Genomic DNA, 57,671 nt, shown 5'->3' with positions numbered 1-57,671 from the left:
TTGTAATTGGATTAAACCAATAGATTCACAAACGCAGTTAGTGATACTTCAGCATCCGTCTGAAACTAAGCGCCCAATGGGTACGGCGAAAATATTGCACTTGAGTTTACAAGGTTGTGAGTGTCTTGTGGGTGAAAATTTTTCTTCTAATATAAGGTTGAATCAATTATTACTTGATGAGGAATATGTCTCGATAGTACTTTATCCTAGCCAAGAAAGTTGTTTATTATCGGAAGAGACTCTGAATGTAATAAATCCTTCGGATAAAAAAATTCGGTTAATTATAATCGATGGAACTTGGAAGAAAGCCTATAAAATATGGCAACTCTCGACGAATTTGCATGGCTTAGCTCAAATTGCTTTGCCTAAAGATTTGGTCGGTAATTATCGTATTCGTAAGGCGCCAACTGAGCAGCACTTATCGACGGTTGAAGCAGGGTTTCATGCATTGAGCTTAATTGATCCAGAAAATGACTTTTCCCCATTAATGCATACGTTTACTCAAATGGTAGATTATCAAATTACTCAAATGCCTGAAGGGGTATTTGAGAGTAACTATGTTCGGTATAGTAACAATAAAAAAAATAATTAATGGGATAATGATGGGTTGTTCTTGTGTCTAATGTACGGTATTCGCTACACTTCTAGCACCATTCAAATAGCATACAAAGTTGTACAATGAAGAAGTTAATTCCTTTTATTGCCTTATTGGTCACGGTTAATGCACATAGTGCTGCATTTGATCTGAAAGCGACCATGAAAGAGATGAGAATCGAGTTTAAACAGGCGGCTGAAGCCCAAAATATCGACGAAATGGAAACCTCAATTACTCATTTGACTGAACTGGTTAATCAAGCTCAGCAGGGTGCTTATCCATTAGAAAAACAAGACTTATATTTAGAAGGTTTCAATAAATTGACTATTGCTTTGGCTAATGTAAAAGCAAACCTAGAAGCTGGGGAACTTGATCAAGCGAAGGCAGCGCTACGTACAGTTGATGATCTTCGTATTGAATATCATGATAAACGTAACCCCAGTATATGGAGTAAGTTGTTTGGTTGAGTGGTATAAACTTATCTCCCTTATTATTTAAAATAAGGGAGATGTCTCTGCTAATAACTAAAACAGCGAATGAGAAGAAAATAACTGCTGATGCATTCGCTGGGCATAGCCGTCAGTCATGGCTGATATATAGTCGGCGAGAATGCGGGTGCCACCTTTATGGTCGTCTTCGGCCTCTTTCCATTTCTTTTTGGTGGTATCGGGTAATAAACGCATTGGATCGGCATTAAAGGCTTCGAAAATATCCATAATGATTTGTTGGCCTTTATATTCAAATTGCTGTACTTCTGGTACATGGATAACGTAGCGGTTGACGAAGCTTTTGAAAACGTCTAATGCATACGCCATTGGGGCATCAAGATATGCATTAGTGTTAAGCAGTGGGGCATCAAATGCAGTTTCGGCGTAGACTGGTCTTAGTTCAATACTGGTTAACAATGCATTTACAATGCCGCCAATGGCATCTTTACGCTCATGGTGCTTGCCTGAAAATAACTTTTCGCTAAGTTTATCGATATTCCTTTCAAACCATTCGTCGCCACATTCTGCTAGCTTACTGGCGGCCCCTTCTTGCCATTGTTTGCGGTTGACCATTTCAAGCACTATGGCATCTTCTAAATCATGCACGCCATAAGCAATGTCGTCTGCCAGTTCCATAATAGAGCAGTCTAGCGATTTAAAGCGTGTTTTTTGATGTTCGAATGGATTGCTATCACTTTGTTTACGTTTGGCGGAGAGTAGTGCTTTATCGTGCTCTGAGAGTGGTTGTAAAACCCAATCTAAAAAAGGCAAATCAATATCATAGATTCCTTTTGCAGGTAGCCAATCGGCGGCTTTTAGTTGACGAGGTGCTGCAATGTCATCTGGACGCTGCTGGGCATGTACTTGGCTTATTAGCGCTGGGTATTTGAGTAAGCCGAGTAATGTTCGTCTTGCTAAGTTCATGCCATGGTATTCAGTGTAAGGTTCGATTTGAGTGACAATACGAAACGTTTGAGCGTTGCCTTCAAATCCTCCATGATTACGCAACATATAATTGAGTGCTACTTCACCACCATGACCAAATGGTGGGTGACCAATATCATGGGCAAGGCATAAGGTTTCAATTAAGCTGGCCGGCGGGAACAAACCTTGATATTCAGGTTGTTTACGTTTCAGTTGCTCTAAAATACCAGTCCCGATTTGAGATACTTCTAAAGAATGGGTGAGGCGAGTTCGGTAAAAATCATTCATGCCAGTACTGTGAACTTGCGTTTTGGCTTGTAGACGGCGAAAAGCAGCCGAGTGTAAAACTCGTGCACGATCTCGTTGGTATACATCTCTGTGATCATTACGTCGAAGTTTTTGTTCGTTATTGATTCTTGCTTGCCAAGTTTCATTATTTGTCAGTTTAAAAGCACTGTTCTGGCGAGATGATTGTTCTTCCATATTGCCTCGTTGTGTTTGATTATTTTTTTATATAGTCCATTAAAGTTAGCTGATTTCATCTAAAGTTAGCTCAAAGCTCGGTGCAAAAACATCTAAGAAATATCTCATTTCAGGTGTTTCACGTTCTTGCAATGTTTTTTCTAAACGGCCTTTAGCTTGTTCATATTCGTGATTGCCTGCCGAGAGTTCTTCTAAACATTTTAAGTAAGCGCAAAGGCTGTCAGCTTGTTTTACCATTGCTTTGTCTTCAAGATTAATTGAATCGCTGAGTAGAAAGGGGGCAAAGTCTTGCTGGAATTCTTCTGGTAGCATTGAAACGAGTTTTTTTTCTGCCGCTAATTCTATTTTTTTATATTCGTTGGCAATGGCCGGGTTGTAATACTTCACGGGGGTGGGCAAATCTCCCGTTAACACTTCACTGGTATCGTGATACATACCAAGTAGCGCGATCCGTTCGGGGTTTGTTTTACCGCCAAATTTTTTATTTTTAATGATAGCTAAAGCATGGCCGACAAAGGCGACTTGTAAGCTATGTTCCGAAATGTTTTCGGCTGAAATGGAGCGCATCAAAGGCCAGCGTTGAATCAGTTTCATTCTGGCTAAATGGGCAAAAAAGTGGCTAGGTTGAGATTGAGTCATAATATCTCCAAACAAAGTTTATGCCTTTGAATACAAAACAGGCTTCTCGTTATAAGAGAAGCCTGTGGAACGCATTATTGTGAATAAGTCGATAGGAAACGTTCAAATCGTCCAATTGCCGTTTCTAAATCTTCGACATGTGGCAGCGTTACAATACGGAAATGATCGGGTTGCTTCCAATTAAAGCCTGTCCCTTGTACCAGCAGTACTTTTTCTTGAACTAAGAAATCGAGTACCATTTTTGCATCGTCTTTAATGTTGTATTTTTTCACATCAATTTTTGGGAATAAATACATTGCCCCTTTCGGTTTAACACAAGTAATGCCAGGGATTTGCGTAATAAGCTCGTAAGCTCGGTTACGCTGCTCTAACAGCCGACCACCGGGTAGAATTAATTCATTAATACTTTGGTAGCCGCCTAAGGCTGTTTGAATTGCATGTTGCATTGGTACATTGGCACATAGACGCATTGAGGCAAGCATATCTAATCCGTCGACATATCCTTTTGCAAGATGTTTAGGGCCAGTCAAAAACATCCAACCGCCGCGAAATCCACAGACACGATACGCTTTAGATAACCCATTAAAAGTCACCATTAATACATCGTCGGCCAAGGTGGCAATAGAGGTATGGGTTGCACCGTCATAAAGTACTTTATCGTAAATTTCGTCAGCAAAAATAATGAGGCTATGTTGACGAGCAATTTCAACCACTTCTAATAAAAAGTCTCGGCTGTAAACCGCGCCTGTTGGGTTGTTTGGATTAATCAGTACAATGCCACGAGTTTGCGGTGTGATTTTGCTTTTAATATCATCGAGATCAGGATACCAATCAGATGACTCATCACAAATGTAGTGTACTGGTTTGCCACCTGCGAGTGAGGCGGCGGCTGTCCATAGTGGGTAGTCGGGAGCCGGTATTAATATTTCATCGCTGTTATTGAGCAATGCCTGCATCGACATTACGATCAATTCTGACGCACCATTACCTATGTACACGTCTTCGACTTCAAGCTCGCGGAGTCCCAGCTTTTGATAATGCTGAACGACAGCTTTACGCGCTGAATAAATACCTTTTGAATCGCAGTAACCTTGAGATGTCGGTAAGTTACGAATAACGTCAACAAGGATTTCATCAGGGGCATCAAAACCAAATGGGGCAGGGTTGCCAATATTTAGTTTCAGAATTTTTTGCCCTTCCTCTTCCATGCGCTTGGCATGTTTTAGGATTGGCCCTCGAATGTCGTAACAGACATTATCGAGTTTTGATGACATCTCGATGTGGTTCATAGCCTTATACCCATAATGAAAATTGTTTGTGACCCATCAAGTTACACTATTTTTTATACTCAAACCATATGAAGATGCTTTGTTTTACGGTATTCATTCGCTTTTTCTTTCTATCAATAAAAAATGATTATCATTGCGATAAAATACGCTTAATCATCTCCTTTCTTTTTGGAGATTAACTATGCTTAAAATGTCACCGTCGTAGAGAAATCAATGTTTAAATTATGGTTATTACTTGATTTGCCGTAAGTGAAAACTTAGAGTAGGCGCGGTAGGGGTTGTAATGTTTCAAAATGAATATGCTTCAATAGTTTGGGGCTAGAATGAGAATATTGAGAGGTCGGCTTGTCTGGATTAAATCAGGTGATTGAATCACTGATAGAAAAGATTAGAAATGGACAAGTTTCGAGTGAAAACCGAATTAGTCAGCCAGTCAATTTTCCGGCTAGTTTTAATGCTATAGATTGGTTGCAAGAGCAAATATTATACCCTCGCTTTTATTGGCAATCACGAGATGAACGTGAGGAAGTGGTTGCGTTAGAGCAAATCCACACTTTCACCGACCCAATAGCAGCTTACGCTATCCTTGGTCCGCAACAGCGTGTGTGGGGGGGGAAAGCGTTTGATAGTGAACATGCGAAAACGCGCCATCAGTCGAGTTATTTCTTCTTACCTAAAATTGAATTGATGCGACAGGATGATAATTGGTCTCTGAATGTCAATTTATCGGATGACCATGAACGTACTATTCGGGACCTCAAAAAGCTGAAAGCCGATTATCAACCAAGTGCGCCATTACAACCTCAATCGAGTACGGTGCATTATTCGCCTCAATGCGATGAATGGAAACATATCTTAGAAAAAGCATTGATAGCGATCGAATCTAAAGAATTTGAAAAAGTCGTCTTGGCTCGTAAAACCATCGTGGAACTTGATCAACCGATTCAAGCAGCCCAGTTGTTAAAAGCAAGTCGTGTACAAAATCGTAATAGTTTTCATTTTTTAATGTCGCTCTCACCTAATGACAGCTTTCTTGGGTCAACGCCTGAACGCTTATATCACCGAAGTGGTGACATGTTAGAAACGGAAGCATTAGCTGGGACGATTGGGCGAGATGATAATCCTGAAAAAGACAAACAATTGGCAGATTGGCTACTTAATGATGATAAGAACTTACGTGAAAATCAGATCGTTGTTAATGACATTATTGAGCGATTAACGCCTTATACTGAAACTATTGATGTGCAACCTGAAGCACAGTTAATCCAGTTACGACGCGTACAACATTTAAAGCGTCATATTAATGGTAATTTATCACTTGGCGTGAAAGGGGTTCAGTTGTTAACCGCCCTTCAACCAACAGCGGCTATTGCGGGTTTACCTCGTGAAGCATCTTTAAATTTCATCCGAGTTAATGAGCCTTTTACTCGTGGTTGGTATAGTGGTTCTTTGGGGTATTTTGGCCACCATAAAGCGGAATTTTGCGTATGTATTCGCAGCGCAGTTGTCACTGAGAATACGGTTAAGTTGTATGCAGGGGCTGGCATTGTTCCAGGATCTGAAGCTGAATTTGAATGGCAAGAGTTAAACCGTAAAACAGCCACATTATTAAATTTAATTTCAGATTACCCTATTGAAAACGATCACTGTGAGGGTCTATGAGCCAAGCGGGACTTAACCGAATTTGGGCGCAAGCTCTATTGGAAGCGTTATATTCTCAAGGTGTAAAACATGTTTGTATTGCACCGGGTTCGCGCTCAACCCCGTTGAGCTTAGAAGCGCTAGAATTGGCAGACCGAACCGATCTGACTATTAATACTCATTTTGATGAAAGAGGGCTGGGCTACCTGGCCTTGGGTCTGGCGAAAGCGAGCGGGACACCTGTCGCGGTGATTGTGACTTCGGGCACGGCGGTGACGAACTTATTACCTTGTACAGCTGAAACTGGCTTAACGGGAGAAAAGCTGATTTTATTAACAGCGGATAGGCCACAAGAGTTGATTGATGTTGGGGCGAATCAAGCGATTCAACAAAAAGGGATTTTCTCCAGCCATGTAATCAAAAGTGTTATGTTACCAAGCCCATCGATTCAACAGGACCTAGGCCAGGTACTGGTGTCTGTACAACATGCAATGCTTTATCAGAAGGTCAGAGGTGGTTCCGTTCATATTAACTGCCCTTATCCAGAGCCCTTATACATTCAATCTATACAAGAAAAAGAGCATTATGTTTCTTATTTTGAGAATGCCAAACATGCTTCTTTAGTAGAAATGCCATTGGATGAATTGTATACAAGTTACAATGTCTCAGAATTAACCAACCATTTCCAACAACATATTCTTAATTATATTTATGACCTAAAAGTCGTGGTGGTCATTGGAAAAATGCCTTTAGAAGAAGCGCTGAAAGCCAAAGCCTTTGCAGAAAAATATGGATGGCCTGTGTTATGCGATCCACAAAGTGGTATTAGCAGCGACTGGGCTCATTTTGATTTGTGGTTGCAGTCTCCCCATTATATGAGCATGTTGTCACAAGCAGAGTGTATTTTTCAGTTTGGTGCGCGATTAGTTTCTAAGCGTATAGGGCAATGGATCAAACATGTTGTCTCTCAATACCATTCACATTATTGGCTTTTTGATCCCACGCCTAGTGTATTAAACCCTGATCATTTATCGCAATTAAGAACCGTGGCTTCTGTTTCCGATAGCATTGATATGCTAAATAATGCTATTTCTCCTGCTCTTAATAATGCGGTTCCTCAATCGGGTTGGGCTGATAAACTTAAAGAGGCTAGGCAAGTCATTCAATTTTCCGCGCAACCTCACAAAAACTCAGAATACCTAACGGAGTGTCAGTTAGTTTTGTGTTTGGATGATCTACTTCGTGTGATGGGCAAGGGGAATATGTTCATTGGTAACAGCTTAATTGTTCGTTTGGTGGATATGTTGTCTACAATTGATCGCAGAGAAGTTTATACCAATCGAGGGGCATCAGGTATTGATGGTTTAATTGCAACAGCGGTTGGTATTCAGCGCCATCAACGCCAAACGATGCTGACGCTAATTGGTGATACGTCATTATTGTATGATTTAAATTCTCTGGCTTTGTTGAGACAGATTGAACAACCCCACGTTGTGATCGTGACGAATAATAATGGTGGTGCAATCTTTGATTTACTACCTGTACCAGCTGAACAAAAGCAGACTCTATACCAAATGCCTCATGGCTTAACGTTTGAATTTGCAGCAAAACAATTTGGTTTGGGTTATTGCCAACCCATAACTATGGCGCAATGCATAGAAAGCATTGATAGCTATATTAAGCAACACCAACAGGGTATGGTTCATTCTGCGTTATTAATTGAAGTGCTTACGCTACCAGAACAAGCTTCTCAACATATTAAAACAATTGTACAGGCGGTAAAATCTCATGCTTTATAGTCAAATGGTTGAAAGAAATGATAGTGGAGAGATTGAAGCGCAGCAGCCTATTCCTGTGTTTTTACATGGATTCTTAGGTTCAAGCTTAGATTGGAACAATTGTTTATCACATTTGAATTTGCCACATGCAATTTGCATCGATTTACCTTGTCATGGCTTAAGTAAGTATTGCGAAGTGCAAAACTTTGAAGAAGCTTGTCAACAAGTTCAACTGACGGTATTAAGTAAGTTGAAAAAAGAAAAGCGCGCGCCTAATACCCCTTTAGTGTTTGTTGCGTATTCATTAGGGGCGAGAATTGCAATGTTTGGCATGGCAAAACAAGCTTTTCCAGATTTAAATATTCAAGGTGCAATTCTAGAAGGTGGTAATTTTGGTCTGATTCAAGAACAAGAGAATGTATTGCGTTGGGAAGATGATAAACATTGGTCAAAACGTTTTGCGACCGAAGCAATTGAAGACGTCTTATATGATTGGTACTTACAAGGTGTATTTAGTTCTTTAGATGATGATCAACGAGAAGAATTAGTTGAGCTAAGAAGTGATAATCTGGGGTCACAATTAGGATGTATGTTACGAGCGACATCATTAGCGAAACAGCCATATTTACTTGATGATTTAAAGCAATTGTCAGTGCCTTTACTATATGTCTGTGGTGAGAAAGATCAGAAATTCAGGATATTAGCTGAAAAAAGTGGCTTGCCATATCAACTGGTAAAAAATGCAGGACATAATGTTCATCATGAACAGCCACAACAATTTTCCAGCATAGTAAAAGCATTTGTTGATACGTTGTAATTCAGATGACTTAAACTTTTTATAAAGGCTGAAAGATTTAGATAAAGGCGTGTCTTAAGACATGCTTTTTTATTTTCTTTATATTGGTATTAGTGAGTAGTTATGTTTAAGAAGAGCCAGTTTTCACGTCAAGTAACGTTATATCGTTATCAACTGCCGATGGACAGTGGTGTGATTGTTCGCGAACAACGTTTATTACAACGTGAAGGCTATATTATTGAGCTTTATGAAAATGAACATGGTGGACTAGGCGAATGTGCACCACTGCCCACTTTTAGTTATGAAACACTAGAGCAAGTCGAAGCACAATTATTACCAATATTATCAACATGGCAAAAAACGGGTGAATGGCCTGATTTCGAAAGCTTATTTCCATCGGTCTCTTTTGGATTATCTGCGGCGAAATACGAGCTTGAACAGACATTGCCTCAAGCAGGTGAATATCTTGTAGCGCCTTTATGCAGTGGTGATCCGGATGAATTAATTCCCGTGTTTCAAAACATGGCGGATAATGACCGTCAAAAGGTTGCCAAAGTGAAAGTAGGTTTATATGAACCGATTAGAGACGGGATGCTAGTGAATTTATTTTTGGAGTCTATCCCAGAATTGAATTTACGTTTAGATGCCAATCGCAGTTGGAGTTTGGATAAAGCACTAAAATTTGCGCAATATGTTACGCCGGAATTACGCCGTCGAATTACTTTCTTAGAAGAGCCTTGCCATACCCCTGAGCTTAGCCTTGAGTTTGCTCGTCAAACCGGGATCAAGATTGCTTGGGATGAAACGTTGCAAGAGACTATCCATACTCCAAAATTCAATGTGACAGAGTTTGATGTTTCAAATTTTTTTAATGATCAATTGGGCGCATTAGTGATTAAGCCTACTTTAATTGGTTCCATTGATCGATGCATTAGGCTTATTGATTACGCTAAAGCACAAGGCTTGCAAGTGGTGATCAGTTCTAGTCTTGAATCAACGATAGGCTTAACGCAATTGGCTCGATTATCAGCATGGCAAACACCACACCAAACGCCGGGTTTAGATACTCTACAGTTATTCCAATCTCAATTAGAACGCTCTTGGCCTAATAGTGTTTTGCCTATGGCTTTCTTAAGTGAACAAGCGCTTATTTGGCGATCTTGAATTAAGGTGAAATCGCCATGGATATGATTCAAAAATGGGCTCAAGAAAAGCCACAAAAAATTGCTTTGATAACGTCGCTTAAAACATATAGCTGGAAAGCGCTTGATGACACTATTAGCGAATTATGCCATCAACTCACTTTACAGAACCTTTGTCAAGGAAGTGTGGTAGCGCTGATCAGCAAAAATGAACCCAAAGCGGTTTTGTTGTATTTAGCTTGTCTTCGCCTTGGCGCGTTATGTGCTTTAATGCCGCCTCAACCGTTACACTCTATTAAACAAAAATTAATTATTATTCAAGCCGATTACTGTTGGTTGGGTGAGTCGACCTTAGACGTTGAACCTTCCATTTTATGTCCATTATTGTCTTTTGATCTTGATAATACTTCCTTCTGTACCGGCTTTGAAAGGCGTGAAATATTTTGTGGAGAGCAGCAAGCCAGTATTATTTTTACGTCAGGATCAACCGGTACCCCTAAAGCGGTTGTCCATTGTGTCAAGCATCATTTAGCAAGTGCGCAAGGACTAACCGAGGCTTTTAAGTTTGAGCACAATGATTCGTGGTTACTAAGCTTGCCTATCTATCATGTTTCTGGGCTTTCGATACTCTGGAGATGGTTATGCAAAGGAGCGCAACTGGTTATTGGAGAGGATCTTTTACACGATTTACAGCATGTAACACACGCTTCGCTTGTCCCAACTCAGCTTCAGCGTTTACTTGATCAGCCTTATGAAGCGACCTTAAAAAGAGTGTTACTTGGTGGAGGGCATATTCCTCTTTCTTTAACCCAAAGGGCTAGTGTTAAAGGTATTGAGTGCTGGGTGGGCTATGGCATGACAGAAACGGCTTCAACCGTGATAGCGAAACAAGTGGATGGTTCTCCTACCTCTGGATCGTTATTACCACATCGTAAAATAAAAGTTGAAGGCTCGAAAATATTTGTAGCAGGTGAAACGTTAGCGCTTGGCTATTTGTCAGAAGGCAAACTAACGCCATTAGTTAATCAACAAACGCCATGGTTTGATACCAAAGATTTGGGACGAGTGCATTTTATTGAAAATCAAGCCGATGAGATTGAGATCTTAGGGCGTGAAGATAATCAGTTTATTTCTGGTGGTGAAAATATTTATTGTGAGGAAATTGAAGCGGTTTTGAATCGTCATCCCAATATCAAACAAGTGATAGTAATTCCCATTTCAAATGTTCAATATGGGCACAGACCCATTGCTTTTATTGATGGTATTATCGAGCTATCCAATGAGGAATATCAGCAATTTTTGGTGCAGTACCTCGATAAGTTTAAGTGTCCAGATGCTTACTACTTGTTACCAGAAAATTTAATGAATACTGGAATTAAAATTGCTCGAGTGGATTTAAAACGCTACTACCAACAACACTATGGTGAGGAAAGGTATACAGACAAACCCTAGGTCGATCATTCACAAAAGTTATTTAATAGTCCAAAACAGAATTTATTGCTTAAATTTGATTCAGCCATACTAGAGTTATCGTGGTTAACGCGTCGAAAGATGGTTTAAATTTAAGGGAATAAAATGAAGGCTTTATTGATATTGGCGGTTGCCGCTTTTGTTGTTCTGTCTATTTATACAGAAGGGTTAGTCTCGGCTTTAGCTGAATTGGCTGCATTTGTTTCAATCATTGTGTGGGTCTTAAAGCGCAAAGCATCAGTGAAACATGACCATGAGGCTCCAATTGAACCCCATGTTTAGTGGTGTTTTATTCAGTTACTTTTATGTTGATGGTTACTGAATGTGCGTCATTATATAGCTTAAAGAACTGACGGAAATAATAATCCAAAGTAATACACCGAACAGCATTGGTCTTGGGCCAGTTTCTTTTAATTTATTTACCGAGATCCCACAACCGATTAAAAACAAACAAAGTACCAAGCTCTGTTTGGCAAAGCTGTAAATACCGTAGTAGAGCGTTGAAAATTGAGGTACTTGGTCACTAAACACTATTGCTGCGCAGTAAAATAAAATGAAGAATGGAATCGTAATTTTCTTACTGTCATTTTTAAACATAAGAGCGCTGATAAAAGCCACCGGAACAATCCATAATGCTCGTGCTAGTTTAAGCGTCGTTGCAATTTGAAGAGATTCTTCACCATATGCTTGAGCGGCTCCGACGACCGATGAGGTATCATGAATAGCAATAGCAGCCCAAGTACCAAATTGTATTTGGCTCATATCCAGAGCATGTCCAATCACGGGAAACAGAAATAGCGCGAGTGAGTTTAGAACATATATTACTGCTAATGACATTGCTACCGGTTGATCTTTTGCGTTAATCGCTGGAGCAACAGCAGCAATAGCACTTCCGCCACAAATTGCCGTCCCAGAAGCAATTAAGTGCCCAGTCTCTCTTTCTAACCCCATTCTTTTTGCAATGAAAGCACCGAGAATTAATGTGCTGAAAATAGTCGTCACAATAATCCCAAAGCCATTTTCGGTTGCAGTAATCGCTTGGTTAATATTGATACCAAATCCTAAACCTACAATAGAGTAGGCCAGTAGTTTTTTAATAATTTTAGTTAAAGGGATAGTATGAGGAACAAAGCCAAAACTGGTTAATAGAAAACCGAAAATCAATGCAATAGGTGAACTAACCCAAGGAGTGAAGCAAAATAGCGCTCCAATAATAAATAAACCATAATTACGTATATGTGCAAACATAGCTTGGCCTGAAAGGTAGTAAGAAAGTAATGCGGAGAATATCTCAATTTCATAGTTAAGTAAGTATTGATATTTTTAACTTGTCGTTAAATAAAAATTAACGACAAGTGCTTGGTTTGTTCAAGAAGACGTTAATGACTTTCTGGTGTCATGGTTTGAGGCTTATATCGATATAAACCAAAAATGACGAGTAAATTGAGTATCCCAAGAAAAATAAAAAATTGATGTATGGCCATTGAGAGTAATGATAAGCAAACAATACTAATGATTGCGCTACCTACCATAAATAATGCGTTATAAATATTATTTGCAGCAATCACTTGCGCTCTTGTTTCTGTTGAAGCGAGAGTTTGCATTAATGTATATAAAGGTACGATAAAAGTCCCGCCACACATACCTAAAAAAAATAAACTAAAGAAGATTGGAAGATAGTTGGCCGAACTTAATAGATTCGTAATTGAAATCATGTCATTGGTTGACGTCGTTTGAATGAGTATTGAAAACAAGCCGAGTAATACACTAAATATGCTGATACCAACGCCTCCTAATCCTACAAGCTTTAGGTTGATTTTTTGATGGGATAACTTGGCACAAAGTAAAGAGCCGATTGCGATACCAACGGAAAATAATGCCAATAGAAAAGAGACGCTGGTGCTATCTCCTTGAATATAGGTTTTACTGAAATTAGGAAATTGAGTTAAATAACAAGCGCCTAGAAACCAAAACCAACTGATGGCAATAATAGACAGGTGAATAGTTCTATTTTGTTTGGCGATATTTAATGTTTGTTGTGTATGAAAAATGGGTTTCCAAGAAAATTGATAGTGGTTTGGGCTAGGTAATGCCTTAGGAATAAATAGGCTGGCGATAAAACCCAATACGGCAAAAAAAACAACGGATACAGCGGTTAACCAATAAGCATTTGGGGTAGCGACAATGATTCCTGCCCCAATGGTTCCGAATAAAATAGCCAAGAAGGTCCCTGTTTCTACCCATGCATTGCCCTTTAATAATTGCGCTGGTTTTAAGTGCTGTGGTAATAAAGCATATTTTACTGGGCCAAAAAATGCTGATTGTGTTCCCATTAAAAACAATAATATTAGTAGTGCAAGGTAACTTTGGTAAAGAAAGCTAATGGCACCGGCAATCATAATGATAATTTCAGCAAATTTTATCCAACGTATTAGCTTTGATTTTTCATACTTGTCAGCAATTACGCCTGCTGTTGCAGAAAAAAGGAAAAAAGGGAGAATAAAAATACCGGCAGCAAGATTGATGAATAAGGTGCTTGAAATTGGTAATTGATTGGCGCTTGCGAAGGCGACAAAAATCAATAATGTATTTTTATAAATATTGTCGTTAAAAGCGCCGAAGAATTGAGTAACAAAGTAAGGGAAAAATCGCTGTGAGAAAAAAACAGTGTCAGATTGAGAGTATTTATCCATAAATGTGCCTTTATGCATTCCTTTTTATCTATAAGCAGTGTAACGGTATTAGGTTTAATAGATAAATGAATTTATTATAAATATGTTGAAGTGTGATGTATTAATGCTCAGCATGACACCTTGCAATATTCTGAAACATTGCTGTTGTGTACTCATGGCTTATTCAAGCTATGATGAACTTAATTTCGTCATTAATAGTAAAGGGATCCTATGAACCGACTTTTTGTCATGGTTGCATTGATTATGGTATCAATGGTAACGGCACCATTGGCTGAAGCAAAGCGCTTTGGTGGTGGTAAGTCTTTCGGTAAAAGTTTTAAAACCGCGCCTGCTCCAAAACAGAACGTACAAAATACTAATACACTAAATAAAAAGCCTGATGCAACCAATACTCGTCGTGGTGGCATGATGGGCGGCATGTTAGGTGGTTTATTAGCTGGTGGCTTGCTTGCTTCTTTATTTATGGGTGGTGGTTTTGAAGGCATTCAATTCTTTGATATTTTAATCATGGGCTTGATTGCTTTTGTCGCATTCAAATTCTTACGCGGCATGATGGGGGCAAAGCAGGGTTCAATGAACCGAGGGCCGCAAGCTGCTTATTCTGGCGCATCAAACCGCCAACAGTTTGAACAACCGAATGTGCAAAACTTTGAACAGCCTCAAGCTTCAGGTGGTTTTGGTGCAACAGGTCAATCTGATGTGCCGCATAACTTCCCTCCAGGTTTTGACCGGGTAGCATTTGTGGAAGGTTCTCGTGAACATTACCGCACACTACAAGGCGCTTGGAACTTTAACCAGCTGGATAAAATTGAAGAATATGTTACGCCAAGTTTGTTTGCTGAATTAAAAGCAGAACGTGCAGAGCTTCAAGGTGATCAACATACGGATGTTATGTATGTGGATGCTGAGATTGTCCGTGGCGAATATGATGCTTCTAAAGCTCAACTTAGTATTCAATTTACGGGCCGCTACCGTGATACCGCAGAAGGTGTTGAAGAAGATATTGATGAAGTTTGGCATTTAGAGCGTGATCTAATCGCCAATAATGCACCTTGGTTGATTGTTGGAATTCAGACAAACTCTTAATCATTAAGATTCGTTTTAAATATACAAAGTCAACGAAGTCATTCGTTGGCTTTTTTATTGGTAAGTGAAAAGTAAATAAAAAATCGTATCAGTTGGAAATAAACATGCTGATGGATGTGTTAGTTATACTGTAATTGACAGAGTCAAAATGAGGATTTTTTGGTGCCAGAAATTAAAATAATGGGGCTGTTTTTTATTACTGCAATTGCTGAAATACTTGGATGCTACCTGCCTTATTTGTGGTTAAAAGAAGACAAATCAATTTGGTTATTGCTACCAGCCGCCTTTTTCCTTGCTCTATTTGCTTGGTTACTTTCACTACACCCTACAGCAGCGGGTAGAGTTTATGCTGCCTACGGCGGAGTATACATATTCGTCGCGATACTTTGGTTATGGGTTGTTGATGGCATTCGGCCAACACTGTGGGATGTAGTTGGTGTATCAGTAGCGTTAGTTGGTATGACCATTATAATGTTCGCTCCTCGAAGTTCATAGTTAAAGGCATCGTTCAAAATATCCAATGATAAAAATGAGCTACATGCTTCTGGCATAAAAAATCCCCGCTGATATTCATCAACGGGGATTGTTTGTTTTAGCTTACAGTGAATAGCTTATTCAGCTTGTGCTGCTTGAATTGCTGTTAGTGCAACGGTGTAAACGATATCGTCTACTAGAGCGCCGCGAGACAAGTCATTGACAGGCTTACGCATGCCTTGAAGCATTGGACCGATAGACACTAGGTCTGCAGAACGCTGTACCGCTTTGTACGTTGTATTACCCGTATTTAGGTCTGGGAATACAAATACAGTTGCTTTACCAGCTACAGGCGAGTTTGGCGCTTTAGAAGCGGCAACGTTTTCCATGATAGCGGCATCGTACTGTAGAGGACCATCAATGACTAAGTCAGGACGTTTCTCTTGAGCAATGCGGGTGGCTTCACGTACTTTATCTACATCAGCACCCTTACCAGACGTACCGGTTGAGTAAGAGATCATAGCTACACGCGGGTCAATACCGAATGCTTTTGCTGAATCTGCTGATTGAATTGCTATTTCAGCGAGTTGCTCTGCGTTTGGATCTGGGTTGATCGCACAGTCACCGTATACCAATACTTGGTCAGGCAATAGCATGAAGAACACAGAAGATACGATAGACGCACCCGGTGCTGTTTTGATGATTTGGAATGGAGGAACGATAGTGTTAGCCGTAGTGTGAACCGCACCTGATACTAGACCATCAACTTCGCCAGCTTCTAGCATCATAGTGCCAAGGAATACAGAATCTTCCAGCTTCTCACGAGCAACGACTTCAGTCATACCCTTTGCGCCACGTAGTTCAACTAGACGTGCCACGTAGTTTTCTCGTACTTTTTCTGGGTCAATAATTTCAACGCCAGCACCAAGTTCCACACCTTGTTGGGCTGCAACACGACGAATTTCTTCTGGATTACCTAAAAGCACACACGTTGCGATACCACGTTCAGCACAAATGGCTGCCGCTTTTACCGTACGTGGCTCATCACCTTCAGGAAGTACGATGCGCTTGCCTGCACGACGAGCAAATTCTGTTAACTGGTAACGGAATGCTGGTGGGCTTAGGCGGCGGATGCCTTGAGTACCTTCAGATAGAGAATCAATCCAAGGTCCATCAATGTGGCTTGCAACATGATCATTGATGAATTCGATACGCTCTTTATCATCAGCGGGCACTTCAAGGTTAAAGCTTTGTAGATTTAACGAGGTTTGCCATGTGTTGCCTTGCGCTTTGAAGATAGGTAAACCGGCTTCAAATGCTGGCTTACATAAATCAGCAATAGATGCTGGAATATCGTAGCCGCCGGTTAGCAAGATCGCACCGATTTCTACACCATTCATTGAGGCGAGAGCAGCTGCAACGATAACGTCTGGACGATCAGCAGAAGTGACAAGTAATGAACCTGGCTTAAAGTGCTCAATCATGTTTGGTAGAGAGCGTGCACAGAAAGTGATGCTCTTAATACGGCGAGAGTTAATTTCACCAGTATTAATTATGTCTGCATTTAAGTGTTTCGCCATATCGATAGCACGGGTAGCGATTAACTCAATTTTCCAAGGTACGCAACCGAGCACGCGAATTGGGCTAGAGTTGAAGATTTGCATTACTTCAATGTTGGCTTGTGTGGCGTGATCGTTTTCATCAAAAATTTCTGACAAGTCCGGGCGAGTACGACCTGCTTCATCAACGGGAGCGTTAAGCTTATTGATGATAACGCCAGAAATATTTTTGTTTTTAGTGCCACCAAAGTTTGAACAAGCAACATCGATTCGTTCTTTTAACTGCACGGCGTTATTGGTGCCAGGGGTCGCAACAAATACGATTTCTGCGCCAAGTGTTTTTGCAATTTCTGCGTTCACTTGGTTAGCAAATGGGTGCTTGCGAGTTGGAACTAGGCCTTCAATTAATACCACTTCAGAGTGATTACTGATGGCATTGTAACGTTCAACGATTTGCTCAAGCAGGACATCCATTTTTTCATTACTGATGAAGGATTCTGCTTCAGACATTGGTGTTGGCTCAGCCACTTTCATATCACTGTTTGTAGAGATAATGGTAGAGGTTAGATCAGGAAGATCAGCACCGCTACGTGGTTGTGCGATAGGTTTGAAGAATGCAACATTTACACCCTTACGCTCCATAGCGCGTAAGACACCTAAGCTAACGCTAGTTAAACCAACACCAGCGCTAATAGGAACAAGCATAATAGTACGAGACATGGATAAGTTTCCTCTAACTATTGAAAATAGCTGAGCTGGATAAACTCAGCCATAAAGAAAACAGGCTAACTTGATGTTAGCCTGTAAAGATTAAAGACTCGCTAAGCGTGCAGTGTCTTCTGCAATAACCAATTCTTCATTGGTTGAGATGACCATTGCTGGTACGCGGCTATTTTCTGTTGTGATTACACCTTCACCACCAAAACGAGCGGCTAAGTTTTTGTCGTTATCAACTTCGATACCAAAAATACCAAGACGATTAAGAACGAGTTCACGGATAGGACCTGAGTTTTCACCAATACCACCAGTGAAGACGATGGCATCTAGGCGGCCTTCAAGTGTGGACGTGTAACCAGCGATGTATTTTGCTAAGCGGTGACAAAATACGTCCATCGCACGTTTTGCTTCTGGTTTTTCTTGATAATTATCTTCTACGAAACGGCAATCAGATGTTACTTGAGTCAGGCCAAGCAGACCCGATTCTTTTGTTAGCATCGTATTGATTTGCTCAACCGAGTAACCAAGTGAGTCATGTAGGTGGAAAATAACAGCAGGGTCGATATCACCACAACGTGTTCCCATCACAAGACCTTCAAGTGGTGTTAGACCCATTGATGTATCAACTGATTGGCCATTTTTGATTGCACAAACAGAAGCACCGTTACCTAAGTGACAGTTAATAATGTTTACTTCTTCAACTGGCTTATCCATGATGCTCGCAACTTCACGAGTAATGAATAGGTGCGAAGTACCGTGCATACCGTAGCGACGGATACTGTTTTCAGTGTATAGGTTGTATGGGATAGCATACAGGTAAGCTTCTTCAGGCATGGTTTGGTGGAATGCAGTGTCAAAAACAGCCACATTTTTCAAATCAGGGAATGCTAACTTAGCCGCTTCTATACCTGCAATAGCCGCAGGGTTGTGTAGTGGGGCTAGCGCGGTAACGTCTTTAATTTCTTGAATAACAGCTTCAGTAATCAACACTGACTTGGTGAATTTTTCACCACCATGAACAACGCGATGACCAATAGCCCCAACGCCTTCGCCTAATTCTGGTTTAGAAGCAAGAATGGTTTCTACGATAAAGTTTAATGCTTCAGCGTGCGCTGCACCGTGACCAAGTTGTGCTTCATGCTTTCCATCTAGTTTCCATTTGATTCGTGCTTCTGGAAGACCTAAACATTCAGAAAGGCCGCTAAGAAGCTCATCGCCAGACTCCGCATCAACGATTGCAAATTTTAGTGAAGAACTACCGCAGTTTAAAACTAGGACTAGCTTTGACATGAGTGAATACCTGTATTCGTTCAAAAATGACTGTAATGAAATAAAACAATTTCAAGAATAGACGACAATCTAGGATCAACGTATTATTCTTTAAAGTAGACGCGCACAATTGAATCTGACATTCTTTGGGCGTGCTTAAAATTTTAATTTGTGCGACATATCACTCAGTTCAACCTAAGAATTTGGTGACGGAGATCATGAAAGCGTGCAAAGGATAACGATTATATCTCAATATAACAAAAAATATTTTAACCAATATTAACTTTAGTCAATTTTATTACGATTTTATTTGATTTTTTACTGGGATTTTTTATAGGTAAGGAGGGTATATGAGTCATAAAAGTTTTATCCACCGCTTAAAAGATGGGCAGCATTACATGGACCTCTGGCCTGTTCGTAAAGAGCTCGCGCCTATATTTCCAGAGCAACGCATAATAAAAGCAACTAGGTTTGGCATTAAGGTTATGCCTGCTATTGCTGCTATTAGTGTGTTAATGCAAATGAGTCTACAAAACTATGGTGCGATGCCTCAAGCTATTGTTATCGCTCTATTTGCGATTAGCTTGCCGCTGCAAGGTATTTGGTGGTTAGGAACACGTTCGAACACATTGTTACCACCCAGTTTAGCAAATTGGTATCGTGAACTTTACCAAAAAGTGGCCGAATCAGGAGCTGCTCAAGAGCCAATAAAATCAAAACCTCGTTATAAAGAGCTTGCTGCGATGCTTAAACGAGCATTTACTCAATTAGACGATACTGCTTTAGAACGCTGGTTTTAAGCGCCAAACCCCTCTATTTTTCTCATAAAACAAAGCCCTAATAATCCGTTATTAGGGCTTTGTTGCTATTTTGTAAACTGCCACTTCCCTTTGTCCAGATTAACTGGTAAGAATATAAGCTCAATGTAAAGAGTAATAATGAAAATAGCATTGCCCAGCTGTAAATTTATTTGTACAGATCGATAATAATAAATCAAATACAACATTCTATTGCTGAATCAAGGAGTCAAGATGAAAGCAAAACAACTTTTCGCTACTGTTATTTTTGCAGGGGCGGCATTAATGTCTGCAACAGGTGTATCCGCTAAAACTTACAAAGTAGATGTCTCACAAATTGTTGAGCACCCAGCTTTAGATGCAGCCCGTAATGGCTTAATCGATGGATTGAAGGCACAAGGGTATGAACAAGGCAAAAATTTAAATTTAGAATATCGCACCGCACAAGGCAATCCGGCTATTGCTTCTCAAATTGCTCGCCAGTTTGTTGGTGAAGGGCCTGATGTTTTAGTCGGCATTGCTACACCTTCAGCTCAAGCGCTTGCGGCTACAACAAGAAATATTCCCATTGTTTTCACTGCAGTAACCGATCCTGTCGAGGCTAAACTCGTAAAATCTTTAGATAATCCTTCAGGTAATGTTACCGGCTTGTCTGATCTGTCACCCGTTGCACAGCATGTTGAGTTGATGCAAGAGTTCAATCCTGAGTTAAAAAGTATTGGTGTGGTTTATAACCCAGGAGAAGCAAATTCTGTTGCTTTGATGACGTTACTTAAAGCTGAAGCCGCAAAACGAAATATTACGGTTCATGAAAGTACTGCGCTTAAAAGTGCTGATATTAAATCGGCTACCCAGGCGATCGTGGCTAAGTCTGATGTCATTTATGCAATGATTGATAACACGGTAGCCAGTGCTATTGATGGTATGGTTGCTGCTGCAAATCAAGCGAAGAAACCAGTATTTGCCGCCTCCACGACGTATATTGATAGCGGTGCAGTCATTGGTTTGGGAGCAGATTATTACCAAGTTGGTATCCAAACGGCAGATTACGTAGCGGCAATTTTAGAAGGTAAGAAACCAAGTGATTTACCTGTGAAAATTGCCAAGGCCTCTGACCTTATTATTAATAAGCAAGCGGCAGAAAAATTGGGCATTAACATCCCACCGTCTATTCTAGAGCGAGCTAAAGAATCGACAAAGTAAAATGATGAAAAGGTTATTGAGTCTCACCGCTCAATAACCAATTTGTTGGCTTGTTACTTTCTTGTGTCCATAACAAATAATTAAATGGATTTTTATTCCTGCCATGTGATTGGCCGGAGTGTTTATGTCTGTCATATGATTTTCATTGAGATAGATATAGTAAGCAGAGAAGGAGTTTGTATGTCTGCTTTTGCCTTTTACGGCGCTTTAGAATTAGGTTTAATATATGGCCTAGTCGCTTTAGGTGTATACATTACATTTCGAGTTTTAGATTTTCCAGATTTGACGGTTGATGGTAGTTTTCCTATGGGGGCTGCGGTTGCCGCAACGGCATTAGTTTCAGGCGTAAACCCTTGGGTTGCTACTGTGATGGCGTTCTTTGTTGGAGGATTAAGTGGTTTCGTTACTGCTTTCTTGGCCGTACGCTGTGGTATTTTGCATTTGTTAGCTTCTATTTTGACTATGTTGGCTGCCTTTTCGATTAACATTCGAATTATGGGGCGTCCAAATTTATCCCTTCTTGGTGAACAAACGATTTTCACACCTTTAGATGACCTTGGCGGTGCCTTATTCATTCGCCCACTCGCTGTTGCTATTTTAGTGATTGTTTGTGCTTTGGTGATTATTCGCTTATTAAATAGTGATTTTGGTTTGGCTTTAAGGGCGACAGGTGTGAACGCTCGTATGGTTGCTGCGCAAGGTGCAAGTACTGGTTTCTATACCTATTTTGGTTTGGCTTTATCGAATGGCTTAGTGGGTTTTTCTGGTGCAGTTTTAGCTCAAACAAGTGGATTTGCTGATGTGACGGCAGGTGCTGGCACCATCGTCGTTGGTCTTGCGGCTGTGATTCTTGGGCAGACGTTAATTCCAAGTCGAAAAATTTGGGTGGCAGTGGTGGCTGTTATTGTTGGCTCAATTTTATACCGTATAGCGATTCAATTTGCTTTGAATACTGGCATGTTTGGTATGCAAGCTTCTGATTTAAACTTAGTCACTGCTTTGCTCGTGGCTATTGCCTTGGTTGCGCCAAAAATAAAGAGCAATATTAAAGCGAAACGTGCAGCGAAAGGGGCGGCATTATGATTGAATTGAAAAATATTGAAGTCACGTTTAATCCCGGAACTGTACTGGAAAATAAAGCGCTTAGAAAAATCTCGCTTAATGTACCTCAACATCAATTTTTAACCGTTATTGGTTCCAATGGTGCGGGTAAATCGACCTTACTTGGTGCAGTCACAGGGGAAACACCAATGATAGGTGGGCACGTTGTGATAGATAATATCGATGTAACGAGACGGTCGGTTGATCAGCGTGCTCGTATGTGTGCAAGAGTCTTTCAGGATCCATTAGCGGGGACTTGTGGTGATCTAACCATTGAAGAAAATATGGCTATTGCCTATATGAGGGGGAAGCGTCGAGGTTGGGCGATGTCTTTATCTGGTCAGCGACGTAAGCTTTTTCAAGACAGAATAAGCATTCTTGATTTGGGGTTGGAAGATCGCTTAGGCGATAATATTGGTTTGCTTTCTGGTGGGCAACGTCAAGCAGTTAGTTTAATAATGGCAACGTTGTCGGATAGTAAATTATTGTTACTGGACGAACATACTGCCGCGTTGGATCCTAGGATGGCAGCTTTTGTTATCGATTTAACAAAGAAAGTGGTGAAGGAATTTGATTTGACCGCAATGATGGTGACTCATTCAATGAAAGATGCACTAGATTGTGGAGATAGAACGATCATGCTTCATCAAGGTGAGATTGTTTTAGATGTTGATGGCAAAACACGTAAAGGGATGCAAGTTACTGATTTGTTGGATATGTTTAGTAAGGTCAGAGGTGAGGCGCTAACCGATGACAGCTTATTGTTAGGTTAACTGTACACTTTTCACTGTGTATTCGTTGCTGTGAAAAGTGTTCTTCTAATCTAATATTTTGTTTATAGAGTGGAATCCCTGATACAATCGAGGCTGTTATCTTAAATAAAAGCCTCATGATCCAATATAATTCTCAGTTAACATTCAAGCGTATTATTCTTGCCCCATTAGTTTTAGCATTCTGTGTTGTGCTTTTATTGGTATACAAGTATACGCAAGGAGTTAGTGACGATATTGAAGCGGAATATAGTAAGGTGACTCAAGATCTTGCCCATTCAGTGAAATTACTAGGATCTTTAAACTATAGTTTTTCCACCTATTTCACACATGAGTCGGAATTACTACCAAGTAAAACTGCCTATAATAAAAGTATAGAACAAGATGGTTTTTGCCTTTGGACACCGTCTGATGAAGCGATCCAGTCGGCTTATCGTGCAGATGCTCGGAAAGTGCTTGAAATCGATTATGCCGTAAAAGCTTTACCAAAAGCCTGCCAATCGAATAGTCCAATTTATAACGACATTTTAAGCAAGTTATTACTTGCTCCTACATTCTCATTTTTAAATGGCCTTGAAGCGTATATTTCGGGTTTATACTATCTATCTCCTCTTGGTTATATTATATCCTCACCTGCAGATCTTGTGACCAATATACATAAAGATGCTATCCCAATAATGCAAACTCGACCATATTGGCTAGAAGCAAAAAGTGGTAAAAGTGTTATTCGGCTGACTGGACCTGTCATGGATGTTGCAACCAATAAGTTAGTACTAACCATTTCGACAGGTTTGTTTGATCAAAATAAATTTGAAGGGATGGTATTGGTCGATATTATTATTTCAAAGTTGTCATCGAATAGAGCTCCATTATATCAACACATTACTTTTCAGGTGTTAGGAAAGGATCCATTACCAGAAAATGCATGGTTACCACGGAAGGTGTTGATTGGTGGTGTGAAAACTAATCAAGTTATGTATTTTAAATTTGATTGGGAAAAAGAAGTATCTTTATTTTTTGTAAGAGAAAAAACCTCGTTATTTGAAATTTTTGTTTTGTATTTTCTTACGGTTCTGAGCTTAATCTACTGGCGTGCGAGAGATGAAAAACACCATTTTCATATATTAGCGTTACATGATCCTATGACAGGGTTACTTAACCGACGAGGTTTTAACCAAGAATACCAATTGAAATGCCCTTTATCATTTGAAGCTGTGACGATTTTTGATATTGATAACTTTAAACAAATTAATGATACTCATGGGCATGATGTAGGAGACCAGGCCATTATTTTTGTGGGTAATGCACTTAAAATGAATACCAGAAATGATGATATTGTGGCTCGTTTTGGCGGGGAAGAATTTATTGTTTATATGCAATCAGAAACGATCGATACAATGAACTTGGCAATGGAAAGAATTCGTAAAGAGATCGAAAGTGGTTCATTAGAGGTTATTCCTAGTGGGTTTACAGTTTCAGGTGGTATTGCTATCCAAGATAAAAAAAGAACACTTGGTTTAAGAGAATTAATTAAGCAGGCCGATGAGAAGCTTTATCAGGCAAAAAAGGCAGGTAAAAATAAAGTTATTTATTAGTACGCTGATTTTTCACTAAAATTATCATCTCACGATAAGCAGTGATGTGAGAAACCTCTGTTTTGATTAACAGTCTAAACCTACAATAAAACTAGCAACTTATAATCTTTTGTATAAATGATTTAAGCCTGTTTGGAGTATGAAGTGGACAGTGAGCGTATATGCTCTGCGATAGGTTCGGCTTTGTTGAAACGACGAATATTACGAAATAGTTCATCAGCTGCTTCATATTCATGTCGGAGATAGGCCAGCCATTGCTTTATTCTATTCGGGTAGTAAAGCCCTTTATCGCCTTTAATTTCAAATTCAGAATATTTGAGCATTAATTCTATCACTTGATGCCAAGGCATTGCTTCGTGATTATATTTTACGACATTGCCTAAATTCGGGAGGTTGAAAGCGCCACGACAAACCATAATTGCATCCGCTTTGGTTTGATTTAAGCAATTTTGCCCGTCTTGAAAATCCCAAATTTCTCCGTTTGCAATAATGGGGATTTGGCTTTGTTGTTTAATTTTCTCAATATATTCCCATTTAATTTCACTAGCTTTATATCCTCCCATTTTCGTTCTTGCGTGAACAGTCAGCTCGCTCGCTCCTGCTTGCTCTATGGCATCCGCAATTTCCAAGCAATCTTGTGGGTCATCCCACCCTAATCGAATTTTAGCCGAGACAATGACATCATCTGGTACGGCATCTCTACATGCTTTCACTATTTTATACAATTGTTCAGGATGCTGAAGTAGGGCTGCGCCACCTTTGCTTTTATTCACCATTTTAGCCGGACAACCAAAATTGATATCAAGGCCTTGGGATCCCAACTCAACCGCTCGAACTGCATTTTCTGCCATCCAATTGGGTTCTTGTCCTAGTAACTGTAATCGAACAGGTGTACCCGATCGAGTTTGGCTACCGTGTTCTAATTCTGGGCACAAACGGGTAAAAACGTGTTCGGGCAACAAGCGGTCAACCACGCGAACAAATTCTGTCACACATAAGTCGTAATCATTGATGTCAGTGAGAAGATCTCGCATTAAATAATCGAGAACACCCTCCATTGGGCCAAGAACGACACGCATGTTTGTCTCCAGATTGATGTGATATATAAATTGGTAGTACCAAGGATGCGAGATTGTAGTGTCTTAGAATTAAAATGTCACTGTGATTACACTATGGCGTGGATTTTAAGAAACTATGACAGGATTAAGGGCTTAACTATTATTGGTGATAAGTGTTTTAGCCGCTACACTATGGGCATTATTTTTTGCGGTAGTACAGTTATGACTCAATTGATCAATGTTTCTTGTTTAGAGACCACAGACTACACCCCTGAATTTATTGAAGGGGCGGTATTGGCAGCAAACATGACACCGAAAGCACTTGATCCCATGATATGGATTGCTCCATTAGTTGAATTAGATAAAGAAAGTGCGCAGTCTGCACTCACTCAACATTTTGAAGCTCAATATTCTCAACTGATGTCGTGCGATTATGACGTATTGAAGTTGTTGAATATGGATGATGGCGCTAATGGTGGTGTCGTCGACTTTGCTGAAGGCTTTATGACGGTGTGGCCTGAGATTGAGCCGGGTTGGAATCAAGTGGATCAACTTTCTGATGGTACAGTTCGCATGCTGCAAGGATTACTCACCACATTAATGTTAGTGATTGATGAAAAATCAACACACCAACAAATGAAAGACGTGGGTATAGACCAGCCACCAACATTAGATAAGATGCTGCCTCAATTAAACTTGATGATTAATGAAGTCAGTAAAGCTGCGAATGATGCGCTTCAAGGCGATCAATCGGTACGCGTGAATCCATATAAAAACATTGGTCGAAATGATCGGTGTGTTTGCGGCAGTGGTAAGAAGTTTAAGCAGTGCTGTGGTGGTTAATTTATCGATGGTCGTTAACCTGGCTATTGAAGAAGGTTAACGACCCCTGTTGACTATTTGCTTTTAAAAAATTGAGCAATAATGACAAGGCTAAGAACCACTAAATTTGCGCTAAATATCACGACAAGCCATTGTGGCATAGATAAGTTGAGAAATTGCCAAACGATTTTTGAGCAATCTCCAGTAGGTTCAAACATCCACGGAGCCAATTGATTGAGAGGGGCCCAGCTTGGAAATTGTGGGAAAATATCACAAGTTGCGAAAGGTGAAGGGTTAAATTGATAACCGACATGCTCTATAGCTAATTGTAATCCTCTAAATGAGGTATATCCCCATCCGGCTAGACTTAACCAACGGATTAAATGGTTTTTAGGTTGAATAAGCCCAACCATTGCCGCGGCTCCGACTCCCATCATTGCAACCCTTTCATAAACGCACATGACGCATGGCGCTAACATTAAAACATGTTGAAAATAAAGCGCACAAAGCTCAAAGAACACGACAAAAAGAAGTAACAGCATCCATGATAGACGTTTTTTTGAAAATGAATGAATGGTAGAAAGCCAAGACACAGGTATATCCTTATAAAAAAGAAAGCTCTGATTCCTCAGAGCCTTAAACATCAGAATAGTTCAAAATTATGAAAGACTATTCAAGTACTGTAAACCTTTCTATTTTTGTACATCCATTAAGTTAGTGACCGATTATTGGTGAACCTTGAGTCGCCACTTCAATCGTAGCTGAGGTTAACCAACCAATTTGATGGAAATAAACGGTTATAGGTTCTAATAGAAATTGAATGCCTAAGTAACCGACTACCGCTAATACTACGGTATAAGGTAGGGCCATAATAACCATTCTACCGTAGGATAAGCGTATTAATGGTGCAAGAGCTGAGGTTAATAAGAATAAAAATGCAGCTTGTCCGTTTGGTGTGGCAACAGATGGTAAATTTGTACCGGTGTTAATAGCAACAGCTAGCAGGTCAAATTGCTCACGGTTAATGGTTCCGTCAAGTAATGCCATTTTGACTTCATTAATATACACGGTGCCCACAAAAACATTATCTGAGACCATCGATAGAAGTCCGTTTGCAATATAGAACATGGTAATTTGCTTATCACCTTCTAATTGCAGGACCGCTTCAATAATCGGTTTAAATAAATGTTGGTCAATGATGACCGCGACTACAGCAAAGAATACGGCGAGCAATGCAGTAAATGGTAACGCTTCTTCAAATGCTTTACCTAAAGAGTGCTCTTCAGTAATCCCTGTAAAAGCGGTTGCTAAGATAATAACAGATAGGCCAATCAAACCGACGGCGGCTAGATGCCCTGCTAAACCGACAATCAACCAAACAGCAATAAAGCCTTGAATGTACAGTTTTGCGATGTCTTGCTTGGTACGTTTCTTTTGCTCTTCGTAATCAACTTCGATAAGAATCTTACGAACATTTTCTGGTAACTTAGCGCCATAGCCGAACACATTTAATCTTTCCACTGCAACACAAGTGAGCATTCCAAAAATAAAAACAGGAAAAGTAACAGGAGCCATGCGCAGAATGAATTCACCAAATTGCCATCCAGCTTGATCTGCGATGATTAAGTTTTGAGGCTCACCAACCATGGTCATGACGCCGCCTAAAGCGGTACCAACACCTGCATGCATCAGTAATGATCGTAAGAAAGCACGATAATCTTCTAAGTCCGTTCGAGTGATTTCTGGAATCATTTCATCGGTAGTGTGATCGTGATGTAGTGTTGCTTCTGGGTTAGAAACCACTTTGTGGTAGATGGCATAGAAACCAATAGCAACACTAATGATAACGGCAATAACGGTTAATGCGTCTAAGAAAGCGGAAAGAAATGCTGCCGTGACACAAAAAGCAACCGATAGAAGTGTTTTTGACCGAACACCTAATAAAATCTTAGTAAACATGAATAACAACAACTGCTTCATGAAGTAGATACCAGCCACCATAAAAATAAGCAGCAATAACACTTCAATATTGGCGGCTAATTCGTGTTTTACTTGTTCGGCGCTAGTCATACCGATAGCAACGGCTTCAATGGCAAGCAAACCACCTGGTTGAAGTGGGTAGCATTTTAAAGCCATTGCGAGAGTAAAAATAAACTCGACAACAAGTAACCAACCAGCAGTAAAAGGATCGATTAAAAAGAATACGATGGGATTAAGGATCAAAAAGGCAATAATGGTAACTTTATACCAATCAGGCGCCTTTCCTAGAAAGTTTTTAACAAATGCTTTTCCTAAAGACATGGTCATGAATTTACTCTTTTAAGTCAAAAAAATGAATTTAAATACAGTATGCCGTGTTTCTGATTGCAAGATGTGAAAATAATTAAATTAATTTAACTATTCATAATGTAAATCAAGCTTGCAACACTATAGTTTTATAATTTTGTTAATGATTTTTTGTAAAAATGAATACGCTTAATCAATTATGTTTGAAATGCGTTAGATTTGTGCGGAAGACAATACACGCTGTGTTTAGATAGTAAACTGGAAAAATGAAATTTATCGAACTGGATTATATTTTCATACAAAGATCAGAATAATGTCTGGTATTTATTGAGCGAATGTTATTGATGTAAAGTTATCATACGAGCGAGTGATAATATTGCTTGTTTTAAGTCACTGACAAGTAGTGGTATGATGAGTGCAATTTTTATTTCTGAACTCGGAAAAGTGAACACATGGTCATTAAGGCAAAAAGCCCTGCAGGGTTTGCAGAGAAATACATAATAGAGAGCATTTGGAACGGGCGCTTTCCTCCTGGTTCTATTTTACCCGCAGAACGAGAGTTATCAGAATTAATCGGTGTGACTCGAACGACCTTAAGAGAAGTGCTTCAGAGATTGGCTCGTGATGGTTGGTTAACGATTCAACATGGCAAACCAACAAAAGTGAATAACTTTATGGAGACATCAAGTCTGCATATTTTGGATACTTTAATGACGCTTGATAGTGATAATGCAACTAGTATCGTCGAAGATTTACTTGCCGCTCGTACCAGTATTAGTCCTATTTTCATGCGTTATGCCTTTAAATTGAATCCAGACGCGTGTATTAAAACACTAAATCGTGTTATTGATTCTTGTGAAACCTTGCAATCTCATGATTCTTGGGAATCCTTTATTGTTGAATCGCCTTATGCGGAAAAAATTAAACAATCCGTTAAAGAAGATAACGAGAAAGATGAAGCTAAGAGAGACTATATTCTGATTGCGAAGACGTTTAACTTCTATGATTATATGCTGTTTCAACGTTTAGCTTTTCATTCTGGTAATCAAATCTATGGTTTGATTTTCAATGGAATGAAAAAGCTTTATGATCGTGTTGGTAGTTTTTATTTTTCAAACTCAGAAGCAAGATTATTAGCTATTAAGTTTTATAAAGAGCTTTTAGCGGTATGTGAAAGTGGTAAGACTGAAGAACTTCCTGCTGTAATTCGCCAATATGGCATTGAGAGTGGCCATGTTTGGATGACAATGAAAGAAAATTTACCATCCAACTTTACTGAAGATGATAGCTAAACATTTAGTCTTTAAATAAGCCTGCCCATCCGCAGGCATTTTTTATCTATTTTGAGGAACTAAAGGTAAGTAAATACTTTCACAAATATCAGATAGTACTTGATCATAAATATTAAAAATAATCAAAGATGCATCTAAAGATAATTGATAAAGTTCAAGCTTAGACAGTTCAATAGTATCGTTATCCTGCCATTGCTTGAGTGTGTGAATCACGCCACTTTGATCACTATCTGCGGTTGTTAATGGGCAGATGAGGGACAGTTGGTTCATTTTCCTACTCAATATTGAAGCATGGTGCCTAAATCGTTTCTTACCTAAATCTGTATCTACCTCTTGAATGCTGATGCGAAGCATAGTCAGAACTTCTAAAGTATCTAATACCTTTTGCCAGCAATGGTGGTAATCGGCTGCAATATCATCATGGTGTGAATCGACTAACCAACTAATGAGTAATTCATCGATGAGAAAGAGTATTTGTCGAATTACCCGTCCGTGCTGCAACTGATTTTTAGCTACACTGAAAGTCGTCCATTGGTAAAGAAGGTTTTCTACTTTTTCTTGAAGTATACGAATTTCTTGTTTGGTTTCAGGACCAGATTGCGCCTTAAGTTGATTAAATATATCGAGAATTTTAGCATTAACTTCCTTTAATGCACTTGGTGTATAAGGTGTTTCTGTTAAGTGAGAGTGAGTTAATCCACGATGTTCACGTACTGAAAAAATTAGTGTTCTTAGCTGGCTGATTGAGGCGTAGCGAGATTGATTACACTTCTCTCTCACCGCACTAAAATGGAATAAAAAACCTATTATAATGGTGACAATAAATAAACTTATCGAGATAAACATACTAACCTCGTGCTTTTTACATAATTCAAAGAATTAATAAAGCAATTTACGTACCAATACACTTTGCTTATGAGTGTTTTACTCGAAGAATGGAGCCGTCGTTATTGGAATGTTGCGTGTATTCATTGATGATCTGGAAGATAGAACTGAGGGAAAGAATACCGCTACTAATATGATGGAAGCGTGTTTGTTTTGTGTGCAGTAACTCATTACGTTACGCTCTAAGATGGTGCGTTAGTGATTAATGTTTAGCTTTTTTGGGGAAATGGAGTTTTTTGATGGAGCTATAGTGAGTGCTTAAGTTTATAACTCACAAAGAAAAAGGCTACTAACGATAATGAAGTAAGCTTCATTCGTTGCAGCCTTTTGTGAGCTTTAGTTGTCTTCTACATGTAAGCGATAGGTTGAGAATGGCGTTTACATTACGCGCATGCCTGGTTGAGCACCGTCATGAGGTTCTAAAATCCAAAGATCTTTACCTCCAGGGCCAGCAGCTAAAATCATACCTTCAGACATGCCAAATTTCATTTTACGTGGCTTCAAGTTAGCAACCATTACCGTTAACTTTCCTTCCAGTTCTTCTGGTGTATAAGCTGATTTGATGCCAGAGAATACTTGACGAGTTTCACCACCGATATCCAATTGGAATTTAAGCAACTTATTCGCTTTAGGCACTTCTTCACAAGAAATGATCTTGGCAATCCGCATATCAATTTTAGCAAAATCGTCAAATTCTATTTCAGGTTCAACCGGTTCTTTATCAAGTTCCGACTGTGTTAATTGTTCGGCTTGTTCTTTGGCTGCCATCTCAACCGCGGCATCTTCTTTTGATGCTTCGATCATCGCTTCAACATGTTTTGGATCGATGCGGTTAAACAAAGCTTTAAATTTAGTCACTTCATGGGCGGTTAGTGGTGATGCGATACCTTCCCATGTCAGAATATCATTTAAGAATGCTTCCGTACGAGCGGCAAGTTCTGGCATGACAGGTTTCAAGTAAGTCATTAGTACTCGGAATAGGTTAATACCAACGGTGCAAATGTCTTGTAGCTCTTGATCTTTCCCTTCTTCTTTCGCGATAACCCAAGGAGCTTTCTCATCAACATATTGGTTTGCTTTATCAGCCAATGCCGTAATTTCACGAATCGCACGACCAAATTCACGCGTTTCATATAAGTTCGCAATACGATCAGAAGCATCGACAAATTCTTGGTATAAAGCAGCTTCAGAAAACTGAGTGGATAATTTTCCGTCAAAACGTTTAGCAATAAAACCAGCATTGCGTGAAGCAAGGTTGACGATTTTATTCACGACGTCTGAGTTTACACGTTGAGTGAAGTCGTCTAAGTTTAAATCTAGGTCATCAATTCGGCTGTTGAGTTTTGCCGCGTAGTAATAACGTAAACATTCTGGATCAAGGTGCTTAAGGTAAGTGCTAGCTTTAACAAAGGTACCTTTAGATTTTGACATCTTAGCGCCGTTCACCGTGACATAACCATGAACAAAAATATTGTTTGGCTTACGGAAACCTGCGCCGTCTAACATAGCTGGCCAGAATAAGCTGTGGAAATAAACGATATCTTTACCGATGAAGTGGTAAAGCTCTGCGGTACTGTCTTTTTTCCAGTACTCATCAAAGTCTAAATCATTGCGCTTATCACATAGGTTTTTGAATGAACCCATGTATCCAATTGGAGCATCTAGCCAAACATAGAAAAATTTGTTTTTCTCACCAGGAATTTCAAAACCAAAATAAGGCGCATCGCGAGAAATATCCCATTGTTGAAGACCCGATTCGAACCATTCTTGCATTTTGTTGGCCGTTTCGGTTTGTAATGAGCCAGAACGAGTCCATTCTTTTAGCATGCTTTGAAACTGTGGTAAGTCGAAGAAAAAGTGCTCTGAATCTTTCATGATAGGGGTCGCGCCAGACACCGCAGATTTTGGATTGATCAGATCAGTTGGACTGTAAGTTTCACCACATGCATCACAGTTGTCACCATATTGGTCTTCGGCTTTACATTTTGGGCAAGATCCTTTTACGAAACGATCGGGTAAGAACATTTCTTTTTCAGGGTCAAACAATTGAGAAATGGTGCGGCTGGTAATAAAACCATTTTCTTTTAGGCGAAGATAAATATCAGAGGCTAAATCGCGGTTTTCGTCACTGTGGGTGCTGTGATAATTATCGAAACTGATGTTGAAACCTGAAAAATCTTGCTCATGTTCTTTTTGAACCGCTGCAATCATTTCTTCTGGATCAATACCTAGTTGCTGAGCTTTCAGCATGATTGGGGTACCGTGTGCATCATCGGCACAAATAAAGTTCACCGCATTACCACGCAAGCGCTGGTAGCGAACCCAAACATCGGCTTGAATGTGTTCTAGCATGTGTCCAAGGTGAATAGAGCCATTGGCATAAGGGAGCGCACAGGTTACGAGAATTTTTCTTGGGTCAATTGCCATTTTTATCCATCACTTCTTATTCTGGGGTGAGTTCGATGCTGAGATTGATTTTCTATCATACCCAGACGGATTCGAATCAGAGACTTTCTCCGATTCTACCTTATGCAGGCCATGACTCCAAGAAGTGCAAGGTTTGAATTCAATGATATTTTTCATCAATATACCCAAATAGTTCTGGTTCAATGGCGAAGATGCTAGGATTAGTTTATTCAACTCATGATTTGAGGTCTTATGTCTCTATTTTCTTCGTATTCATCATCAGGTGCTTCGTTACCGTCTTCTGTGTTAAGTCAGTGGCTTAATCAATTTGAACACCCACAGTTAATCCCACAATGGGCTGATACGGCGGGGTTAGTTTCTGTGTTAGCAGATGGCAGAGTTCAAATCCGATTACCTTTTTATGGGCAAGGTTTACAAGGCCAACTTCAGTCCTGGATTGATGTTCAAAAAAAAATTCATGACGATTTGCCTGAAATTGTCGTTTGTACCCAAGTCAAAACAATGAAAACGCCTCACGGGAATCCTGTGAAAGGAGTAAAAAATATTATTGCGATCACGTCAGCCAAAGGCGGGGTTGGTAAATCAACCACGGCCGTCAATTTTGCATTAGCATTGCATAAATTAGGCGCTAAAGTTGGGTTGCTTGATGCGGATATTTACGGGCCTTCCGTTCCACTTATGCTGGGTACAAAAGGCAGTAAACCAAAGGTAATTGATAACAAATGGATGACTCCAATTGAAGCGCATGGGTTGTTTACTCATTCAATTGGCTATCTTGTGGATGAAAGTGATGCTGCGGTTTGGCGTGGGCCAATGGCGTCAAAGGCATTAGCGCAGATTCTAAATGAAACATTATGGCCTGATCTAGATTACCTTGTGATTGATATGCCACCGGGTACGGGCGACATTCAATTAACTCTGTCACAGCAGATTCCTGTTACTTCTGCACTTATTGTGACGACTCCCCAAGATCTTGCACTTGCGGATGCAATTAAAGGGGTGAATATGTTTGATAAGGTCGGTGTTCCTGTCTTAGGCATTATTGAAAATATGAGTTACCACATTTGTTCTAACTGTGGGCATCATGAAGATCTTTTTGGTCATGGCGGTGCTGAAAAAATGTCACAACAAATGGATCTGGCTCTGCTTGCTCAAATTCCTCTTCACATCGATTTACGGGCCGATATCGATAATGGTTATCCTACGGTTGCGGCCAAACCAAATAGTGAATATGCACAAATTTATATTGAGTTAGCGGCCCAAGTTGGTTGTCGCCTATTCTGGCAAGGTGAGCCAGCGTCTGATGCGATTATGTTTACTGACGTCACATAACGGAGTCATTTACACTTCGCGATACTTACTATAGATAAAAAGAATGTACTTATTTTCTTGGTACTCTTTTTATTGCTGGGGTTAAAGTGAATAATCATTTTTAGTCGTTGATGCTTACTTTTTCTACATGGATGATTTTATGTGCTGAAAAGTCGCTTATTTTTCTACTTTTTATCGTCGATTAGGTGTATTGGAAACTCCCTTTTTGATGCATAAAGGTATATAATCAGGCGGTTTATTTCCCCTCTGGGGGTCCTGTTATTATTGAGCTTGGGTGCTTTACATGTCAGAACAACGAATGCCTGAAAAAAACAAATGCGTCATCGTAGGAATCGCCGGCGCATCGGCATCAGGGAAGAGCTTAATTGCGAGCACCATATATAAAGAATTACGAGCAAAAGTGGGTGATCATCAAATTGGGGTGATTACTGAAGATTGCTATTACCGTGATCAAAGTCATCTAAGTATGGATGAAAGGGTAAAAACCAACTATGACCACCCAAGTGCGCTTGATCATGATTTATTGTGTGAGCAACTTGAACATCTTGTGAAAGGTGAGTCGGTGAATATTCCTGAGTATAGCTATTCCGAACATACTCGGACTGAAAATACGACGTTAATGACACCTAAAAAAGTGATCATTTTAGAAGGCATATTATTACTCACAGAACCGCGTTTACGAAATCTAATGCACGCCTCTGTTTTCATGGATACACCGCTAGATATTTGTCTGCTACGCCGTGTGAAACGTGATGTTGAAGAACGCGGACGCACTATGGATTCAGTATTGAAGCAGTACCAGAAAACTGTTCGTCCAATGTTTATGCAATTTATTGAACCATCTAAACAACACGCTGATATTATTGTCCCTCGGGGCGGTAAAAACCGCATTGCTATTGATGTATTAAAAGCACACATTGCGAAATTACTAAAATCATAATATGGCTATTTTTAAGAGCTTTGTGCTTTGCAAAGTGACTTTAGGAGATTGAATTGTGAGATTGTGCGATAGGGATATAAAAAAATATTTGGCAGAAGGAAAAATAACCATCACGCCAGCTCCGTCGGAGGAAAGTATTAGTGGTTTAACTGTCGACGTACGGTTAGGTCATAAGTTTAGAGTATTCAACGATCATAGTGCGCCATATATTGATTTGTCGGGTAAGAAAGAGCAAGTGACAGCTCAACTTGAAAAAGTAATGAGTGATGAAATTGATATTTCAGATGATGGAGAATTTTACCTTCATCCTGGCCAGTTAGCTTTAGCTGTGACTCATGAATCGGTTGATTTACCTGCCAATATTGTTGGTTGGTTAGATGGCCGTTCGTCGCTTGCTCGCTTAGGCTTAATGGTGCATGTAACCGCACATCGTATTGATCCTGGCTGGTCTGGGCGTATCGTTCTTGAATTTTATAATTCTGGTCGTTTACCTCTTGCCCTTAAGCCGATGATGCCGATTGGCGCATTGAGCTTTGAAGTTTTATCAGGTGATGCAGATAAGCCGTATAACAAACGTGATAATGCCAAATATAAAAATCAACAAGGTGCGGTAGCAAGCCGCATAAATGAAGATTAAAGGTTACGTAGAATAGCTGTGTTTGGGTATTCGCCTCAGCACAGCTTTAATTTATCTATATGACTCGCCTTACCAAACTGAAGTAGGGTTTGCTATATTATTAACGTTACTTCCTGTCATATTTTGTGCGAGGGATCCCATGAAAAAAATACTCATAATTATCTCTATTCCTATTGCTGCTATTTTGATTGCCATTCTAGCGTTAGTTCTGTTTGTTAATCCAAATCAATTTAAGCCACTTATTATCGAACAAGCGAAAGCTCAGACTGGATTTGATCTTGTCATTGACGGTGATATTAGTTGGAGCTTTTTCCCGCATATTGGATTTAGCATTGGCAAGACTCAAGTTCTTAACCCAAATGGTTTCAAGCAGGATCAAGTGGTAAAAATTGACGATGCGGCATTAGATATTTCGGTGCTACCTTTACTCGAGAGAAAGCTTGATATTGGTAATGTCACATTAAATGGTGCGGATATTTTTATTCAAACACTAAAAGATGGCCGTTCTAATTTAGATCTTGTTAAGCAATCGGTTGAAGAGAATGCAATTAACGGCACTTCTCCAGATGCTAGTGTTCCTGCTCAGCCAGATTCAACGAGTGTTAGTGGAACCAGCGAAGGATTAGATTCTCCATGGCAAGTAAGTTTAGCGGGTATTACCGTTAATAATGCTAAATTGCAAATGCTTGATGATAAAAATGGTTCTGATTTGTCCCTTTCTGATGTTAATTTTGCATTATCTGAATTTAAATTTAATGAATGGAGTAAAGCTGAATTCAATATCAAAGGAAAAAATAACCAACAGATTTTTTCCGCTGCTGGTGACACTGAATTTAAAGTATCCACAGATTTGACGGATTATGAACTTCAAAAAACACAAATTGAAGCCAAATTTAAAGATGTTTCAACTAACATTGAAAAATTGACCTTCAATTTAGACACTTTTAAGTCTGATTATGCAAATAACATGGAAGTAGGTATAAAAGGTCAAGTTTCTAACATGAATATTGATCTGAACCAAACGGCATTGTTGACCGTGAACAAAGAAATATCATCAGTTCGTTTAGATAATATGACAGTAAAAGGGAAGATTGACGGTAAAGCATTACCATTGAGCCCGATTGCGATTGATATGGTATCAAATGTGAGCTTTGACCTCACAAAGCAATATTTGAATATTGCATTGAAGAAGCTTGGTATCAACGAGTTGGTATTTGATGGAAGTTCTCAAGTTAGTCTTGCTTCAACCATCCCTAAAGTAGAGTTTGATTTACATAGTCCTGAAATCAACGTGGATGCGCTCTTAAAGCAAATGGATAGTGGTAAGTCTTCAAGCGAACCAAAGTCTACAGGTAAAGTGACAGCTAAAACGGATAGTAATACGGTACAAAATGAACCTGATTTAACCGTGACACGTACTTTGGATGTTAAGGGTAAAATTTCAATTGATAAACTGACAGCCAGTAATGCAAAAATGCAGAATGTAGTCACTCAATTTACCGTCAACAGAGGTGTGATTGATTTGCAGCAACTTGCCGCTAATTTATATGACGGCTCTGTTAGTGCTAAGGCTCGTATTGATGCGCGTAAAAATATACCCACTTATACTCTTGGCAGTGAAGTAAAAGGTGTGAAAGTGCAGCCTTTACTTAAAGATATTGCGGACATGGATTTTGTTTCAGGTACCGGGAATATTAAAGCGGATCTTACCGGTCGGAGCTTAATTACTGATAAAGCGAAACAAAATCTTGCGGGTGTGATTAACATTAACTTTGCGGACGGATCACTTTATGGTGTCAACGTCGCGCATGAGATTAGAGCAGTACAAGCCATTTTTAACGGTAAAAAAGCCGAAGCTGATACGGTGAAGAAAACAGATTTCAGCGCCTTAACCACGACAATGAATTTATCAAAAGGCGTAATGAAAACCAATAACTTGGCATTGCAATCACCTTTATTACGTATCTTAGGAAATGGTGAAGCAAATTACGTGAATGAAACCGTTGACTTCTTGGTGAAAACATCGATTGTAGGGACGCTAAAAGGTCAAGGTGGTAAGGATACCAACGATCTAAAAGATATTACCCTACCTATCAGTATTAAGGGTTCGTGGACTGAGCCTAAGATTCGCCCTGATTTAAACGCGGCTTTAGATGAACAAACAAAGCAAAAAGCCAAAGAAAAAATTGATGAAGCGAAGGGAAAAGCAAAAAAAGAAGTGGATAGAAGCATTGATAAATTATTAGGTGGGAAAGATTCTGATAAGAATGATGATGTAAAAAAAGCTGCTGGTGATTTACTCAATAATTTATTTAAGTAATCACTTAACCTATAAAATGTGAAGTGATCAATTAGCGTTGGACATTTCTGATTAGCTGCTTTCAGGCCTGATTTCGGTATTTTACCGGAGTCAGGCTTTTTAATATAAAGCATCCTGACTCCTTTTTGAATATTTACCAATCAACGCCTTTTAATGCTTTGACTCCAGCGTCAAAAGCATGTTTTACATTCCTTACTTCAGATACGGTATCGGCGGCTTCTATTAAGCGGCGATGGGCAGCCCGGCCTGTTAATACTACCGATTGCATTTTTGGCCGTTGTGATAAAGCCTCTAATACCTCATCTAAATCAATATAACCATAAGTGACCATATAGGTTATTTCATCCAATAAAATAACATTGAGGGAATCATCTTTAAGCATACGTTTACACTCTTGCCAGATTTTTTGAGCTGCTAATGTATCGCCTTCTTTATCTTGAGTTTCCCATGTAAAACCTGTCGCCATGACTTGAAATTCAACGCCAAGTTTTTCTAATAGATTTTTCTCACCGTTGTCCCATGTTCCTTTGATGAACTGAGCTACTGCACAATTAAAACCATGGCCAACTGCACGTGCAATCGTGCCAAATCCTGCGGTAGTTTTCCCTTTACCATTACCAGTAATGACAAGTATGAGGCCTTTTTCTTCTTGAGCGGCTTCGACTCTTTGATCTACCTCTTGTTTGATTTTTTGCTGACGTTCTTGGTGTCGATCTTGTTTTTGTTGTGCCATAGATAGATTGTCCCATATCAGAGTTTTTTAGATGATAGCGAAATAAGAGCAGTTTAAATACGGATAAATGATAAAGAAAAGAATTTTAGGTATGACAGAAAAACGAAAGCCCAACATTGAAGTTGGGCTTTAGCATTGGAAAGACGATTGTAAGATTGAAAGTTAATCGGCTAGTAAATTATCAATGACTTTATACGTTGGATCTTCTTTCACGTTTATTTCGACTAAGCTACCCGCTTTATGCAGAAGCGTTTTGCAATCTTGACTCAAGTGACGTAAATGAAGTGTTTTACCTAGCTTCGTGTAGCGATCGGCAATGGTTTCAATCGCTTCAATGGCGGAGTGGTCGACAACTCGCGATTGACTGAAATCTACGATTATATCCATAGGGTCATCTGCGGCATTGAATAATTCGGTAAAGTTAGCTGCTGAACCAAAGAAAATAGGGCCATTAATTTGATAAACTTTAGATCCTTCTTCGTTAATGTTAGTTACTGCATTGATGTGTTTTGCATGCTGCCAAGCAAACATTAAAGCAGAAGCAACAACACCAACACCGACAGCAACGGCAAGGTCAGTCATAACGGTTACGATAGTGACCAGTATAATGATAAAGAAGTCTTGTTTTGGTACTCGGCGAGCAAGCTTAAAGGTTGCCCATTCAAATGTGCCAATGACAACCATAAACATTACACCGACTAAAGCAGCGAGTGGGATCATTTCAATCCATGCGGCTGTGAACAAGATAAAGCAAAGTAGAGCTATAGCGGCAGTAATACCAGAAAGACGACTGCGTCCACCAGAATTAATGTTGATCATCGATTGGCCTATCATTGCGCAGCCACCCATTGCACCAAACATAGAACACGTTAAGTTACCTAGCCCTTGCCCAATACATTCGCGATTACCTTTACCGCGAGTATTGGTCATTTCATCGACAACCGTGAGTGTTAATAATGATTCAATCAAGCCAATAGCGGCAATAATCAAAGCGTATGGGAAAATGATTTGTAAGGTTTCTAAATTAAATGGAACAGCTGGAATTGAAAATGTTGGTAATTCACCAGCTAAAGTCGCATTCACATCACCAGACATGGTGCGAAGAAAGTCCACGACCGTGCGGGTATCCAAATTAAATATTTGCGTAATGGCTGTGACGGCAACAATAGCGACTAATGAAGAAGGAACGGCTTTGGTCAGTTTAGGTAAAAAGTGAATGATAGCCATCGTTAAGGCCACAAGGCCTAACATAATCATCATTTGTCCTTGTGGTAACCAATTCATAACACCATTCATATCAGGTGACTTGAACTGGCTTAATTGAGCCATAAAGATAACAATCGCCAAACCGTTAACAAAGCCAATCATGACAGGATGAGGAACAATACGGATAAATTTTCCTAGCTTTAATAAACCAGCGAGGATTTGAATGGCACCAACTAATAAAACAGCAGCAAATAGATACTGCACTCCGTGAACGGCAACGAGGCTGACCATAACAACGGCAGTTGCACCGGTTGCACCCGAAATCATCCCTGGGCGGCCACCAAAAATGGACGTCATTAAGCCCATAATAAAAGCGGCATACAGGCCAATCATTGGATCAACTCCAGCCACAAAAGCAAAAGCAACGGCTTCAGGTACTAGGGCAAGGGCAACCGTTAAACCGGACAGCACATCATTTTTAATAGATTGGCTAGATATTTGTGGAAATTCGAACATGGGTACTCAGTTAATAGTAAAGGAATAATGGCTTATACCAATTAAATAAAGTGGAAGTAATACAAGCAGTAAAGCCAGTATAAAAAGGCATCAACGTCTAATCGGTAAAAAGCACGTGTAAAATTGTTGACGGATGTTACAGAATGGTTGAAAAAACTGCAACTGCTTCTGCAAGCTGAATTCTAAGAAACCATAAATGCAATATTCACGGTATAATTAATCGAACTGGTGATGATCGCTGTTGTGCTCTAGCGTATTTACAAAGAAAAAATAAGGCCACATTATGTGGCCTTATTTATATTAGGGTAACAACTATATTTAGTCGCTTAATGTTTTTGACATGCCAGAAGATGACTGTCCAGAAGCCGCTTGGCTACCGGCTGATTTCCCAGAAAACTCAACGTAACGGAAAGAGGCGGCAACAACAGTGATTTCATTTAATTTACCAGTACCTGATGCTTTTGCCATCGGGGCACTTACGTGTGATTTCACTTGTAATGCATTTGCCTTTGTCGCTTTCGGAGCTGTAATTTTCGCTTTAACTTCTGCTTTTTTAGTTTCCGTTACTTGCGTAATTTCTGCTGAAAGAACAACTGGCTCTTCTATCGTTTTATTTACATTTACATCAGCATTGGCTTGGACATCAGTTTCAGCATGAGTGATGGATTCGTTTGATACTGTCTCTTCAATCTCGACCGCTTCAATGTGTTTTTCAGTTACAGCAGGGATATTGGCTGCTGCAATGTTCGTTTGATCCGCTACTTTCACATCATCGTGTTGTCGTTTGTCTTCAACTACTTCTGATCTTTGTGTATCGACAAAGCGAGAGATGATGATTTTTCCCATAGACATTTCAGGGAAAGCAAAACCACCAAGAGCTACTGGTTCTTTTTTAGGCGCTTCAACTGATTCTGTCACAGCTTTTTCTTTGTGTGTGTTTTTTTCTGGCGGCACATATTGAGGCCAAACTTTACCCATCGCCATTTCTGGTGATGCTACACCGCCAGTGCGGAGACGGTACGGGTTAGGGCGACGATCACGAGTACGACGACGACGTTGACCGCTTGCACGAAGATGACGTGGTGAACGGCGATTACGACGTTGTTGGCCGTCTTCTTTCTCTGATGTATCGACTTCAGGAACGGTGTTCGCTGTATCTTCAGCAATCACTAGCTCTTGAACGGCCGTTTCTTCAGCTTCTGTAACCTGTTCGCTCACACGTACCTTTTTCTTCATTTGACGACGTTGGCGACGTTGCTTAATTTGAACGGTTTTTTCTTCATTCGAAGCGATTTCAGGCTTAACTGTTTGTGCTTCAGCGGCAAGTTGTTGGCCTTGTTCTACAACTTTTGATGTTGTTTTACTTGGCTTCTTGTCTTGTTTTGGCTTGCGTTTTTTCTCGTTACGGATTTCAGCTTGTGGTGCCTTTACTTCCGTTTGTTGTTTATCTTCGAGTGTTTCTGTACGAGGTTTACGACGTTTACGCTGCTCATTGCTTCTTTCATTGCGGTCACGATTATTACGACGACGGTTATCGCGTTGCTGATCATTGCGCTGGCGATTTTGTGTCGCAGGAGCTTTATCTTCAGTTGACGTGACTTCGTCAGCTTTATCATTTGAGCCAAATAAGAAGTTACCGATGGCTTTAAAAATACCGCCAATCCCCGATGATTCAGATTGTTTCTCTATTGTTTGAGTTTTTGCAGTAGGGGCTGCTGTTGGGGTTGGAGCAGGAGCACTAGATGGTGCAAAGCCTTTCAGCATAGGTTCTTCGATACGACGAGGCTTAAGATCTGAAACAACAGGTTCTTTGCTTTCTGCTTCTTTAAATGCTTCGATACGTTGAGGCATTAGATAAGACAAAATTTGATGTTCTTCACCATCACGTAAACGAACGACTTCAAAGTGAGGTGTTTCCATATCAGCATTTGGTACAACAATGATGTTTACATCTTGATGTTTTTCAATATGCTGAATTGACTTACGTTTTTCATTTAATAAGTAGGACGCAATCGATACAGGAACAACGGCCAGTACTTGTGAACTATTATCTTTTAATGCTTCTTCTTCAATTAAACGAAGAACAGAGAGTGCTAATGATTCGTTATCACGTACAACACCAGTACCAGTACAGCGAGGGCAAATATGATGGCTTGCTTCTGCTAATGATGGGCTAAGGCGTTGACGTGACATTTCTAATAAACCGAAACGAGAGATCCGGCCAATTTGTACGCGAGCTCGATCCATTCTTACCGCTTCACGCATGCGAGTTTCTACTTCACGTTGATGACGAACGGGCGTCATATCAATGAAGTCGATAACCACTAGACCACCTAAGTCACGAAGGCGTAATTGACGAGCTATTTCATCCGCTGCTTCAAGGTTGGTATTGAGCGCTGTCTCTTCAATATCTCCGCCTTTTGTTGCACGAGCAGAGTTGATATCAATAGAGGTTAGGGCCTCGGTTGGGTCGATAACAATTGAACCACCAGAAGGCAGGCGTACTTCACGTTGGAAAGCCGATTCAATTTGGCTCTCGATTTGGTAATGACTAAATAGTGGTACATCGCCATCGTATTTTTTAACACGAGAAACGAAATCTGGACGAACCAATTGGATATGATCACGAGCTCGTTCATAAATGGTGTTGCTATCAATTAAGATTTCACCAATATCACGACGTAGATAGTCACGGATAGCACGTACAATAACGTTACTTTCTTGATGAATTAAAAACGGTGCAGACTCAGTCTCAGAAGCTTCTTTTATCGCTCCCCAGTGTTTTAATAGGATGTTTAAATCCCATTCAAGCTCTTCAGCACTTTTACCAACGCCAGCAGTACGGACAATCAAGCCCATGCCTTGTGGTAATTCAAGAGTACTTAATGCTGCTTTTAATTGAGTGCGTTCATCACCTTCAATGCGGCGAGAAATACCACCAGCACGAGGATTATTTGGCATAAGAACTAGGTAGCTACCTGCTAAAGAAATAAAGGTAGTTAATGCAGCACCTTTTTGACCACGTTCTTCTTTTTCTACTTGTACGATAACTTCTTGGCCTTCTTTTAGAACTTCTTTAATGTTCGGACGGCCTTGATAGGTGTAACCAGCAGGGAAGTAGTCGCGGGCAATTTCTTTAAGAGGGAGGAAACCGTGACGGTCAGCACCATAGTCTACAAATGCAGCTTCTAAACTTGGTTCAACACGTGTGATACGGCCTTTATATATGTTAGCTTTTTTAGATTCATGTCCAGGACTCTCGATGTCTAAATCAAACAGTTTCTGACCATCAACTAATGCGACGCGCAACTCTTCTTTTTGAGTTGCGTTGATCAACATTCTTTTCATTTTAAATTCTCGTTGTTTTTCTTCGTGATAATTGCTTATCGCTTTTGTCGTATCAAAGGTGCCAGATCCCATGGCTTTGGCTGCAGCCTCACGGCTGTATAGGGGATGCTCTGGGGCACGATAGCTACCAAACACTCATACCTGTCTTATTTGAAACCGTTAATGAACCGTTTCAATTACTTTGGGTAGAACAAGAGTGCCTGGTCCGATTCTAGTCGGTATTACTTCTGCATTGATAACGTGAGTAGGCGATAAGTTGATCTTCTTCGGTGGTGTCTTACGCCTAATGCGGCACAACGGTAGGAAGCGTTCTACTCATAATCGCAAATGGATGACATTAAATTTGCATAGAAAATGTTCAATACAACCATTGCAGCTGTGAACTATAGCAGTGAGAAGAAATATCAGCAATCAGCTTTGTTGCAAAGTACATAAATAAATAGGAAAACCTGTGGTTAACTTTATATTTAATTTCAATTAAATGGATATTCATGAAAGGAAAGTTATTTAATTTTCATGTTCTTATGTGATTTTCTGTTTCGATTTTATACACTTCTGTTAGAAATCTGTACGTGGGGGATAAAAGCAAGGGTATAATTTTGAGATTGTTATCACACTCACCTAGATTTGAATGCTAGAATAGCAACTATGACTGATATTAAAACTGAAGTGAAATTTGTTGATATTGATGCTGATATGGCAGGACAAAGAATAGATAATTTTTTGCGCAATCAACTTAAGCAAATCCCAAAAAGTATGGTGTATCGCATCTTGCGTAAGGGAGAAGTACGCGTTAATAAGAAACGTGTAAAAGCGGAATATAAATTACAAGCAGGGGATATGGTACGCATCCCCCCTGTACGTATTTCATCTGAAGAAAATGCCGCGCCAATCAGTACTAAATTAGATAAAGTATCTGAATTAGAAAGTTGTATTATATTTGAAGATGACAGCTTGCTGATTTTAAATAAACCATCAGGTACGGCGGTGCACGGTGGAAGTGGTTTGAAATTTGGAGCTATTGAAGCGCTAAGAGCGTTACGCCCTGATGCCCGTTTTCTCGAATTAGTGCATCGTATTGACCGCGACACGTCGGGCATTTTATTAGTTGCCAAAAAACGATCTGCTCTACGTCATTTACAAGCTCAATTTCGCGAAAAAACTGTGCAAAAGTATTATTTTGCATTAGTCATGGGTGAGTGGAAATCAAGCTGTAAAGTGGTGAAAGCACCATTATTAAAGAATGAAGTAAATAGTATCGTTCGAGTTAACCCAAATGGTAAACCGTCCGAAACACGCTATAAAATTTTAGAGAAATTTAGCCAAGCAACATTGGTTCAAGCCAGTCCTATTACTGGCCGGACCCATCAAATTCGAGTTCATTGTCAATATACTGGGCATCCTATTGCGTGGGATGATCGATATGGTGACAGACGTTTTGATGCTTATACGCGACAAATGGGACTCGATCGCTTATTTCTCCATGCAGCCAATATTAAGTTTGTTCATCCGGCCACAGAAGAATCTATGGATATTTCGGCACCGATGGAATCGAAATTAGAGCGAGTATTGCTAGCGTTGAGAAAATACAAGAATGAGGCGCAATAGCGATTAAAGAACGTTGACTCCCTGTTTTTTGAGCATATCAATTAAGGTAATAAGCGGTAACCCAATTAATGCATTCGGATCTTTACCTTCTAAACGCTCAAATAATGCAATGCCAAGGCCTTCACTTTTAAAGCTGCCAGCGCAGTAGAGAGGTTGTTCTTTATCGACGTAATTTTCTATTTGTTGTTGTGTTAGTTGTCGGAAGTGTACGGTGAAGGTATCGAGTTCTACGTCTGTCGTTTGATTGAAAGAATTAAAAATTGCGATGCCAGTATAGAAAGTGATGGATTTTCCCGAAGCTTGCTGCAGTTGTCGTATAGCATTTTTTCTATTTAGAGGTTTACCGATAATTTGTTGGTCGATAACACAAACTTGGTCGGAGCCAATAACTAAGTGAGGTTTATCGTCATTTAGTAAGCAAGATTCGGCTTTATTTTTGGCTAAACGTAAGACGAGTGATTGCGCTGATTCGTTGATGAAAGGCGTTTCGTCACAATTCGGGTTCTTAGCCTCAAATGGAATAGATAGTTTTTCTAATAATTGTTTTCGATAAATAGAAGTTGAGGCTAAAATTAATTGAGTTTCAATCATGTCTATCTCTTGGCATCAGAATTTAATTTAATAAGTGATACAGTAAACCAATTGTCTAGAGACGTCATTGATATTTACATGTAATGACTTTCAACATACAAAAATAAGCGAGTAAGAGAAATGCAAGTTTTTTGCCTTTTTCTTTGACTAAATTCATTTTGGAGGATAATATTCGCGCCCTATGCAAAAGGTAAAAATACCGCGTACAGTAGACCCGGCAAAATCTGCTCAAAAACGCTTAGGTTATCAAGGTATAATCCAAGTTAGTTTATTAAAGCGACTTGCAGAGTTCACTGAAGGCGTCAAACGCGACGCAGAAGTTACATTGTCCTTTGAAATGGATGAACAACGATTAGTCGTTATCTCTGGTAAAGCTAACGTCGAAGTCGATTTAGAATGTCAACGCTGTAATGAGATATTCGCGCATTTGTGCGAAGTTGAATTCACTACTACTCCTGTTTACAGTGAGAAGAGTGAACAAGACGCACCAGAAGAGTACGATTTGGTAGATCTGAACGAGTACGGTGAGTTGGATCTGATTAAACTAGTGGAAGACGAGTTCATTCTAGAATTACCTCAAATTGCAATGCATGACGAATCTGAATGTAGCGTACAATCAAACAATATGGTGTTTGGGGATCTTCCCAAAGAAGTTTTGGAAGAAAAACCGAATCCATTTGACGTTTTAAAAAATTTAAAGCGCTAGTGCTAATTTAAGCAGTAGAGTTTAAAAACGAAGGAGTAGGGTCATGGCCGTACAAAAGAGCAAAAAATCACGTTCAATGCGTGGCATGCGTCGTTCACACGATGCGCTAACAACTAGTGCATTATCTGTAGACGCAACTTCAGGTGAAACTCACCTACGTCACAACGTGACTGCTGACGGTTACTACCGTGGCAAAAAGGTTATCAACAAGTAAGGTTGACCTTTGCAAACTATTACCGTTGCACTTGATGCAATGGGCGGGGATTTTGGTCCTCGCGTAACAGTGCCTGCCGCCGTGCAGGCATTGTCACATTTCCCAGAGCTGAAAGTTATCCTGGTTGGTGATCGTGAACAAATTACGTATCAACTGACATATCTCGGATTTACGCCGACCTCTCGTCTCATCATTAAACATAGTGAGAGATCGATTTCTAATTGTGAAAAACCCTCTTTAGCTTTACGAAACAGTGTTGGTAGTTCGATGCGAATTGCCTTAGATCATGTCGCTAATGGAGAGGCTGATGCTTGTGTAAGTGGTGGAAATACCGGTGCCTTAATGGCGTTGTCTAAATTTTTCCTCAAATTATTACCAGGGATTGATAGGCCTGCTTTAGTGAGTGCACTTCCTACTATTTCTGGTAAGAGAACTTGGATGCTTGATCTTGGTGCCAATGTTTCAGTTGATGCTGATACATTATTCCAATTTGCTGTAATGGGGAGTGCTTTAGCGCAAGTCCACATTGAAAAAGCGCCTCGAGTTGCTTTACTTAATGTGGGTGAAGAAGAAATAAAAGGCAATGATTTGGTTAAACGTTGCTCAGAATTGTTGAGTCAGACAAAAGAAATCAACTATTCTGGCTACATTGAAGGAAATCAGCTTTTTTATGACGTTGCAGATGTGATAGTTTGTGATGGTTTCGTTGGGAATGTGTGTCTTAAGTCTTGTGAAGGCGTTGCTCATTTATTCCATCAAAAGCTGAAAAATCATTTTAGCACTTCAACATTTAAGGGTTGGATTGCTCAAAAAGTGTTTTCTCATTTATTTAATGAGCTAAAAACACTGAACCCCGACCAGTATAATGGTGCAAGTTTGCTAGGATTGCGCGGCATTGTTATCAAAAGCCATGGACAAGCGGACTCATCTGCTATCATCAATGCTATTGGTGAGGCGGTGTATGAAGTTAAACAACAGGTCCCAAGCCGTATAAGCGATCGTTTAGAAGCGGTTTTACTCGAGAGGCATTATTAGTCTTCATGAATAGCAAAATTTTAGGAACTGGTAGTTATCTACCGACTCAAGTGCGTACTAACGCTGATTTGGAAAAAATGGTTGATACTTCTGATGAGTGGATTGTCACTCGAACAGGTATTCGCGAGCGTCGTATATCAGCAGATGATGAATCAGTTGCCGATATGGCTTATCAAGCATCAGTCAATGCGATTGAGATGGCTGGTATCGATAAACACGATATTGATTTGATTATTGTTGCGACGACGAGTGGTAGCCATAAATTTCCATCTTCAGCTTGTCAAGTGCAAGCCGCATTAGGTATTAAAGGTTGTCCTGCTTTTGATATTGCTGCTGCATGTTCTGGATTTGTTTATGCCCTGTCTGTTGCTGATCAGCATATTAAAACGGGAATGGCAAAACATGTCTTAGTCATTGGTGCGGATGCCTTATCTAAGACGTGTGATCCGACAGACCGCTCAACCATTATTTTATTTGGTGATGCGGCTGGCGCCGTTATTTTGGGGGCAAGTGAAGAGCAAGGTATTATTTCAACACATCTACATGCTGACGGCCGTTTTGGTGAATTACTCAGTTTGGAAGAGGCTAAGCGTGGAGAATACATTGACTCGTGGCTGCATATGGCCGGTAACGAAGTCTTTAAAGTCGCAGTTACTCAACTGTCTAAACTTGTTAAAGATACATTAGAAGCGAATGATATGGCCAAAACTGAACTGGATTGGCTAGTTCCTCATCAAGCCAATCTACGTATCATTTCAGCCACAGCTAAAAAACTTGCCATGTCACTTGATCAAGTGGTGGTAACGTTAGACCGTCATGGTAATACCTCTGCCGCTACGGTTCCAACCGCATTAGATGAAGCCGTTCGCGATGGGCGCATTCAACGTGGTCACATGCTGTTATTAGAAGCGTTTGGTGGTGGTTTCACATGGGGCTCTGCGCTCGTTCGATTCTAATTGTTAGGTTTATCTACACGATAGGTAAGCTAGATTTTAATTTTAAGGAAATTTTCTATGAGTAAGTTTGCTGTTGTATTTCCAGGGCAGGGCTCTCAAACTGTTGGCATGCTAGCGGAACTTGGCGAACAATATGAAGTTGTAAAAACAACGTTTGCCGAAGCATCAGAAGCGCTTGGTTATGATTTATGGGCCTTGGTTCAAAATGGTTCTGTAGAAGATTTAAATGAAACACACCGTACTCAACCTGCTTTATTAGCTGCATCTGTAGCGATCTGGCGTGTATGGCAAGAAGTCGGTGGCGAGCAACCTCAAATGGTAGCTGGTCATAGCCTAGGTGAATATTCAGCATTAGTGTGCGCGGGCGTTATCGACTTTAAACAAGCGATTAAGCTAGTAGCACTACGTGGTGAACTTATGCAGCAGGCCGTTCCTGCTGGTGTTGGCGCGATGTATGCCATCATTGGTTTAGATGATGATGCTATTGCAAAAGCTTGTGAAGAAGCTGCACAAGGTGAAGTAGTTTCGCCTGTAAACTTTAATTCACCTGGGCAAGTTGTTATCGCAGGTAATAAAGCGGCTGTTGAGCGCGCAGGTGAGCTTTGTAAGGCAGCAGGTGCTAAGCGTGCATTGCATTTACCGGTTTCTGTACCTTCACATTGTGCGCTGATGAAACCCGCCGCGGATAAACTTGCTGAAGCACTAGCGGATATCGAATTTAACGCACCGGTCGTACCTGTAATTAATAACGTAGATGTGATTGCAGAAACCGATCCTGCGAAGATTAAAGATGCGCTTGTTCGTCAATTATATAGCCCAGTTCGTTGGACTGAAGGCGTGGTTGTGATGCATGATCAAGGCGTAGAAAACTTACTAGAGTTTGGACCGGGTAAAGTATTAACTGGTTTGACAAAACGTATTGTAAAAGCCTTGAGTGCACAAGCGGTGAATGATCCAGCTTCTCTCGATGTAGCTCGTGGTTAATACTGATGGCATGGCTTGCGCTGTGCCGAAGTACATATTTTCAGTCATAAAGAGGATTTATAATGAATCTTGAAGGTAAAATTGCACTAGTTACTGGTGCCAGTCGTGGTATCGGGCGTGCTATTGCCGAGCTTTTAGTTTCGCGCGGTGCAACGGTGGTTGGTACAGCGACAAGTGAGTCTGGTGCACAAGCGATTACTGACTACCTTGGAAGTAATGGTAAAGGTTTAGCATTAAATGTAACGGATGCAGATTCTGTTGCTGCTACAATTAAAACCATTAATGAAGAATTCGGTGGAATTGACATTTTAGTGAATAATGCCGGTATTACTCGTGATAACTTGTTGATGCGTATGAAAGATGACGAATGGCAAGATATCATTGATACTAATCTAACGTCGATTTTCCGTTTGTCTAAAGCGGTTCTTCGAGGCATGATGAAAAAACGCTGTGGTCGCATTATCAATGTTGGTTCTGTTGTAGGAACAATGGGTAATGCAGGTCAAGCTAACTATGCAGCTGCGAAGGCCGGTGTGATTGGCTTTACTAAATCTATGGCTCGCGAAGTCGCATCTCGCGGAGTAACGGTAAATACTGTTGCACCCGGTTTTATCGAAACTGATATGACAAAAGCGCTGAATGATGACCAACGTGCTGCTACACTATCTCAAGTGCCAGCAGGTCGATTAGGTGATCCGCGTGAAATAGCATCAGCAGTTGCATTTTTAGCTTCTGATGATGCCGCCTATATTACTGGCGAAACACTTCATGTGAATGGTGGCATGTACATGGTTTAAATTATTTAGAGTGCTTTTTAAACAGCACTTTGCATGATTTAGGTCAAATACGTACCAAATTTCAGTGAAAAACCTGAAATTTGTGGTTTGACCAGCAAGGTCAGACTTGCAACTTTTCAAAGATTGAATAAACTACGGGCAACATCGCATTTAAGCGAACTCTCTGTAATAGGAAAAGAAAAATGAGCAACATCGAAGAACGCGTAAAAAAAATCATTGTTGAACAACTAGGTGTAGACGAAGCTGAAGTTAAAAATGAAGCTTCTTTCGTTGATGATCTAGGTGCTGATTCTTTAGATACAGTAGAGCTAGTAATGGCTTTAGAAGAGGAATTTGACACTGAGATTCCTGACGAAGAAGCAGAAAAAATTACTACTGTTCAAGCTGCTATCGATTACGTAAACAGCGCACAGTAATAACACCCCCAGGCGGTCTCCTTGACCGCCTGAGTTTTATCTTATACCTTCCATCTCTACATTATCTCAATATTAATTTCCGGAGAAAGAATCGTGTCCAAACGTCGTGTAGTTGTTACAGGCATGGGGATGTTGTCACCGGTAGGCAACACAGTTGAATCCTCTTGGAAAGCCCTTTTAGAAGGTCAGAGTGGTATCGTAAATATCGAGCATTTTGACGCTACAAACTTTTCCACTCGCTTTGCTGGTCTTGTAAAAGATTTTGACTGCGAAGAGTACATGTCAAAAAAAGAAGCTCGCAAAATGGATTTATTTATCCAATATGGTATTGCTGCGGGTATCCAAGCATTTAATGATTCAGGTATTGAAATTACCGATGAAAACGCACCTAGAACCGGTGTTGCTATTGGTTCTGGCATCGGTGGTATTGGCTTAATTGAAGATGCCGCGACTTTGTTGCATGAACGCGGTCCGCGTCGTATGAGCCCATTTTTTGTGCCATCAACTATTGTGAATATGATCGCCGGCCATCTTTCTATTATGAAAGGTTTGCGTGGTCCAAATATTGCGATTTCGACAGCCTGTACCACTGGTTTGCATAACATCGGTCATGCTGCGCGAATGATCGCTTATGGTGATGCAGATGCCATGCTAGCAGGCGGTGCTGAAAAAGCCTCTACACCTCTTGCTATGGGGGGGTTTGCTGCTGCTAAAGCACTTTCTAGTCGTAATGATGAGCCTCAATTGGCTTCTCGTCCTTGGGATAAAGATCGTGATGGTTTTGTTCTTGGTGACGGTGCCGGCATGATGATGGTCGAAGAATATGAACACGCTAAAGCCCGTGGCGCAAAAATTTACTGTGAAATAGTCGGCTTTGGTATGAGTGGTGATGCTTATCACATGACATCACCAAGCGCGGATGGTTCAGGTGGTGCTCTTGCGATGGAGGCGGCTATTCGTGATGCAGGCATTACGGGTGACCAAATCGGTTATGTTAATGCTCACGGTACATCTACCCCTGCTGGTGATGTGGCTGAGACACTCGGTATTAAGCGTGCTTTAGGTGAAGAAGCTTCTAAGAAAGTTTTGGTATCTTCAACGAAATCAATGACAGGCCATTTACTTGGTGCTGCAGGATCGGTTGAGGCAATCATTACTGCGATGAGCCTTGTTGACCAAATTGTACCACCAACGATTAATCTAGATAATCCTGATGAAGGTTGTGATCTTGATTACGTTCCACATACTGCTCGCAAAGTCGAAAACATGGAGTACGCTTTATGTAATTCATTTGGCTTCGGTGGCACGAATGGTTCGTTGATTTTAAAACGCATTTAATTCTTTTAAAGCCAGTAATCTGGTGATATTAAAAAAGAATACATTTTATAAAGCGGCCTAATGTTATAGCATTAGGCCGCTTTTTTTCGGTATGATGTTAGGTTCAACCAACAGGCTCAAGCATTAAGTGAACCCCTATGTATTTAGTTAATGGGCAACAGACAAACGTAACGTCGCTAGGTGATCGTTCATTTAATTATGGCGATGGTTGTTTTAGCACAATACTGGTTAAATCTGGGCGAGTTGACTTATGGGCCTTACATCAAAAAAGAATGAGTGAAGCCCTACAACGTCTTTTTATTGAAGAACCTGATTGGGATTGTGTCTTGCAGTGGATAGCTGATGCTATCTCAATTCATCATTCAGATTTTGTTCCTTACCTAAGTGGTATCAAATTACACGTAAGTCGTGGGACGGGGGGGCGAGGCTATAGTCCTTTTGGTGTGAATAATCCACAGGTAACTATTCATCCTTTTGATTACCCTGAACATTATACTCGATGGAAAGCGAATGGAATTCATTTGGGGTTATCTAGCGTTCATTTAGGCCTTAATCCGTTACTTGCTGGATTAAAGCATAATAACCGTTTAGAACAGATTTTGATTAAAGCTGAAATGGAAACACAACCTTTTGATGATAGCGTGGTTTTAGATATTAATCAGAATGTTATTGAAACCAGTGCATCAAACCTTTTTTGGGTTAAAAACGATATTTTATATACTGCTAATTTAAGTCAATCTGGCGTGGCAGGTATTATGAGAGCTTATATTCTAGAGCGAGCATCAACTTTTGGATTAAATATCCATGTTGGCTCGTACACCTTAACGGAATTTATGAATGCTGATGAAGTGTTTACCACTAACGCATTACATAGTGTGGTACCTGTCATAGGTTTTGAAAATCATTTTTTTGAAATTGGCGTCTTAACTCGAACTCTACAGGAGAAAATAAACCCGTGATAAAAAAATTAGTCATCTTATTTATCGTCATTGTTATAGTCGTTATTGGCATGGTTTTTTTTGCTAAAAGTGAAGTGAACGATTATTTGGGGCAAGAAGTTTATGCTCAAGGCGATAGACTCGTGACAATAAAGCGTGGAAGTAGTTTGAGAAGTGCGCTTTGGCAAATGGAGCATAAAGGAGCAATTGAACGAACTTCTTTTTCCCGATTATTGCCTTACCTTTATCCTAATTTAGTCAATATCAAAGCGGGCACTTATCAAGTTCAGGAGCAAGCAACTTTAAATGATTTATTGAAGGAAATGGTTGCTGGTAATGAATTCCAATACACCGTTACTTTTATTGAAGGCAGTCGTTTTAGTGAATGGCGTACTCAGCTGTCTTTAGCGAAAGGTTTGCAACACAAAACTCAAGAGATGACGGAATCTGACATTGCTAAAGCAGTTGGGATTGATAAAGATAAGCTGGAAGGACTCCTATTAGCAGAAACGTATCATTATACTACTGGTATGAGTGACTTGGATATTTTAAAGCGTTCACATAATGCTTTGATGCGCGTATTAAACCAAGCTTGGGAGACTCGTAAACAAGGCTTACCTTTAAAAACACCATATGAAGCATTAATCCTAGCATCAATTATCGAAAAAGAAACGGCGATAGAGTCTGAACGAGAAAGGATTGCTTCTGTATTTGTTAATCGTTTAAATACAAACATGCGGTTACAAACGGACCCTACCGTCATTTATGGGCTAGGGGATAAATATGATGGAAATATTCGAAAGAAAGATCTTTCGACACCAACAGCTTATAATACCTATGTAATAAATGGCTTGCCGCCGACACCAATTGCTATGCCTGGAGCTAAATCGATTAGAGCGGCACTTAATCCAGAAACGAGTCGTTATTTGTATTTTGTTGCTAGTGGTGATGGCGGGCATGTTTTTACTAAATCATTGCCTGAGCATAATCGCGCAGTACGTAATTATTTAAGAAAATTAAGAGCGAATAAGAGTAATTAATGAGTAAAGCTAAATTTATCGTGGTAGAAGGCCTAGAAGGTGCAGGTAAAAGCTCCGCTATTAGTACTATCATGCACGTACTGCATCAACATAATGTTGATGATGTGGTTCAAACTCGTGAACCCGGTGGGACGGTATTAGCAGAAAAACTTCGCACTTTAGTGAAAGAAGAACATGAGGGCGAAGTACTATGTGATATTAGTGAACTTCTCATGATTTATGCTGCGCGTGTTCAACTCGTAGAAAATAAAATCAAACCCGCTTTAATGAAAAATCAATGGGTATTGGGGGACCGTCATGATCTCTCTTCTCAAGCTTATCAAGGTGGTGGGCGTCAGATTAGCCGTGACATTATGTCGAGTTTAAAACAAACCGCTTTGGGCGATTTTAAACCAGATTTAACATTGTATCTAGATATTGACCCCGAAATTGGTCTGCAACGAGCTCGTAGCCGTGGAGAACTTGATCGTATTGAAAAAATGGATTTGAGCTTTTTTGAGCGAGTGAAAGCCTGCTATCTTGAAGCAGCAAGTCATGATTCATCAATTATTACCATTAATGCTAATCAAACAATTGAAAAAGTATCAAAAGACATTACGTCAGCGCTTGACCAATGGTTTGCTAATGGGCAAAAAAACTGATCATGAACGATTTATACCCTTGGTTGTTGCCTGTATGGAAACGCTGGCAATCAATGCTAGCAACTGATGCAATTCCTCATGCTATCTTATTTAGTGCCGCTTCTGGGACAGGGATTGAAAAGGTTGTTTCAAAACTAGTCTCAGCAATAGTGTGTAAAAACTCTGATGATGATGCATGTGGGTTTTGTCATAGTTGTGAGTTGAGTCTAAGAGGACATCATCCTGATATCCACTGGGTTTTACCGGAAAAAGAGGGTAAAAGGATCAGTGTTGATCAAGTTCGAGAAGCTAATAGAAGCGCGCTTGAATCTTCTCAGCTTGGTGGTAAAAGGGTTATTATAATTAATCCTGCAGAGGCGATGAATGAATCGGCTTCTAATGCTTTATTAAAAACGCTAGAAACTCCGCCAGAAAAATGCGTATTTATTCTATTAACGCAAGATAAGCACAAGTTATTACCTACTATTATCAGTCGTTGCCAAAGCTGGCAGTTGCCTTTAGTTGAGCAATCCGTTTTGATGAATTGGCTGGACTCGCATGCCAGTATTCAAAATAAACAGCCTATTGATTGGTTTTGTTTAAAAATGTATGCGCAATCACCTGTGACAGCATTACATTTTATTGAACAAAATAAACATGTTGAGTGGGGGAAATTATTGAGGTTAACGCTGAATAGCTTTAAAACAAAATTAATCCCATTTACTGAATTACAGGGCTTTTTTAAATCGGAGCCATATGAAAAATTGCTATGGTTGATGTATCTATTTAGTGACATCCAAAAAGCACATTTTGGTGTGCTAGAACACCCAGCTCCTTTTATTTTCAATGAGCTCGTTGAGTTGATTCCTTATCAAACAGCTTATTCTCATTATCATCGTTTACAGAAACTGCATTTATCTTTAACAACATCCAGCGGATTAAATGCAGAACTTCTTATTTTAGATTGGTACATTGGTTTGGTTGAAGACGCGTAATTATCGTCTATTATTTGAACTACACATTGCTAATCAATATCTTATTCTAAGCATAATTTTGGGAGCTATGAATGTTAGTTGACTCGCATTGTCATCTCGATAAGTTAAATTACGATAATTTACACACTGATGTATTTGATGTCGTGAAAAAAGCGAAACAAGCTGGCGTAGAGCAGATGCTGAGTGTGGGGGTGACCTTAGAAGCTTTTCCAAATATGTTGGAAATGATTAGCCCTTTTGATCAGGTTCATGCTTCGTGTGGTGTTCATCCGTTGGATTGTGATAGTGATTTTAATTTGTCGCTGTTTAAACAATACGCTTCTCATCCAAAAGTGGTCGCGGTGGGTGAAACTGGCTTAGATTTTTTTTATCAACCAGAAACATCAGCTCGTCAGATAGAATTATTTGAGCATCATATTGATGTTGCTAATGAATTGAATAAGCCACTGATTATCCATACCCGTAATGCACGGCAGGAAACGCTCGATGCGCTGAGAAATGGTCATGCAGAGAAGTGCGGGGGAGTTATTCATTGCTTTACAGAAGACTTGGCTTTTGCGAAGTCAGCGATGGAGTTGGGTTTTTATATATCCCTGTCAGGGATAATTACGTTTAAACAAGCAGTTGAACTTCAAGAAGTGGTTAAACAATTACCTCTTGATCGTTTATTGGTTGAGACAGATTCACCTTATCTTGCCCCTGTACCTCATAGAGGAAAAGAAAATCAACCAGCTTATGTACTAGAGGTTGTTAATTACCTTGCTCAATTACAACAGTGTTCAGTAGCAGACGTGATTACGAAGACAGGTAAAAACTTTACAGATTTATTTATTAATCGTTAATAGTGGATAGCGTGGCTTTAACGAATGATTAACAAATGTAAATTGTGAAAAAAAGATGAAAAAGGGCTTGTTTTTTTTGAAGGGCGAAATTAATCCAGCAGAAAAATCTACTAAGATCAAAAAAAAATCACTTAAACATGACTTAGTCAGTGAACAGATTGACAAAAAAAATCGACAAGACTAATGTACGCCTACAAAAATTATAATTGTAAAAAATAGTAAAATTAAAATCAAAGGAGTAGGGGTTATGAAGGCCTTTTTTAGTAAACTATCGCAAGCA

At 39.9% G+C, this 57,671-nt stretch carries 51 protein-coding genes and 1 pseudogene (2 of these 52 running past the window's edge); 36 read left to right on the top strand and 16 right to left on the bottom strand.

Annotated elements, in window-relative coordinates:
* Positions 1-592, top strand: partial view of a tRNA-uridine aminocarboxypropyltransferase gene (locus VCASEI_RS08445; protein WP_089110200.1) — the 3' portion only. 47 nt of this gene lie to the left of the window's left edge; only the last 592 of its 639 coding nucleotides appear in the window; its start codon lies beyond the left edge, outside the window; it ends in the stop codon at positions 590-592.
* Between the two features lie 86 nt (positions 593-678).
* A complete protein-coding gene (locus VCASEI_RS08440) occupies positions 679-1,062 on the top strand; it encodes a cytochrome b562 (RefSeq protein ID WP_086960912.1) in 384 nt (127 codons plus the stop codon).
* Between the two features lie 57 nt (positions 1,063-1,119).
* Here the strand turns inward: VCASEI_RS08440 and VCASEI_RS08435 are convergent, their stop codons facing one another.
* From VCASEI_RS08435 to VCASEI_RS08425, 3 genes are all read right to left on the bottom strand, one after another.
* Complete coding sequence (locus VCASEI_RS08435; RefSeq protein ID WP_086960914.1) at positions 1,120-2,490, bottom strand: anti-phage deoxyguanosine triphosphatase; 1,371 nt, start codon at positions 2,488-2,490, stop codon at positions 1,120-1,122.
* A 45-nt stretch (positions 2,491-2,535) separates the two neighbouring features.
* Positions 2,536-3,129: a 5'-deoxynucleotidase gene (gene yfbR / locus VCASEI_RS08430; RefSeq protein WP_086960916.1), complete on the bottom strand. Its 594-nt coding sequence runs from the start codon at positions 3,127-3,129 to the stop codon at positions 2,536-2,538.
* Between the two features lie 74 nt (positions 3,130-3,203).
* Positions 3,204-4,418 (bottom strand): pyridoxal phosphate-dependent aminotransferase, encoded by a 1,215-nt coding sequence (locus tag VCASEI_RS08425; protein WP_086960918.1) that lies wholly within the window; start codon positions 4,416-4,418, stop codon positions 3,204-3,206.
* 345 nt (positions 4,419-4,763) lie between these two features.
* Here VCASEI_RS08425 and VCASEI_RS08420 point away from each other — a divergent pair, with 345 nt between their 5' ends.
* From VCASEI_RS08420 to VCASEI_RS19425, 6 genes are all read left to right on the top strand, one after another.
* Positions 4,764-6,080, top strand: coding sequence for an isochorismate synthase (locus tag VCASEI_RS08420; protein WP_086960920.1), 1,317 nt, complete (start codon positions 4,764-4,766; stop codon positions 6,078-6,080).
* Positions 6,077-7,858, top strand: coding sequence for a 2-succinyl-5-enolpyruvyl-6-hydroxy-3-cyclohexene-1-carboxylic-acid synthase (gene menD, locus VCASEI_RS08415; protein ID WP_089110199.1), 1,782 nt, complete (start codon positions 6,077-6,079; stop codon positions 7,856-7,858). Before VCASEI_RS08420 ends, menD begins: the two co-directional genes overlap by 4 nt.
* Positions 7,848-8,654, top strand: a complete 807-nt coding sequence (gene menH, locus VCASEI_RS08410) for a 2-succinyl-6-hydroxy-2,4-cyclohexadiene-1-carboxylate synthase (protein WP_089110198.1) — start codon at positions 7,848-7,850, stop codon at positions 8,652-8,654. The genes menD and menH overlap by 11 nt, the downstream gene beginning before the upstream one ends.
* A gap of 102 nt (positions 8,655-8,756) precedes the next feature.
* The gene (gene menC / locus VCASEI_RS08405) at positions 8,757-9,797 is read left to right on the top strand and encodes an o-succinylbenzoate synthase (RefSeq protein WP_089110197.1); all 1,041 of its coding nucleotides are present in this window, start codon (positions 8,757-8,759) and stop codon (positions 9,795-9,797) included.
* 17 nt (positions 9,798-9,814) lie between these two features.
* The gene (menE, locus tag VCASEI_RS08400) at positions 9,815-11,227 is read left to right on the top strand and encodes an o-succinylbenzoate--CoA ligase (RefSeq protein ID WP_089110196.1); all 1,413 of its coding nucleotides are present in this window, start codon (positions 9,815-9,817) and stop codon (positions 11,225-11,227) included.
* Positions 11,228-11,350: 123 nt separating this feature from the next.
* Positions 11,351-11,527: a hypothetical protein gene (locus VCASEI_RS19425; protein WP_162621039.1), complete on the top strand. Its 177-nt coding sequence runs from the start codon at positions 11,351-11,353 to the stop codon at positions 11,525-11,527.
* Between the two features lie 33 nt (positions 11,528-11,560).
* On the opposite strand, the gene VCASEI_RS08395 is transcribed toward VCASEI_RS19425, so the two are convergent.
* Complete coding sequence (locus tag VCASEI_RS08395; RefSeq protein WP_086960929.1) at positions 11,561-12,493, bottom strand: YeiH family protein; 933 nt, start codon at positions 12,491-12,493, stop codon at positions 11,561-11,563.
* Positions 12,494-12,651: 158 nt separating this feature from the next.
* Positions 12,652-13,938 (bottom strand): annotated as a pseudogene (locus VCASEI_RS08390) (MFS transporter); the annotation flags it as partial.
* A gap of 210 nt (positions 13,939-14,148) precedes the next feature.
* On the opposite strand from VCASEI_RS08390, the gene VCASEI_RS08385 reads away from it, so the two are divergent.
* Together VCASEI_RS08385 and VCASEI_RS08380 are read left to right on the top strand one after the other, a co-directional pair.
* Positions 14,149-15,024 (top strand): Tim44 domain-containing protein, encoded by an 876-nt coding sequence (locus tag VCASEI_RS08385; RefSeq protein ID WP_086960932.1) that lies wholly within the window; start codon positions 14,149-14,151, stop codon positions 15,022-15,024.
* Positions 15,025-15,204: 180 nt separating this feature from the next.
* Positions 15,205-15,519, top strand: coding sequence for a YnfA family protein (locus VCASEI_RS08380; protein ID WP_226983265.1), 315 nt, complete (start codon positions 15,205-15,207; stop codon positions 15,517-15,519).
* Between the two features lie 116 nt (positions 15,520-15,635).
* Here VCASEI_RS08380 and pta read toward each other — a convergent pair whose 3' ends face one another.
* Both pta and VCASEI_RS08370 read right to left on the bottom strand, forming a co-directional pair.
* Positions 15,636-17,777: a phosphate acetyltransferase gene (pta, locus tag VCASEI_RS08375; RefSeq protein WP_089110193.1), complete on the bottom strand. Its 2,142-nt coding sequence runs from the start codon at positions 17,775-17,777 to the stop codon at positions 15,636-15,638.
* Positions 17,778-17,867: 90 nt separating this feature from the next.
* On the bottom strand, positions 17,868-19,064 hold the full coding sequence (locus VCASEI_RS08370) for an acetate kinase (protein ID WP_089110192.1): 1,197 nt from the start codon (positions 19,062-19,064) through the stop codon (positions 17,868-17,870).
* 329 nt (positions 19,065-19,393) lie between these two features.
* On the opposite strand from VCASEI_RS08370, the gene yfbV reads away from it, so the two are divergent.
* The 5 genes from yfbV to VCASEI_RS08345 all read left to right on the top strand — a co-directional run bounded on the left by yfbV (position 19,394) and on the right by VCASEI_RS08345 (position 24,509).
* Positions 19,394-19,843, top strand: a complete 450-nt coding sequence (gene yfbV / locus VCASEI_RS08365; RefSeq protein WP_086960939.1) for a terminus macrodomain insulation protein YfbV — start codon at positions 19,394-19,396, stop codon at positions 19,841-19,843.
* Positions 19,844-20,074: 231 nt separating this feature from the next.
* Positions 20,075-21,043 (top strand): ABC transporter substrate-binding protein, encoded by a 969-nt coding sequence (locus tag VCASEI_RS08360; protein ID WP_086960941.1) that lies wholly within the window; start codon positions 20,075-20,077, stop codon positions 21,041-21,043.
* A 180-nt stretch (positions 21,044-21,223) separates the two neighbouring features.
* Positions 21,224-22,126, top strand: a complete 903-nt coding sequence (locus VCASEI_RS08355; RefSeq protein WP_086960943.1) for an ABC transporter permease — start codon at positions 21,224-21,226, stop codon at positions 22,124-22,126.
* The gene (locus VCASEI_RS08350) at positions 22,123-22,917 is read left to right on the top strand and encodes an ABC transporter ATP-binding protein (RefSeq protein ID WP_089110191.1); all 795 of its coding nucleotides are present in this window, start codon (positions 22,123-22,125) and stop codon (positions 22,915-22,917) included. Before VCASEI_RS08355 ends, VCASEI_RS08350 begins: the two co-directional genes overlap by 4 nt.
* A 116-nt stretch (positions 22,918-23,033) precedes the next feature.
* On the top strand, positions 23,034-24,509 hold the full coding sequence (locus VCASEI_RS08345; protein ID WP_086960949.1) for a sensor domain-containing diguanylate cyclase: 1,476 nt from the start codon (positions 23,034-23,036) through the stop codon (positions 24,507-24,509).
* 122 nt (positions 24,510-24,631) lie between these two features.
* Here VCASEI_RS08345 and dusC read toward each other — a convergent pair whose 3' ends face one another.
* Entirely contained in the window at positions 24,632-25,588 is a 957-nt protein-coding gene (gene dusC, locus VCASEI_RS08340) for a tRNA dihydrouridine(16) synthase DusC (protein WP_089110190.1), read from the bottom strand.
* A gap of 93 nt (positions 25,589-25,681) precedes the next feature.
* On the opposite strand from dusC, the gene VCASEI_RS08335 reads away from it, so the two are divergent.
* A complete protein-coding gene (locus VCASEI_RS08335) occupies positions 25,682-26,410 on the top strand; it encodes a YecA family protein (RefSeq protein WP_394347151.1) in 729 nt (242 codons plus the stop codon).
* A gap of 53 nt (positions 26,411-26,463) precedes the next feature.
* Here VCASEI_RS08335 and dsbB read toward each other — a convergent pair whose 3' ends face one another.
* Both dsbB and nhaB read right to left on the bottom strand, forming a co-directional pair.
* Complete coding sequence (dsbB, locus tag VCASEI_RS08330; protein WP_086960953.1) at positions 26,464-26,982, bottom strand: disulfide bond formation protein DsbB; 519 nt, start codon at positions 26,980-26,982, stop codon at positions 26,464-26,466.
* A 121-nt stretch (positions 26,983-27,103) separates the two neighbouring features.
* Positions 27,104-28,696: a Na(+)/H(+) antiporter NhaB gene (nhaB, locus tag VCASEI_RS08325; protein WP_086960955.1), complete on the bottom strand. Its 1,593-nt coding sequence runs from the start codon at positions 28,694-28,696 to the stop codon at positions 27,104-27,106.
* A gap of 431 nt (positions 28,697-29,127) precedes the next feature.
* On the opposite strand from nhaB, the gene fadR reads away from it, so the two are divergent.
* The gene (fadR, locus tag VCASEI_RS08320) at positions 29,128-29,967 is read left to right on the top strand and encodes a fatty acid metabolism transcriptional regulator FadR (RefSeq protein ID WP_086960957.1); all 840 of its coding nucleotides are present in this window, start codon (positions 29,128-29,130) and stop codon (positions 29,965-29,967) included.
* Positions 29,968-30,009: 42 nt separating this feature from the next.
* Here the strand turns inward: fadR and VCASEI_RS08315 are convergent, their stop codons facing one another.
* Together VCASEI_RS08315 and metG are read right to left on the bottom strand one after the other, a co-directional pair.
* Entirely contained in the window at positions 30,010-30,813 is an 804-nt protein-coding gene (locus VCASEI_RS08315) for a hypothetical protein (protein WP_086960959.1), read from the bottom strand.
* Positions 30,814-31,230: 417 nt separating this feature from the next.
* The gene (gene metG / locus VCASEI_RS08310; protein WP_086960962.1) at positions 31,231-33,279 is read right to left on the bottom strand and encodes a methionine--tRNA ligase; all 2,049 of its coding nucleotides are present in this window, start codon (positions 33,277-33,279) and stop codon (positions 31,231-31,233) included.
* 231 nt (positions 33,280-33,510) lie between these two features.
* Between metG and apbC the strand changes: the two genes are divergently transcribed.
* The 4 genes from apbC to VCASEI_RS08290 all read left to right on the top strand — a co-directional run bounded on the left by apbC (position 33,511) and on the right by VCASEI_RS08290 (position 38,508).
* Positions 33,511-34,611 (top strand): iron-sulfur cluster carrier protein ApbC, encoded by a 1,101-nt coding sequence (gene apbC, locus VCASEI_RS08305; protein WP_086960964.1) that lies wholly within the window; start codon positions 33,511-33,513, stop codon positions 34,609-34,611.
* Positions 34,612-34,909: 298 nt separating this feature from the next.
* Positions 34,910-35,551, top strand: coding sequence for a uridine kinase (gene udk, locus VCASEI_RS08300; protein WP_086961219.1), 642 nt, complete (start codon positions 34,910-34,912; stop codon positions 35,549-35,551).
* A 55-nt stretch (positions 35,552-35,606) separates the two neighbouring features.
* A complete protein-coding gene (gene dcd / locus VCASEI_RS08295; RefSeq protein ID WP_086960966.1) occupies positions 35,607-36,188 on the top strand; it encodes a dCTP deaminase in 582 nt (193 codons plus the stop codon).
* 139 nt (positions 36,189-36,327) lie between these two features.
* Positions 36,328-38,508 carry an AsmA family protein gene (locus VCASEI_RS08290; protein ID WP_089110189.1) on the top strand — a complete coding sequence of 727 codons (2,181 nt, stop codon included), beginning with the start codon at positions 36,328-36,330 and terminating at the stop codon, positions 38,506-38,508.
* A 133-nt stretch (positions 38,509-38,641) separates the two neighbouring features.
* On the opposite strand, the gene cobO is transcribed toward VCASEI_RS08290, so the two are convergent.
* The 3 genes from cobO to rne all read right to left on the bottom strand — a co-directional run bounded on the left by cobO (position 38,642) and on the right by rne (position 44,311).
* Positions 38,642-39,241, bottom strand: a complete 600-nt coding sequence (cobO, locus tag VCASEI_RS08285) for a cob(I)yrinic acid a,c-diamide adenosyltransferase (RefSeq protein ID WP_089110188.1) — start codon at positions 39,239-39,241, stop codon at positions 38,642-38,644.
* Between the two features lie 162 nt (positions 39,242-39,403).
* Positions 39,404-40,963, bottom strand: coding sequence for a SulP family inorganic anion transporter (locus VCASEI_RS08280; protein WP_086960971.1), 1,560 nt, complete (start codon positions 40,961-40,963; stop codon positions 39,404-39,406).
* A 318-nt stretch (positions 40,964-41,281) separates the two neighbouring features.
* Complete coding sequence (gene rne, locus VCASEI_RS08275) at positions 41,282-44,311, bottom strand: ribonuclease E (protein ID WP_089110221.1); 3,030 nt, start codon at positions 44,309-44,311, stop codon at positions 41,282-41,284.
* Positions 44,312-44,959: 648 nt separating this feature from the next.
* On the opposite strand from rne, the gene rluC reads away from it, so the two are divergent.
* Positions 44,960-45,919, top strand: coding sequence for a 23S rRNA pseudouridine(955/2504/2580) synthase RluC (gene rluC / locus VCASEI_RS08270; protein ID WP_089110187.1), 960 nt, complete (start codon positions 44,960-44,962; stop codon positions 45,917-45,919).
* Between the two features lie 3 nt (positions 45,920-45,922).
* On the opposite strand, the gene VCASEI_RS08265 is transcribed toward rluC, so the two are convergent.
* On the bottom strand, positions 45,923-46,510 hold the full coding sequence (locus VCASEI_RS08265; protein WP_086960975.1) for a Maf family protein: 588 nt from the start codon (positions 46,508-46,510) through the stop codon (positions 45,923-45,925).
* 181 nt (positions 46,511-46,691) lie between these two features.
* On the opposite strand from VCASEI_RS08265, the gene yceD reads away from it, so the two are divergent.
* From yceD to VCASEI_RS08195, 14 genes are all read left to right on the top strand, one after another.
* Positions 46,692-47,216 (top strand): 23S rRNA accumulation protein YceD, encoded by a 525-nt coding sequence (gene yceD, locus VCASEI_RS08260; protein ID WP_089110186.1) that lies wholly within the window; start codon positions 46,692-46,694, stop codon positions 47,214-47,216.
* A gap of 43 nt (positions 47,217-47,259) precedes the next feature.
* Positions 47,260-47,430, top strand: coding sequence for a 50S ribosomal protein L32 (gene rpmF / locus VCASEI_RS08255; RefSeq protein WP_017025198.1), 171 nt, complete (start codon positions 47,260-47,262; stop codon positions 47,428-47,430).
* Positions 47,431-47,439: 9 nt separating this feature from the next.
* On the top strand, positions 47,440-48,465 hold the full coding sequence (plsX, locus tag VCASEI_RS08250; RefSeq protein ID WP_086960979.1) for a phosphate acyltransferase PlsX: 1,026 nt from the start codon (positions 47,440-47,442) through the stop codon (positions 48,463-48,465).
* A gap of 5 nt (positions 48,466-48,470) precedes the next feature.
* Positions 48,471-49,421, top strand: coding sequence for a beta-ketoacyl-ACP synthase III (locus tag VCASEI_RS08245; RefSeq protein ID WP_089110185.1), 951 nt, complete (start codon positions 48,471-48,473; stop codon positions 49,419-49,421).
* 57 nt (positions 49,422-49,478) lie between these two features.
* Entirely contained in the window at positions 49,479-50,405 is a 927-nt protein-coding gene (gene fabD / locus VCASEI_RS08240) for an ACP S-malonyltransferase (protein WP_089110184.1), read from the top strand.
* A 62-nt stretch (positions 50,406-50,467) separates the two neighbouring features.
* Positions 50,468-51,202, top strand: a complete 735-nt coding sequence (gene fabG / locus VCASEI_RS08235; protein ID WP_089110183.1) for a 3-oxoacyl-ACP reductase FabG — start codon at positions 50,468-50,470, stop codon at positions 51,200-51,202.
* Positions 51,203-51,384: 182 nt separating this feature from the next.
* Positions 51,385-51,618: an acyl carrier protein gene (gene acpP, locus VCASEI_RS08230; RefSeq protein WP_004406112.1), complete on the top strand. Its 234-nt coding sequence runs from the start codon at positions 51,385-51,387 to the stop codon at positions 51,616-51,618.
* A 93-nt stretch (positions 51,619-51,711) separates the two neighbouring features.
* Entirely contained in the window at positions 51,712-52,956 is a 1,245-nt protein-coding gene (gene fabF, locus VCASEI_RS08225; protein ID WP_089110182.1) for a beta-ketoacyl-ACP synthase II, read from the top strand.
* A 137-nt stretch (positions 52,957-53,093) separates the two neighbouring features.
* Positions 53,094-53,915 carry an aminodeoxychorismate lyase gene (gene pabC, locus VCASEI_RS08220; RefSeq protein ID WP_086960989.1) on the top strand — a complete coding sequence of 274 codons (822 nt, stop codon included), beginning with the start codon at positions 53,094-53,096 and terminating at the stop codon, positions 53,913-53,915.
* Positions 53,912-54,934, top strand: a complete 1,023-nt coding sequence (mltG, locus tag VCASEI_RS08215) for an endolytic transglycosylase MltG (RefSeq protein ID WP_086960991.1) — start codon at positions 53,912-53,914, stop codon at positions 54,932-54,934. The genes pabC and mltG overlap by 4 nt, the downstream gene beginning before the upstream one ends.
* Positions 54,934-55,575, top strand: a complete 642-nt coding sequence (gene tmk, locus VCASEI_RS08210) for a dTMP kinase (RefSeq protein ID WP_086960993.1) — start codon at positions 54,934-54,936, stop codon at positions 55,573-55,575. Before mltG ends, tmk begins: the two co-directional genes overlap by 1 nt.
* Before the next feature lie 2 nt (positions 55,576-55,577).
* Positions 55,578-56,549 (top strand): DNA polymerase III subunit delta', encoded by a 972-nt coding sequence (holB, locus tag VCASEI_RS08205; RefSeq protein WP_089110181.1) that lies wholly within the window; start codon positions 55,578-55,580, stop codon positions 56,547-56,549.
* Between the two features lie 71 nt (positions 56,550-56,620).
* On the top strand, positions 56,621-57,391 hold the full coding sequence (locus VCASEI_RS08200; protein ID WP_086960997.1) for a TatD family hydrolase: 771 nt from the start codon (positions 56,621-56,623) through the stop codon (positions 57,389-57,391).
* A 247-nt stretch (positions 57,392-57,638) separates the two neighbouring features.
* Positions 57,639-57,671 carry the 5' portion of a PTS transporter subunit EIIC gene (locus tag VCASEI_RS08195; RefSeq protein ID WP_086960999.1) on the top strand. It continues 1,587 nt past the right edge of the window, so 33 of the gene's 1,620 nt are visible here — the first part of the coding sequence; it begins with the start codon at positions 57,639-57,641; its stop codon lies beyond the right edge, outside the window.

The organism is Vibrio casei (genome assembly GCF_002218025.2).
GTDB classification, from domain to species: domain Bacteria; phylum Pseudomonadota; class Gammaproteobacteria; order Enterobacterales; family Vibrionaceae; genus Vibrio; species Vibrio casei.
The sequence above is the reverse complement of the archived record's forward strand: the minus strand, read 5'-3'. Positions and strand labels throughout refer to the sequence as shown.

Coding starts and splice junctions, on each gene's coding strand:
- fadR (WP_086960957.1), top strand. CDS start 29,128: ATGGTCATTAAGGCAAAAAGCCCTGCAGGGTTTGCAGAGAAATACATA.
- menC (WP_089110197.1), top strand. CDS start 8,757: ATGTTTAAGAAGAGCCAGTTTTCACGTCAAGTAACGTTATATCGTTAT.
- pabC (WP_086960989.1), top strand. CDS start 53,094: ATGTATTTAGTTAATGGGCAACAGACAAACGTAACGTCGCTAGGTGAT.
- nhaB (WP_086960955.1), bottom strand. CDS start 28,696: ATGACCATGTCTTTAGGAAAAGCATTTGTTAAAAACTTTCTAGGAAAG.
- VCASEI_RS08385 (WP_086960932.1), top strand. CDS start 14,149: ATGAACCGACTTTTTGTCATGGTTGCATTGATTATGGTATCAATGGTA.
- VCASEI_RS08335 (WP_394347151.1), top strand. CDS start 25,682: ATGGCGTGGATTTTAAGAAACTATGACAGGATTAAGGGCTTAACTATT.
- VCASEI_RS08425 (WP_086960918.1), bottom strand. CDS start 4,418: ATGAACCACATCGAGATGTCATCAAAACTCGATAATGTCTGTTACGAC.
- VCASEI_RS19425 (WP_162621039.1), top strand. CDS start 11,351: ATGAAGGCTTTATTGATATTGGCGGTTGCCGCTTTTGTTGTTCTGTCT.
- VCASEI_RS08280 (WP_086960971.1), bottom strand. CDS start 40,963: ATGTTCGAATTTCCACAAATATCTAGCCAATCTATTAAAAATGATGTG.
- VCASEI_RS08370 (WP_089110192.1), bottom strand. CDS start 19,064: ATGTCAAAGCTAGTCCTAGTTTTAAACTGCGGTAGTTCTTCACTAAAA.
- rluC (WP_089110187.1), top strand. CDS start 44,960: ATGACTGATATTAAAACTGAAGTGAAATTTGTTGATATTGATGCTGAT.
- fabD (WP_089110184.1), top strand. CDS start 49,479: ATGAGTAAGTTTGCTGTTGTATTTCCAGGGCAGGGCTCTCAAACTGTT.
- fabG (WP_089110183.1), top strand. CDS start 50,468: ATGAATCTTGAAGGTAAAATTGCACTAGTTACTGGTGCCAGTCGTGGT.
- rne (WP_089110221.1), bottom strand. CDS start 44,311: ATGAAAAGAATGTTGATCAACGCAACTCAAAAAGAAGAGTTGCGCGTC.
- holB (WP_089110181.1), top strand. CDS start 55,578: ATGAACGATTTATACCCTTGGTTGTTGCCTGTATGGAAACGCTGGCAA.
- udk (WP_086961219.1), top strand. CDS start 34,910: ATGCCTGAAAAAAACAAATGCGTCATCGTAGGAATCGCCGGCGCATCG.
- rpmF (WP_017025198.1), top strand. CDS start 47,260: ATGGCCGTACAAAAGAGCAAAAAATCACGTTCAATGCGTGGCATGCGT.
- VCASEI_RS08380 (WP_226983265.1), top strand. CDS start 15,205: ATGGGGCTGTTTTTTATTACTGCAATTGCTGAAATACTTGGATGCTAC.
- dusC (WP_089110190.1), bottom strand. CDS start 25,588: ATGCGTGTCGTTCTTGGCCCAATGGAGGGTGTTCTCGATTATTTAATG.
- yfbV (WP_086960939.1), top strand. CDS start 19,394: ATGAGTCATAAAAGTTTTATCCACCGCTTAAAAGATGGGCAGCATTAC.
- menH (WP_089110198.1), top strand. CDS start 7,848: ATGCTTTATAGTCAAATGGTTGAAAGAAATGATAGTGGAGAGATTGAA.
- VCASEI_RS08345 (WP_086960949.1), top strand. CDS start 23,034: ATGATCCAATATAATTCTCAGTTAACATTCAAGCGTATTATTCTTGCC.
- VCASEI_RS08265 (WP_086960975.1), bottom strand. CDS start 46,510: ATGATTGAAACTCAATTAATTTTAGCCTCAACTTCTATTTATCGAAAA.
- VCASEI_RS08440 (WP_086960912.1), top strand. CDS start 679: ATGAAGAAGTTAATTCCTTTTATTGCCTTATTGGTCACGGTTAATGCA.
- VCASEI_RS08245 (WP_089110185.1), top strand. CDS start 48,471: ATGAATAGCAAAATTTTAGGAACTGGTAGTTATCTACCGACTCAAGTG.
- VCASEI_RS08290 (WP_089110189.1), top strand. CDS start 36,328: ATGAAAAAAATACTCATAATTATCTCTATTCCTATTGCTGCTATTTTG.
- VCASEI_RS08315 (WP_086960959.1), bottom strand. CDS start 30,813: ATGTTTATCTCGATAAGTTTATTTATTGTCACCATTATAATAGGTTTT.
- VCASEI_RS08355 (WP_086960943.1), top strand. CDS start 21,224: ATGTCTGCTTTTGCCTTTTACGGCGCTTTAGAATTAGGTTTAATATAT.
- metG (WP_086960962.1), bottom strand. CDS start 33,279: ATGGCAATTGACCCAAGAAAAATTCTCGTAACCTGTGCGCTCCCTTAT.
- cobO (WP_089110188.1), bottom strand. CDS start 39,241: ATGGCACAACAAAAACAAGATCGACACCAAGAACGTCAGCAAAAAATC.
- VCASEI_RS08350 (WP_089110191.1), top strand. CDS start 22,123: ATGATTGAATTGAAAAATATTGAAGTCACGTTTAATCCCGGAACTGTA.
- pta (WP_089110193.1), bottom strand. CDS start 17,777: ATGTCTCGTACTATTATGCTTGTTCCTATTAGCGCTGGTGTTGGTTTA.
- VCASEI_RS08395 (WP_086960929.1), bottom strand. CDS start 12,493: ATGTTTGCACATATACGTAATTATGGTTTATTTATTATTGGAGCGCTA.
- apbC (WP_086960964.1), top strand. CDS start 33,511: ATGTCTCTATTTTCTTCGTATTCATCATCAGGTGCTTCGTTACCGTCT.
- tmk (WP_086960993.1), top strand. CDS start 54,934: ATGAGTAAAGCTAAATTTATCGTGGTAGAAGGCCTAGAAGGTGCAGGT.
- yfbR (WP_086960916.1), bottom strand. CDS start 3,129: ATGACTCAATCTCAACCTAGCCACTTTTTTGCCCATTTAGCCAGAATG.
- VCASEI_RS08435 (WP_086960914.1), bottom strand. CDS start 2,490: ATGGAAGAACAATCATCTCGCCAGAACAGTGCTTTTAAACTGACAAAT.
- acpP (WP_004406112.1), top strand. CDS start 51,385: ATGAGCAACATCGAAGAACGCGTAAAAAAAATCATTGTTGAACAACTA.
- yceD (WP_089110186.1), top strand. CDS start 46,692: ATGCAAAAGGTAAAAATACCGCGTACAGTAGACCCGGCAAAATCTGCT.
- VCASEI_RS08200 (WP_086960997.1), top strand. CDS start 56,621: ATGTTAGTTGACTCGCATTGTCATCTCGATAAGTTAAATTACGATAAT.
- menE (WP_089110196.1), top strand. CDS start 9,815: ATGGATATGATTCAAAAATGGGCTCAAGAAAAGCCACAAAAAATTGCT.
- VCASEI_RS08360 (WP_086960941.1), top strand. CDS start 20,075: ATGAAAGCAAAACAACTTTTCGCTACTGTTATTTTTGCAGGGGCGGCA.
- menD (WP_089110199.1), top strand. CDS start 6,077: ATGAGCCAAGCGGGACTTAACCGAATTTGGGCGCAAGCTCTATTGGAA.